Source organism: Nostoc sp., from assembly GCF_036917275.1.
Taxonomy (GTDB): Bacteria; Cyanobacteriota; Cyanobacteriia; order Cyanobacteriales; family Nostocaceae; genus Nostoc.
In genome coordinates, this window is sequence record NZ_JBALDF010000011.1 from 57,672 (window position 1) to 103,514 (window position 45,843).

At 42.7% G+C, this 45,843-nt stretch carries 44 protein-coding genes, 3 pseudogenes and 1 riboswitch (1 of these 48 cut by a window edge); of the genes and pseudogenes, 31 read left to right on the forward strand and 16 right to left on the reverse strand.

Annotated elements, in window-relative coordinates; genetic code table 11:
• On the forward strand, positions 1–331 hold the final stretch of the coding sequence (dnaG, locus tag V7K35_RS04960; protein ID WP_335076868.1) for a DNA primase. Its footprint begins 1,610 nt before the window's first position; 331 of the gene's 1,941 nt are visible here — the last part of the coding sequence; the start codon falls outside the window, past its left edge; its stop codon occupies positions 329–331.
• A 309-nt stretch (positions 332–640) separates the two neighbouring features.
• Here dnaG and V7K35_RS04965 read toward each other — a convergent pair whose 3' ends face one another.
• Positions 641–1,984: a DEAD/DEAH box helicase gene (locus V7K35_RS04965; RefSeq protein WP_335076870.1), complete on the reverse strand. Its 1,344-nt coding sequence runs from the start codon at positions 1,982–1,984 to the stop codon at positions 641–643.
• 209 nt (positions 1,985–2,193) lie between these two features.
• Here V7K35_RS04965 and infC point away from each other — a divergent pair, with 209 nt between their 5' ends.
• Entirely contained in the window at positions 2,194–2,709 is a 516-nt protein-coding gene (gene infC, locus V7K35_RS04970; RefSeq protein ID WP_273763311.1) for a translation initiation factor IF-3, read from the forward strand.
• A 351-nt stretch (positions 2,710–3,060) separates the two neighbouring features.
• On the opposite strand, the gene V7K35_RS04975 is transcribed toward infC, so the two are convergent.
• Positions 3,061–3,678 carry a TetR/AcrR family transcriptional regulator gene (locus tag V7K35_RS04975; protein ID WP_335076872.1) on the reverse strand — a complete coding sequence of 206 codons (618 nt, stop codon included), beginning with the start codon at positions 3,676–3,678 and terminating at the stop codon, positions 3,061–3,063.
• A gap of 481 nt (positions 3,679–4,159) precedes the next feature.
• Between V7K35_RS04975 and V7K35_RS04980 the strand changes: the two genes are divergently transcribed.
• The 8 genes from V7K35_RS04980 to V7K35_RS05015 all read left to right on the forward strand — a co-directional run bounded on the left by V7K35_RS04980 (position 4,160) and on the right by V7K35_RS05015 (position 13,800).
• Positions 4,160–5,467, forward strand: a complete 1,308-nt coding sequence (locus V7K35_RS04980) for an HlyD family efflux transporter periplasmic adaptor subunit (protein ID WP_335076874.1) — start codon at positions 4,160–4,162, stop codon at positions 5,465–5,467.
• On the forward strand, positions 5,464–6,639 hold the full coding sequence (devC, locus tag V7K35_RS04985) for an ABC transporter permease DevC (protein ID WP_335076876.1): 1,176 nt from the start codon (positions 5,464–5,466) through the stop codon (positions 6,637–6,639). Before V7K35_RS04980 ends, devC begins: the two co-directional genes overlap by 4 nt.
• A 66-nt stretch (positions 6,640–6,705) precedes the next feature.
• A complete protein-coding gene (locus V7K35_RS04990) occupies positions 6,706–7,404 on the forward strand; it encodes a DevA family ABC transporter ATP-binding protein (protein ID WP_335076878.1) in 699 nt (232 codons plus the stop codon).
• A gap of 151 nt (positions 7,405–7,555) precedes the next feature.
• Positions 7,556–9,085 carry a YifB family Mg chelatase-like AAA ATPase gene (locus V7K35_RS04995; RefSeq protein WP_335076880.1) on the forward strand — a complete coding sequence of 510 codons (1,530 nt, stop codon included), beginning with the start codon at positions 7,556–7,558 and terminating at the stop codon, positions 9,083–9,085.
• A gap of 606 nt (positions 9,086–9,691) precedes the next feature.
• Positions 9,692–10,699 carry a YihY/virulence factor BrkB family protein gene (locus V7K35_RS05000; protein ID WP_335076882.1) on the forward strand — a complete coding sequence of 336 codons (1,008 nt, stop codon included), beginning with the start codon at positions 9,692–9,694 and terminating at the stop codon, positions 10,697–10,699.
• Positions 10,700–10,863: 164 nt separating this feature from the next.
• Complete coding sequence (locus V7K35_RS05005; RefSeq protein ID WP_334792869.1) at positions 10,864–11,415, forward strand: DUF421 domain-containing protein; 552 nt, start codon at positions 10,864–10,866, stop codon at positions 11,413–11,415.
• Positions 11,416–11,455: 40 nt separating this feature from the next.
• Entirely contained in the window at positions 11,456–12,751 is a 1,296-nt protein-coding gene (gene purB, locus V7K35_RS05010; protein WP_335076884.1) for an adenylosuccinate lyase, read from the forward strand.
• A gap of 476 nt (positions 12,752–13,227) precedes the next feature.
• Entirely contained in the window at positions 13,228–13,800 is a 573-nt protein-coding gene (locus V7K35_RS05015) for a DUF4126 domain-containing protein (protein WP_334792863.1), read from the forward strand.
• Positions 13,801–13,874: 74 nt separating this feature from the next.
• Here V7K35_RS05015 and hemH read toward each other — a convergent pair whose 3' ends face one another.
• Positions 13,875–15,041 (reverse strand): ferrochelatase, encoded by a 1,167-nt coding sequence (hemH, locus tag V7K35_RS05020; RefSeq protein WP_335076886.1) that lies wholly within the window; start codon positions 15,039–15,041, stop codon positions 13,875–13,877.
• A gap of 96 nt (positions 15,042–15,137) precedes the next feature.
• Here hemH and V7K35_RS05025 point away from each other — a divergent pair, with 96 nt between their 5' ends.
• The 4 genes from V7K35_RS05025 (at position 15,138) to V7K35_RS05040 (ending at position 18,047) form a co-directional block, all read left to right on the forward strand.
• Positions 15,138–15,761: a class I SAM-dependent methyltransferase gene (locus V7K35_RS05025; RefSeq protein ID WP_335076888.1), complete on the forward strand. Its 624-nt coding sequence runs from the start codon at positions 15,138–15,140 to the stop codon at positions 15,759–15,761.
• A gap of 273 nt (positions 15,762–16,034) precedes the next feature.
• Positions 16,035–16,553: a DUF29 family protein gene (locus V7K35_RS05030; RefSeq protein WP_335076890.1), complete on the forward strand. Its 519-nt coding sequence runs from the start codon at positions 16,035–16,037 to the stop codon at positions 16,551–16,553.
• A gap of 2 nt (positions 16,554–16,555) precedes the next feature.
• On the forward strand, positions 16,556–17,071 hold the full coding sequence (locus V7K35_RS05035; protein ID WP_335076892.1) for a hypothetical protein: 516 nt from the start codon (positions 16,556–16,558) through the stop codon (positions 17,069–17,071).
• Positions 17,072–17,216: 145 nt separating this feature from the next.
• The gene (locus V7K35_RS05040) at positions 17,217–18,047 is read left to right on the forward strand and encodes a dienelactone hydrolase family protein (protein WP_335076894.1); all 831 of its coding nucleotides are present in this window, start codon (positions 17,217–17,219) and stop codon (positions 18,045–18,047) included.
• A gap of 66 nt (positions 18,048–18,113) precedes the next feature.
• On the opposite strand, the gene V7K35_RS05045 is transcribed toward V7K35_RS05040, so the two are convergent.
• Positions 18,114–21,230 (reverse strand): MFS transporter, encoded by a 3,117-nt coding sequence (locus V7K35_RS05045; protein WP_335076896.1) that lies wholly within the window; start codon positions 21,228–21,230, stop codon positions 18,114–18,116.
• 508 nt (positions 21,231–21,738) lie between these two features.
• Here V7K35_RS05045 and V7K35_RS05050 point away from each other — a divergent pair.
• From V7K35_RS05050 to V7K35_RS05065, 4 genes are all read left to right on the forward strand, one after another.
• The gene (locus V7K35_RS05050) at positions 21,739–21,900 is read left to right on the forward strand and encodes a high light inducible protein (protein ID WP_335076898.1); all 162 of its coding nucleotides are present in this window, start codon (positions 21,739–21,741) and stop codon (positions 21,898–21,900) included.
• 63 nt (positions 21,901–21,963) lie between these two features.
• Positions 21,964–22,176 (forward strand): high light inducible protein, encoded by a 213-nt coding sequence (locus tag V7K35_RS05055; protein ID WP_335076900.1) that lies wholly within the window; start codon positions 21,964–21,966, stop codon positions 22,174–22,176.
• Between the two features lie 41 nt (positions 22,177–22,217).
• Positions 22,218–22,430, forward strand: a complete 213-nt coding sequence (locus V7K35_RS05060; RefSeq protein ID WP_335076900.1) for a high light inducible protein — start codon at positions 22,218–22,220, stop codon at positions 22,428–22,430.
• A 45-nt stretch (positions 22,431–22,475) separates the two neighbouring features.
• Positions 22,476–22,688 (forward strand): high light inducible protein, encoded by a 213-nt coding sequence (locus tag V7K35_RS05065; RefSeq protein ID WP_335076901.1) that lies wholly within the window; start codon positions 22,476–22,478, stop codon positions 22,686–22,688.
• Positions 22,689–23,110: 422 nt separating this feature from the next.
• Here V7K35_RS05065 and V7K35_RS05070 read toward each other — a convergent pair whose 3' ends face one another.
• The 3 genes and pseudogenes from V7K35_RS05070 to V7K35_RS05080 all read right to left on the reverse strand — a co-directional run.
• Entirely contained in the window at positions 23,111–23,731 is a 621-nt protein-coding gene (locus V7K35_RS05070) for a universal stress protein (protein ID WP_334794238.1), read from the reverse strand.
• Between the two features lie 199 nt (positions 23,732–23,930).
• Positions 23,931–24,066, reverse strand: a riboswitch (cyclic di-AMP (ydaO/yuaA leader).
• Between the two features lie 16 nt (positions 24,067–24,082).
• Positions 24,083–24,942 (reverse strand): annotated as a pseudogene (locus V7K35_RS05075) (ABC transporter ATP-binding protein).
• Between the two features lie 100 nt (positions 24,943–25,042).
• Positions 25,043–25,241, reverse strand: a pseudogene (locus V7K35_RS05080) (ABC transporter substrate-binding protein); the annotation flags it as partial.
• A 378-nt stretch (positions 25,242–25,619) separates the two neighbouring features.
• Here V7K35_RS05080 and V7K35_RS05085 point away from each other — a divergent pair.
• Positions 25,620–26,810 carry a sensor histidine kinase gene (locus V7K35_RS05085; protein ID WP_335076903.1) on the forward strand — a complete coding sequence of 397 codons (1,191 nt, stop codon included), beginning with the start codon at positions 25,620–25,622 and terminating at the stop codon, positions 26,808–26,810.
• Positions 26,811–26,867: 57 nt separating this feature from the next.
• Here the strand turns inward: V7K35_RS05085 and rnc are convergent, their stop codons facing one another.
• Both rnc and V7K35_RS05095 read right to left on the reverse strand, forming a co-directional pair.
• The gene (rnc, locus tag V7K35_RS05090) at positions 26,868–27,554 is read right to left on the reverse strand and encodes a ribonuclease III (protein WP_335076905.1); all 687 of its coding nucleotides are present in this window, start codon (positions 27,552–27,554) and stop codon (positions 26,868–26,870) included.
• A 306-nt stretch (positions 27,555–27,860) separates the two neighbouring features.
• Complete coding sequence (locus V7K35_RS05095; protein WP_335076942.1) at positions 27,861–28,190, reverse strand: acyl carrier protein; 330 nt, start codon at positions 28,188–28,190, stop codon at positions 27,861–27,863.
• Positions 28,191–28,723: 533 nt separating this feature from the next.
• On the opposite strand from V7K35_RS05095, the pseudogene V7K35_RS05100 reads away from it, so the two are divergent.
• Positions 28,724–28,825, forward strand: a pseudogene (locus V7K35_RS05100) (IS4 family transposase); the annotation flags it as partial.
• A gap of 136 nt (positions 28,826–28,961) precedes the next feature.
• Here the strand turns inward: V7K35_RS05100 and V7K35_RS05105 are convergent.
• The 3 genes from V7K35_RS05105 to V7K35_RS05115 form a co-directional block, all read right to left on the reverse strand.
• The gene (locus tag V7K35_RS05105) at positions 28,962–29,396 is read right to left on the reverse strand and encodes a GlcG/HbpS family heme-binding protein (RefSeq protein ID WP_335076907.1); all 435 of its coding nucleotides are present in this window, start codon (positions 29,394–29,396) and stop codon (positions 28,962–28,964) included.
• Between the two features lie 5 nt (positions 29,397–29,401).
• Positions 29,402–30,502: an LLM class flavin-dependent oxidoreductase gene (locus V7K35_RS05110; RefSeq protein ID WP_335076909.1), complete on the reverse strand. Its 1,101-nt coding sequence runs from the start codon at positions 30,500–30,502 to the stop codon at positions 29,402–29,404.
• Between the two features lie 233 nt (positions 30,503–30,735).
• Positions 30,736–31,515: a class II aldolase/adducin family protein gene (locus V7K35_RS05115; RefSeq protein ID WP_335076911.1), complete on the reverse strand. Its 780-nt coding sequence runs from the start codon at positions 31,513–31,515 to the stop codon at positions 30,736–30,738.
• 67 nt (positions 31,516–31,582) lie between these two features.
• On the opposite strand from V7K35_RS05115, the gene V7K35_RS05120 reads away from it, so the two are divergent.
• Positions 31,583–31,729, forward strand: coding sequence for a hypothetical protein (locus V7K35_RS05120; protein WP_335076913.1), 147 nt, complete (start codon positions 31,583–31,585; stop codon positions 31,727–31,729).
• Between the two features lie 702 nt (positions 31,730–32,431).
• Positions 32,432–33,739: a chloride channel protein gene (locus tag V7K35_RS05125; protein ID WP_335076915.1), complete on the forward strand. Its 1,308-nt coding sequence runs from the start codon at positions 32,432–32,434 to the stop codon at positions 33,737–33,739.
• Between the two features lie 102 nt (positions 33,740–33,841).
• Here V7K35_RS05125 and V7K35_RS05130 read toward each other — a convergent pair whose 3' ends face one another.
• A complete protein-coding gene (locus V7K35_RS05130) occupies positions 33,842–35,686 on the reverse strand; it encodes a tetratricopeptide repeat protein (protein ID WP_335076917.1) in 1,845 nt (614 codons plus the stop codon).
• 649 nt (positions 35,687–36,335) lie between these two features.
• Between V7K35_RS05130 and V7K35_RS05135 the strand changes: the two genes are divergently transcribed.
• Complete coding sequence (locus V7K35_RS05135; protein WP_335076919.1) at positions 36,336–38,735, forward strand: FAD-dependent oxidoreductase; 2,400 nt, start codon at positions 36,336–36,338, stop codon at positions 38,733–38,735.
• A gap of 23 nt (positions 38,736–38,758) precedes the next feature.
• On the opposite strand, the gene V7K35_RS05140 is transcribed toward V7K35_RS05135, so the two are convergent.
• Positions 38,759–38,965, reverse strand: coding sequence for a hypothetical protein (locus V7K35_RS05140; RefSeq protein ID WP_335076921.1), 207 nt, complete (start codon positions 38,963–38,965; stop codon positions 38,759–38,761).
• Between the two features lie 39 nt (positions 38,966–39,004).
• The gene (locus V7K35_RS05145; protein WP_334794170.1) at positions 39,005–39,238 is read right to left on the reverse strand and encodes a Nif11-like leader peptide family natural product precursor; all 234 of its coding nucleotides are present in this window, start codon (positions 39,236–39,238) and stop codon (positions 39,005–39,007) included.
• A 451-nt stretch (positions 39,239–39,689) separates the two neighbouring features.
• Between V7K35_RS05145 and rplU the strand changes: the two genes are divergently transcribed.
• The 8 genes from rplU (at position 39,690) to V7K35_RS05185 (ending at position 45,473) form a co-directional block, all read left to right on the forward strand.
• Positions 39,690–40,097: a 50S ribosomal protein L21 gene (gene rplU, locus V7K35_RS05150; RefSeq protein WP_334794171.1), complete on the forward strand. Its 408-nt coding sequence runs from the start codon at positions 39,690–39,692 to the stop codon at positions 40,095–40,097.
• Positions 40,098–40,127: 30 nt separating this feature from the next.
• Positions 40,128–40,424 carry a 50S ribosomal protein L27 gene (rpmA, locus tag V7K35_RS05155; protein ID WP_335076923.1) on the forward strand — a complete coding sequence of 99 codons (297 nt, stop codon included), beginning with the start codon at positions 40,128–40,130 and terminating at the stop codon, positions 40,422–40,424.
• 796 nt (positions 40,425–41,220) lie between these two features.
• Positions 41,221–41,529, forward strand: a complete 309-nt coding sequence (locus tag V7K35_RS05160; RefSeq protein ID WP_335076924.1) for a hypothetical protein — start codon at positions 41,221–41,223, stop codon at positions 41,527–41,529.
• 64 nt (positions 41,530–41,593) lie between these two features.
• Positions 41,594–42,253, forward strand: coding sequence for a thioredoxin family protein (locus tag V7K35_RS05165; protein WP_335076925.1), 660 nt, complete (start codon positions 41,594–41,596; stop codon positions 42,251–42,253).
• 8 nt (positions 42,254–42,261) lie between these two features.
• Entirely contained in the window at positions 42,262–42,954 is a 693-nt protein-coding gene (locus V7K35_RS05170) for a cytochrome c biogenesis CcdA family protein (protein WP_335076926.1), read from the forward strand.
• A gap of 248 nt (positions 42,955–43,202) precedes the next feature.
• A complete protein-coding gene (locus V7K35_RS05175; RefSeq protein ID WP_335076928.1) occupies positions 43,203–43,799 on the forward strand; it encodes a cytochrome b/b6 domain-containing protein in 597 nt (198 codons plus the stop codon).
• Positions 43,800–43,806: 7 nt separating this feature from the next.
• On the forward strand, positions 43,807–44,523 hold the full coding sequence (locus V7K35_RS05180; RefSeq protein WP_335076930.1) for a molybdopterin-dependent oxidoreductase: 717 nt from the start codon (positions 43,807–43,809) through the stop codon (positions 44,521–44,523).
• 407 nt (positions 44,524–44,930) lie between these two features.
• The gene (locus V7K35_RS05185; protein ID WP_335076932.1) at positions 44,931–45,473 is read left to right on the forward strand and encodes a hypothetical protein; all 543 of its coding nucleotides are present in this window, start codon (positions 44,931–44,933) and stop codon (positions 45,471–45,473) included.
• 131 nt (positions 45,474–45,604) lie between these two features.
• Here the strand turns inward: V7K35_RS05185 and V7K35_RS05190 are convergent.
• On the reverse strand, positions 45,605–45,843 hold a 239-nt coding region (locus tag V7K35_RS05190), incomplete at its 5' end, for a tetratricopeptide repeat protein (RefSeq protein ID WP_335076934.1).

A 45,843-nucleotide genomic window follows, 5' to 3' on the forward strand; every position in this document is an offset into this window, starting at 1 on the left:
TTCGTTTCCACCAGATTTAATTTCCCGCCTGCAAGACCAGTTCTTAGAATTTGGCAGTGAGATGGGGTTAATTTCCCATTTATTTCATGTAAATGAAAAAAACCAGAAAGAAATACTTCGGACTCCGCAAGTGGTTCAAGCTGCGATCGCTTGTATGGATTTGGTAATGCTTGAAAAACGCTATCGCCACTTTTTGGAACTATGGCAACAAACCGATCCAGAAGCTGAACCAGAGCGGTATCAATCTTATTATCAGGCTTTCTACGCCGAAAAAATCAAGCTTCAAAAAATAGACCGACAACGGTTATTTTCCATCACAGAGTTGTTGTAGACTCGCACTTACCCCCAACCTAATTCTTGATTAGAAATCAATACAGTTGAGTTAAGCATTTTTTCTTCTCTCTGTCTTCTCTGCGCCTCTGTAGTTAAATTAAAAAAATTGACTTTCACAAAGGATTTTAGCCTTAACCCAAGCGTATTGCATTATAAATGACTTTTCACGTTATGTGGAAAAGAAGACAGCGAAACCTAACCCCCTAGTCCTCTTCCCTACAAGGCAATGGGGGGAAAATTCAAAGCCTCTCTCCTCTTAAGAGAGAGGAATGGAAGCGAGGTTTTCCAGTTGAACAGCTAAAGAAAATTAGCGATCGCGTTTAGCAGAACGGCGCGATGCAGACGAACGAGTACCAGACTTATCGCCATTCGTGGCAGGTGGCGCTACCTTACGTTTAACCGATGTCTGTGGTGAGGGTTTAGCAGTACGGCCCAGACGCTTGTCACCTTGTGGTTTCGGTCTGTGTTGGCGTCCATTTGGGATTGGTTCAGGCTTGGTATCAGGGTTGGGGCCAAAGCCAGCGACCACTTCCTTCGGCAAGCGCTGCTCGATCAGTTTTTCAATATCTGCCAATAGAGGGTATTCATCGACACACACCAGCGATACGGCTTCACCTGATGCGCCAGCGCGACCAGTCCGCCCAATGCGATGAACATAATCTTCCGGTACATTGGGCAGATCGAAGTTGACTACATGGGGCAGTTCGCTGATATCAAGACCCCTAGCAGCAATGTCCGTCGCCACCAATACTTGTAAGCTGCCATTCTTGAACTTTGCCAGAGCATTGGTACGCACCGGCTGGCTCTTGTTACCGTGGATTGCCAGGGCTTGAATGCGGTCTTCAGCCAGCTGTTTAACCAAACGGTCAGCGCCATACTTAGTGCGAGTGAACACTAACACTTGATACCAATTATCTCGCCGAATCAGGTGAGCAAGTAATTGGCGTTTTTTGTCACGGTCTACCTGGTAAACTTTCTGGGCGATCGTGTCGGCAGCAACGTTGCGGCGTGCTACCTCAATCATCGTTGGGTGATTGAGCAGTCCGGCGGCCAGTGTCTTGATTTTGTCCGAGAAAGTAGCGAAGAATAGCAAATTTTGTCGCTGTTTGGGCAGGAGTGAGAGGATGCGGCGGATATCATGAATAAAGCCCATATCCAGCATCCGATCTGCTTCATCTAGCACCAAAACCTCAATATGCGACAGGTTGAGCGTGCCCTGCTGTACGTGGTCTAGCAGTCGCCCTGGAGTAGCGACTAGAATATCCACTCGGTTCTTCAAACGTTGTTTTTGCAGATTAATACCGACTCCGCCGAACATCACCATCGAGTTTAGCTGCAAGTATTTGCCGTACTCGCGCACGCTTTCTTCCACCTGTGCGGCAAGTTCACGAGTCGGGGTAAGAATCAGCGCCCGGATCGGCCGGTAGCCATTAGATGTACCTTTGATGCTCTTATCAGCCGACAACCGATGTAGGAGCGGCAGGGTAAAACTAGCGGTCTTTCCAGTGCCAGTTTGTGCCCCAGCTAGCAAATCGCTACCCGATAAGACGGCAGGAATCGCTTGGATCTGAATTGGCGTGGGTTCGGTGTACCCTCGTTCAGTAACGGCACGGATAATTTCATTGGACAAGCCGAGAGTAGAAAAAGACATAAAACTCCAAAAATAACATCGGCCTGTCGCCAATGGCGGCGTCAGTCTTAGGCGGACGGATAAAAAATCATTGAAAGGCTGGATGGGCAGTAGCGCAAAGACTGAGAGCGAGTGCCGCAGCTGTGCATTCTAACAGATTACAGTCCATTGTGTCCTTAAAGTTGCTCTAATTCAGTGGTGTGTTAAATTAGCATTACTTGCAAAATAATGTGTTAAACAATTGGGAGAAATTCATTATCGCAATCCAAAAGCAACTGATTAATTCGCAAATCAAGTCACCTCATGTCTTCTTGATTGACCATGAGAATAACAATCGTGGTCTGATCGACACCAATGAGGCGCTACAGTTAGCCGAGAGCTTAGAGCTTGACTTGGTTGTAGTCTCTCAAGGCAAAGAGGCTCCAATCGCCAAGATTCTTAACTATGGCAAGCTTCAATATCAAAAGAAAAAACGTCAAAGCCAGAGTGCTAGACCCACGGTAAAGGAAGTTCGGTTCGGTCTAAACGTGGGTGTGGCTGATTACAATTTACGCATTCAGAAAGCAGTTGAGTGGTTGAGTAAAGGCGATTCAGTGAAATTTGCCATTCGTTTACGAGGCCGAGAACATCAATATCGCGACCAAGCTGGAGAACTGCTAGACAGAATTGCAAATGATCTCAGTCAAGTAGGTAAAATCCAGTCGCTGGATAAACGCTCACTAATTGTTCAAGTGATTCCTGCCTAGTTAATCTTGCAATTGCTGGAGGATGTATTTATAGCAGCCTTCGACAAAATAAAGGCAAGGGGGCAAGGGAGAAAAAGGATTTTCAGTACGAGCAGCCACTATTAGGGGCGGAATCTTCTGATATTTGAGCGCTGTTCTGCCTTGCCCCCTACCCCCCGCCTCTAATTGATACTCCCACGGCTATGAAAAGACGGCGTTAGCTGGTTTTCACGTAAAGCCGTGGGATTCTAGGTTCAACGGTAAGGAAGGAAAAAACCGGAGGCAAGACTGGAGCTTTTATCGAGAAAACAGTCAACTGTTACTCAAGGTGAATTTGACCTTACGACTGAATAAGCGCCGGGAGATAGCTAATCAATCGGCGCATTTAGTGATTAAGTGTGTCAAGGCATCAATCAAGCGATCGCTTTCCATCGGAATAATATCTTTGCCATGCATAATCTCCTGAGCAATCACTAAATGCACTATTGACCCCATCAAAATCCATACCATTGCCTCTGGATCAGGAATATTGAGTTCCTGGCGAGAAGCCAGGTATTGACTGATAATCTCGCTCCCAGGTTTAGCAATACAACTGAGGAAAACCTGAGATAACTCTGGAAAACGAGCAGACTCCCCAATCAGCACTCGCTGAAATCCCTGAAATTCCTTGTCATTGAGCATCTGTGTCAAGGCTTTTGTTAACAACTCCCGCAGGACAATATCGGGTTCTCCCTCAAGAGGTTGTGTGCCAAAAACTGACTCAAACCGCTTTCGTGCTAGTTGCTCCATTAGTGCTTTAAAAAGTCCTTCTTTATCGTGAAAGTGGCTGTAAACTGTCGCTTTAGAAACGCCTGCTCCTACCGCTACCCGATCCATGCTTGCACCAGCATAGCCATGTGCCAAAAACTCTTGCATCGCCCCTTGTAAAATTTTTTCGACTTTATCGCTTGAACCCTCCCGCTCAACTTCGTTAATTTTTATGTGGGTCATTTTTTAATCATCCTGTGCTGTGGAACCATCTTAAAAATAATTCAAATTAAAATTAAAAATCCTTTCGCCTTTGCAATCAATCTCAATAAGAGAATTGCTCTAAAATAAATTTTTCTTTCTTTAGGCTTTATCCTTTCATTGGCTTTTTCCAATTCTCTGTGAGCCTACATATTATGCCCATAGCCTAGAAGCTTTGGACTAGACTTATAGCGGTTCCCATTCAGATGCAGTACAACGTTACATCACGAGGTGTAGGGGCACGGCAATGCCGTGCCCCTACGGGTGTACCTCACGTAAACGATAATTGCTATACCAAGCCTGCCTTTGCAGGCTAATTATATGCATCTTTATATAGATTTGGTATGTAGGACAAATTAGTAACAACTTTAGCTACGCGATATTGACTAAACTACTCCATTTAGTTTAGTATTATAAAACTATACGGTTTAGTTTTATTGTCCACTAGTATAAGATGGGTGCTATGGAGCGAAACTTAAAGCTAGATGAATCCCGGTTTTCCCAAAATATCTTCAGATTGCCTGTTTTGTTAGCAATGCTAGCATCTTTTTTACTGGGTGTAGTAAGTGTTTATGCGATACAAAAGTTTCAAAGTAGAGCTAATAAGCCGCAAGAGACATCAGCATTACCCAAGGCAGTGGTAAAAACAGTAACAGCATTGGGACGGTTGGAACCGAAAGGAGAGGTGATAAAACTTTCTGCACCTACCTCGAATGAAGGGAATCGCGTTGAACAACTCTTGGTTAAAGAAGGGGATAGAGTAAGATTTGGGCAGGTAATTGCGGTTATGGACAGTCGCGATCGCTTACAAGGAAGTTTGCGTGAAGCAGAAAAACAAGTCCAAGTAGCCAAATTCCGTCTTGCCCAAGTAAGAGCGGGAGCGAAACAGGGAGAAATTGGGGCGCGGCAAGCCTCTGTGAGCCGTATACAAGCTGAACTAGAGGGAGATATCAAAACTCAGCAAGCCACAATTAATCGCCTAGAAGCGGAACTAGAGGGTCAAAAACAGCAGTTAAAAGCAACAGTGGCTCGCTTAACAGCCGAGAAAGGTAATGCCCAAGCTGACGCCCAACGCTACGAGACTTTATACCAACAAGGAGCAATTTCCAGTCAGGAAGTTGACAGGAGACGCTTGAGTGCAGAAACTTCCACTCAGCAGTTGCTGGAAAGCCAAGCTACCCAGAGAACAACTATCGCCACCTTGCAACAGCAAATTAATGAGGCAAAAGCCAACCAGAACAAAACTTCAGCCACCTTGCAACAGCAAATTAATGAGGCAAAAGCTACCCTCAACCAAACTGCCGAAGTGCGTCCAACAGATGTAGCAACTGCACAAGCAGAAATAGACAGCGCTCAAGCCACCGCCGATAAAATTAAAGCAGAACTAGCACAGGCATACGTACTGGCTCCTAAACCTGGTCGAATTTTGGAGATTAATACGCGATCGGGAGAAACTGTTGGTAATCAAGGAATTGTGGATTTAGGTCAAACCGACCAAATGTATACGGTAGCAGAAGTTTACCAAAGTGATATCAAGAAAGTGCGTCCGGGGCAACGAGTGCGGATCAGTAGCGATTCCCTAGCTCATGAATTATTGGGAAGGGTAGATTGGGTTGGTATGCAAATAAAGCGGCAGAATGTCATCAATGCCGACCCCTCTAGCAATATTGATGCCAGAGTTGTGGAAGTTCATGTGCAACTAAATCGACTATCTAGCCAAGAAGCTACTAGCTTAACTAATCTGCAAGTCAAGGCGGTGATTGAACTGTGATTGGATTTATCCAGCAACTGCGGCGGCGGACACCTTTAGGATGGCTGCAATTGAGTCATGAAAAAGGGCGTTTTTTGGTGGCATTGTCAGGCATTGCCTTTGCCGATGTTCTCATGTTCATGCAGCTAGGGTTTCAGAATGCACTGTTTGACAGTAACACCAGGCTACATGCCAGTATGCAGGGAGACATCATGTTAGTTAGTCCCCAAGCTCGTAACCTGGCAAATATGTCTACATTTCCTCGGCGGCGACTGTACCAGGCAATGGATATGCCGGGGGTGAAGTCGGCCGAAGCAATGTATCTCAACTTTCTCGATTGGAAAAATCCCCAAACGCACCAGGAAACAGCAGTATTAGTTATAGGGTTCAATCCTGACAAGCAACTTTTTGACTTACCAGAAGTTAACCGCAACTTGGACGTGATTAAGTTACCAGATAGCGTCTTGTTCGACAGTGCTTCTAGAGGAGACTATACAGAGGTAATCGCCCAAATTGAGCAGGGAAAACCCGTCACAACCGAAATAGAACGACGCACAATTACTATTAATGGCTTATTTAAGGTTGGAGCTTCTTTTATCGCAGATGGTAGCTTGATTACCAGCGATGATAACTTTTTGCGATTATTTCCCAGACAACAGGCAAGCAGTGTAAGTTTAGGTTTGATTCAGCTACAACCAGGCTATGACCCAAAGCAAGTGGCAAACACCTTGAAATCTTACCTGGGTAAGGATGTCAAAGTTTTGACTCACGATGAATTTATCGCCTTTGAGAGAGACTATTGGCAAAAAAACACTGCCATTGGGTTTATTTTCAGTCTAGGTGTAACAATGGGGTTTTTGGTAGGGGTAATTATCGTCTATCAAGTTCTTTCTACAGATGTGAATGCCCATATGAAGGAATATGCCACCTTCAAAGCAATGGGTTATAACAATCTTTACCTACTAAGTGTGGTGTTTGAAGAGGCAGTAATTCTGGCAGTACTGGGCTTTATCCCAGGAGCAATTGTGCCCTTGGGACTCTACCATATGACTCGTAATGCTACGAATTTACCTGTATATATGACCTTAGCACGAGCGTTGACAGTGTTAGTGCTGACTATGATTATGTGTTTAATTTCAGGTGCGATCGCTACTCGTAAATTACAGTCCGCCGACCCCGCAGATATGTTTTAAAAAATCGGCATGGGGCATTGGGATAATTAATAATTCCAAATCTAAAATTTAAAATCTAAAATTGTTATGCTTCCTGTTATCTCTGTCAAAAATCTTGACCACTACTTCGGTCATGGTCAACTTCGTAAGCAAGTTCTCTTTGATATCAATCTGGATATTAACGCCGGCGAAATTATTATTATGACTGGGCCTTCTGGTTCTGGTAAAACTACACTTCTCACTTTAGTCGGCGGCTTACGTTCTGCCCAATCTGGTAGTTTGCAGGTTTTGGAACAAGAACTCTGTGGCGCTAACGCCAGACGACTCACCCAAGCGCGACGCAGTAATGGTTATATTTTCCAAGCGCACAATTTGCACGGTAGCCTGAGTGCGTTGCAAAACGTCAGAATGGGCTTGGAATTGCACAAAAATATTTCCCAACCTGAAATGATAACTCGGTCAGCCCAGATGTTAGAGGAGGTAGGATTAGGAGAGCGCCTGAATTATTATCCTGATGATTTATCTGGAGGACAAAAACAAAGAGTTGCGATCGCTCGTGCTCTAGTTGGTCGTCCTAAAATTGTCTTAGCGGATGAACCCACCGCCGCCCTTGACAGTAAATCGGGACGAGATGTGGTCAACTTGATGCAAACACTAGCTAAAGAACAGGATTGTACGATTCTCTTGGTTACTCATGACAACCGCATTCTAGATATTGCCGATCGCATCGTCTACATGGAAGATGGGAAGTTAGTAAATGACGGTGCTGTTGTTGCAGTTAGTTAGACTGGTTCTTTTCAAAATGTTTTATTAACAAGAAAATAGTCAGAAAGTGCTATTTAACTATTTTGATCAGAAAATCGTCTCTGTAGTTTCACTAATGCCAATTTAGCAACTCATCTGCTAGAGATTTGAAAGGTTTACTGTTATATAATAAATGCTTGCCAGAGTCTGGAGTGCATCAATTGTGGGCATCGATGCCGTCAAAGTAGGGGTGGAAGTCGATGTGTCAGGGGGATTACCGGGAATTGTTGTCTTGGGACTGCCAGATTCAGCGATTCAAGAATCCAGAGAAAGAGTCAAAGCAACCCTGAAGAATGCAGGTTTTGCCTTTCCCATGCGAAAAATTGTGATCAATTTAACTCCGGCAGATTTACGCAAAGAAGGCCCTTGTTTCGATTTGCCTATTAGTGTGGGAATTTTGGCGGCTTCTGAGCAAGTTAGCGCTGATTTATTGGGGGATTATCTATTCTTGGGCGAAGTCTCTTTAGATGGCAGCTTGCGCCCGGTGGCTGGTGTTTTACCGATCGCAGCAGCAGCCCAAAAGATGGGAATTGCAGGTTTAGTTCTCCCTGCTGATAATGCCCAAGAAGCGGCTGTGGTTCAAGACTTGGCTGTTTACGGCTGCAAACATCTGTCTGAGGTGGTGGATTTTTTAAATAATCCAGGGCGTTACAAACCTGTGCAGATCGATGGCACAACGGAAATAGCAGCAGTATCCTACCCTGGCGCAGATTTGCATGATGTGAAAGGACAAGCTCATGCGCGTCGTGCCTTAGAAATTGCTGCTGCTGGTGGGCATAATTTAATTTTTGTTGGGCCGCCTGGGAGTGGGAAAACCATGTTAGCACGACGCTTACCAGGAATTTTGCCGCCCTTAAGTTTTGCCGAATCTTTAGAAGTGACTCGCATCCATTCGGTGGCTGGTTTATTGAAAAATCGCGGTTCATTGGTACGCGATCGCCCTTTTCGCAGCCCCCACCACTCAGCATCCGGGCCTTCTCTTGTGGGTGGCGGTAGCTTTCCTCGTCCTGGGGAAATCTCATTATCTCACAGGGGCGTGCTGTTTCTTGACGAATTAACTGAGTTTAAACGAGATGTTTTAGAATTTCTGCGTCAACCTTTAGAAGATGGTTACGTCACGATTTCCCGCACCAAACTATCGGTAATGTTTCCCGCGCAGTTTACTTTGGTGGCGAGTACCAATCCCTGTCCTTGCGGTTATTATGGTGATACCATTCAACAATGTACTTGTTCTCCCCGTCAACGCGAGCAATATTGGGCAAAACTTTCTGGGCCATTGATGGATCGAATTGATTTACAAGTTGCGGTGAATCGCTTGAAACCAGAAGAAATTACCCAACAACCTACGGGAGAAGCATCAATAACAGTACTACAACGAGTGCAACAAGCAAGCGATCGCGCAATTACCCGCTTCCAAGAAGAACCAAATCTGCGTTGCAATGCCCACATGCAAAGTCGTCATCTCCAGAAATGGTGCAAGCTAGATGATGCTAGCCGCAGTTTATTAGAAATAGCCATTAGAAAATTAGGTTTATCTGCAAGAGCGAGTGATCGCATTCTCAAAGTAGGGCGGACTATTGCAGATTTAGCCGGAGACGATGAGCTAAAAACCAATCATGTAGCAGAAGCAATCCAGTATCGCACAATCGATAGAATGCAGTAGGAATCTTGTGATGATGGCTTAAGTCTGTTAAAGGTTGAGGCTAGTACCGCAAGGCGGAAGTCAAAAGTACAAAAGTAAAAACTCAAAAGTATTATGGAATAAGCTCTTTAGGGCTTTTCAATGGTCTGTTTATTTACGCCCTGCTGTACTAGGGGGACAACTCAACCTTTGGAACTTCTCAGATGGTGCGGATCGGGGAGTTGATTACAACTTAATGACATATTACAACTAATTTTTCGGACATGATATAAATTAGACTTTTCAAGACAGATGCACAGAGAAGAAGAGTTTAAAGTCTGATATAAGAAAGTTTTTCTGCGCTACAAGAGGCAAGGTATCCACTTCAAAAGCGCTCTTACTAATAACTAATCAATCAAGCAATTATGCAATCGCTTTCACGGCATTTTATATATTAAAGCGATCGCACTACCTATTGTTTATCAAAAAGCAAATTATTTATAGATATTGCCATCAAGGAAATTATCGACTCTACTAAATTCCTCCTTCAGGACGCTACACAAACTCCTTTGGGTGGATGCCGTTACTTAATAAATAAGTATCAAATATATCAGGAAGTAAGCGACATTCTCTAAGGAGACTGATTGGATGAATTTACAGGCGATGTGGAAGTTATTACAAGAGACATTCAAAGAATGGAGTGATGATAAAGCTTCACGGTTAGCGGCAGCGTTAGCTTACTACACAATTTTTTCCATTGCCCCGTTGTTAATTATTGTAATTGCGATCGCAGGGGTAGTATTTGGAGAAGAGGCAGCAAGGGGTCAAATTGTTGCACAAATTCAAGGTTTAGTCGGTAAAGATGGGGCACAATTTATCCAAACAGCCATTCAGAATGCTAACAAACCACAAACAGGAGCGATCGCTTCCATTATTAGTGTTGTAGTTCTGCTAGTGGGCGCTACTGGTTTATTTACCGAGTTGCAAGATTCCCTCAACACGATTTGGGAAGTCAAACCAAAACCCGGACGCGGCGTAAATAACATGATTCGTTTACGCTTTTTGTCCTTTGCAATGGTGATCGGAATTGGTTTTCTACTTTTAGTTTCTCTGGTAATTAGTACAGGGTTAGCAGCAGCAGTAGCATACTTTGGCAACATCCTACCCGGTGTTGATTTCCTCTGGCGAATAGTTAACTTTGTTTTATCTTTTTCGATCACTACAGCACTATTTGGGTTAATTTTCAAAGTTCTGCCAGATGTCAAAATTACTTGGAATGATGTTTTTATTGGATCTGTTATTACCTCATTTTTATTCTCTATCGGTAGGTTTTTATTAGGACAATATCTAGGTAATGGTAGTTTTGGTTCAACCTACGGTGCTGCGGGTTCACTGGTAGTGCTTTTAGCTTGGGTTAACTATGCCGCACAGATTCTTTTCTTCGGTGCAGAGTTTACCCAAGTTTATGCCAGAAGGTATGGAAGCGGTATAGTCCCAACGAAGGATGCCGTACCTCTGTCTGATAACACCAAAGATAATGGCACGAATCCAACGGGGCGATCGTCCACAAATAAAAAGCCATCTTCTAACTTGATTAATCGCTTATTCCAGTCTTTTAAGAAGCCCAAACGCTCAAAAAATAGAAGAAAAGATTAGCGATTTTAATCTCGGAATACTGGGATTTTATATTTGTAAGTCTGATAAATATTGAAGGATTTCACCTCTAATAAAAGTCAGATTTATGAAATAACACTACAGATAAATAACCTGATACTGGATTTTTTCCAGAATCTATTGAGAAAGGAAGAAAATCAGTGCTAATGGAAAAATGGTTTTTTATCAATTGGCAATCAATCTTTGTTCCTAGCATTAGCGTCTTAGAGTTGATTATCCGTGGTTCGCTGGTATATTTAGCACTATTTTCAGTCCTACGTTTCCTTCCTAGCCGACAATTAGGAACACTAGGAATAAGTGATTTATTAGTAGTTGTGCTATTTGCTGAAGCTGCCCAAAACGCTATGGCAAGTAATTATACATCGATTACTGAGGGCGCGATTCTAGTAGGAACTGTAATTTTTTGGAGCTATTTGCTGAACTGGTTAGGCTACAAAATACCCCAGTTCCAACGTTTTATGAATCAGCCGCCACTGCTACTGGTAAAAAATGGTCGGATGATTCAGCGTCATTTGCAACGAGAGTTAATTACAGACGATGAGTTGATGAGCAAGTTACGTCAGCAAGGTGTGGAATTTTTAGCAGATGTGAAGTTTGCATATATAGAGGCTGACGGTAGGATTAGTATCATTACCTCAAATTCAAAAACTAGTTCCGTCCCTGAGCAAAAAACAGCGTTAAAAAGTGATCTACATTAATTAGACTGTAAAATATGACGGTTGTATTCTGTGCCGAACTGTGATTGAGCGCTATACTTTGCCCGAAATGGCTAATCTGTGGAGTGAAACCTACAAGCTAAAAACTTGGCTGCAAGTCGAAATTGCTGTTTGTGAGGCTCAAGCTGAACTGGGTTATATTCCATCTGAGGCGGTTGAGGAAATTAAGTCCAAGGCAGATTTTGACCCCGATAGGGTGCTGGAAATTGAAGCTGTAGTCCGCCACGATGTCATCGCTTTCTTGACAAACGTCAATGAATATGTAGGTGATGCCGGACGCTATATTCATTTGGGTTTAACCAGTTCGGATGTTTTGGATACAGCTTTAGCACTGCAATTAGTTGCCAGCCTAGATATATTATTGCAACGTTTGGAAGACTTGATTCAGGTAATTCGCCAAAAAGCTCAAGAACATCGTCATACAGTGATGGCTGGTCGATCGCATGGTATCCACGCTGAACCGATTACTTTTGGTTTCAAGCTAGCTGGCTGGTTAGCAGACGTGTTGCGACACCAAGAACGCTTGAGAATTCTTCACCAAACTATTGCCGTGGGTAAGATTTCTGGTGCAGTAGGAACCTATGCGAATGTTGAACCGCGTGTAGAAGCGATCGCTTGCCAAAAACTTGGACTCAAACCCGACACGGCCTCAACGCAAGTTATTTCCCGCGATCGCCACGCCGACTATGTGCAACAATTAGCTTTGGTAGCGGCATCCATCGAACGTTTTGCTGTAGAAATTCGCAATCTGCAAAAAACAGACGTTCTGGAAGTTGAAGAATTCTTCGCCAAAGGTCAAAAAGGTTCCTCAGCAATGCCACACAAGCGCAATCCCATCCGTTCGGAACGGCTAACGGGAATGGCGCGACTCGTCAGAAGTCATGCAGGTGCAGCCTTGGAAAACGTGGCTCTCTGGCATGAAAGGGATATTTCCCACAGTTCTGTAGAACGGGTAATTTTGCCAGATGCTTGTACTTTGACGCACTTTATGTTGGTAGAAATAACCGACTTGGTGAAAAACCTGTTGGTCTATCCTGAGAACATGGAACGAAATCTCAACTGTTATGGCGGCGTTGTGTTCAGCCAAAAAGTGCTACTTGCTTTGATAGACAAGGGAAGCAGCCGTGAAGAAGCTTATGCGATCGTTCAAGAAAACGCTCATGCTGCTTGGAATAAGCCAGAAGGCAATTTTCACGACTTAATTAGCAAAGACTCTCGTGTTACCCAAAAGTTGTCTCCAGCAGAAATTGAGGTGAGTTTTGACCCCCAACAGCATCTCCTGCATTTAGAAGAGGTTTACCAAAGGTTGGGTATTTAGCTTTAGGGACATTCCAGTTAAAAAAACATCCCATCCCTGCGGGACGCTCCGCGAACGTAGCGGCGCAAGACCTTGCGCCCCTACAAATGTACATGGGGGACGTGGAGACACACAGACATGGAAAATTTTATTATGGGTAATCAAATGGACTTCCAATTGATTAATTAGGACTTACGCTTGAGCAACTAAAAATCAAGTACTTAAGCTGGACATGGATCATGTATAGGGCATGGAAAATTAAGCAATGCCTAATGCCTAACCTCAACGAATAAATGTATTGCGTAAGTCCGACAAATTCAGGACTTACGCAAAAATTGCTAAAAAGCTTAATTTATCGAACCGCCAAGACGCCAAGAGCGCCAAGAATTCGTAGAGTGTGCGTAAGTCCTAAAATTTTAGTTCAGTGCTGGAATTATTACCAGCAGTGGGTAGTATAAACAACAAATACTTGCTCACCTAGCACCCTGAGTGCCCTAATGATTGAAATCCTAGCCACACTTTCAGCCTCTGCGGCAGCAGGAATGAGAATAGGTATACCTTTGTTAATTATTGGACTGTTGCAGGGTAGTAGCTTATGGTCACAAGTTCCAATTTTATCTCACATTTCCCCACCAATCTTATTAGGCTGCCTCAGCTGTTGGTCTTTAATTGAATTATTAGCCTCAAAAAAGCTATGGGGGCAAAGATTGCTACAACTGGTTGAATTATTTATGTCCCCTCTCGTGGGAGCAATTATGGGGTTAGGAGTAGCTTCTGCAACAGCAACGCCAAACTGGCTGATTGCCTTAATTGGGGGTTTGTTAGCTTTAGTACTCCAGCTAGTTCAAGTTGGTTGGTTCTATCGGTTACGTGGCTTACCTTTGTGGGCAGTCTTTCTTCAAGATATCTTAGGTGTAGCTCTAGTACTTTTTGCCTTTGGTGCGCCCCGGCAAGGAGGATTAATTGCTTTAATACTGCTCTGGTTTGCAGTTCGTAGCGCGAAGCAGTGGTATGACTGGTATCACAAGGGCATAGGGCATAGGGCATCGCGGACTAAAAGAGAAGTCTGAAGTATCAGGCTTCCTTAGATCACAACTTCGGGGGATAAGGGAAGAGTTTTCCAATGCCCCATGCCCAATGCCTTTTACTGCAAAAGCCCAATCATATGCAAGAAGCCGTGACCGGTAATCAGCTCGATGATTAAGGCAATGAAGCCCAGCATGGCAATCCGACCATTCCATACTTCAGCGCTAGTAGTCAAACCCCATTCCCAACGCTCTTGGGGGTACATTTTTACCATTTTTTTGATTTGGGCAGCTTGCGAAAGCTTGAAACTGGGGTTTTTCAGCGCATCAATCACCAGGTCTGCAAGTGCATTAATAAACACTGGATGGGTATTGGGAGCAGGAACGCGACGGAAGTTGTGAATTCCTGATTCTTCTGCTACTTCCCGATACTCAATATCAATTTCTTGCAGTGTCTCGATGTGTTCTGAGACAAAACTGATCGGTACGACAACCAAATCCTTCACACCTTGTGCGCCTAGTTCTTTCAGGGCATCTTCAGTATAGGGTTGGAGCCATTCTACTGGGCCGACGCGACTTTGGTAAGCTAAGGTGTGGATATTGGGCCGATTGAGGGTCTGCATAATCAGCGCAGTACATTCCTCAATTTCCTGCTGGTAAGGGTCGCCAGCCTCTTCAACGTAGCTTTTAGGAACGCCGTGAGCACTGAAGAATATATGAACCTCGTCTGGATTAGGAAACTGTTCGAGTTCCTGGGCTACGAGTTCCGCCATTGCTTGCAGGTAGCCTGGTTCTTTGTACCAAGAAGGAATGACGGTGTAATCAATGGGCTGAAGTTTTGGGTCTTCTTGCCAAAGCTTTTCTAAAAGCCGGAAGCTGGAACCACTGGTACTGATAGAAAACTGGGGATAGAGTGGTAAAATTACCAGGTGTTCTATATTATCTTGGGTAAGCTGTGCGATCGCCTCTTCTGTATAAGGATGCCAATAACGCATTCCCACGTAGATATTGGCTTCTTGCCCCAAATAACCCAACTGTTCTTTTAGAGCTTCCCCTTGCGCTTCTGTAATTCGCCGCAGTGGGGAACCACCACCGATTTGCTTATAATTTTCTTGAGAGGTTTTGAGTCGCCGCGAGGCAATAAACCAGGCTAGGGGCTTTTGCAACCAGCGAAATGGTAGGCGAATAATTTCCGGATCGGAAAATAGATTGTACAAAAACGGCCCGACATCCTCTAGCTTATCAGGGCCACCGAGATTGAGTAATAAGACGCCTACACGACCCATAGCAGTTACTTTCCCCCAATCTTTTCAGGTTTTTTACTAATGTTAACAATATATATCTTTATTAAATAATAAAGCTTAATAGCAAGGAAATATGCAATGGTAACAATTTTAAGGGATTGGAGTTACCGCTATCAGTGGATGTATGATGGTATCTCTCGTTTAGCAGCCTTAAGTGTAGGTGGTGAAGCCCGTTTTCGGCAACTTGCTTTGCAAGGCTTAACAATTCACTCAGAAACTCAGGTCTTAGATTTATGTTGCGGCAGTGGTCAAACGACGCAATTTTTGGTAAAATTTTCACAAAATGTAACAGGATTGGACGCCTCACCCAAGTCTTTGCAACGGGCGCGGCAAAATATACCTGAAGCTTCCTATGTCGAAGCTTTTGCCGAAAAGATGCCATTTGCAGATAATCTGTTTGATGTGGTGCATACCAGCGTTGCATTACACGAAATGCAACCTCAGCAATTGCGAAAAATTATTAGTGAAGTTTATCGGGTGCTGAAACCAGGAGGGGTGTTCACGCTGGTGGATTTTCATGCTCCTACGAATCCGATATTTTGGCCTGGGGTGTCAGTGTTTTTGCTGTTGTTTGAGACGGAGACAGCTTGGGAATTGTTGAAAACTGATTTAGCTGGATTATTGGCAGAGATGGGGTTTGAAGTGGGTGAACCCACTTTATATTCTGGTGGTAGTTTGCAAGTGATACAGGCGAAGAAGTGAAGGATACGCTTTAGTTATATCTTGCACCTACCCTATATTCCGTCAAGAAATAAATTTCTTCTTTTATAGCGCAAGTCTACTCAAGTTGACTACAACCTTTACCCAGTCTTCTTTAGAAAACTTGAGCTATAAGCCTCAGAATGAATTTTGAGGCGGTTTTGGGAAAGAGTGCAAGTTGTGAGTTTGTTAATGGTTAAGATATCTACCTGAGTAATGAAACAGAAGTAATTGTTATATTCAAATTATGATGATGAAATTTTGAGGTTAATAAAAATGACACAGGAATTAATAGACCTCAGAACTTGTATTCAGGAAGGACGTTATGCAGATGCCTTGATAATTGTTGATGAATTAGAGGGGATGAGTAAACAAGCTATTCTGCGAAATATCCAAGCTTATTTAAGGATTCTGCTGATTCATTTGATTAAAAACCAAGTAGAGCAGCGATTAACAAATTCTTGGGTAGCTTCTATTCGGAATTCACTTATAGAAATTAAGAAACTCAATCTCAAAGACAATAAAAAATCATATTATATCAATTTAAACGAATGGGATACTTATATTGAAGATGAAATAGAAGTAGCAGTGCCTGATGCCAGTGTGGAAGTTTTAAATGGAATGTACAATGAATTCCAACTTACTAAAATGGTAGATAGAAATCAGACTATTCAGACTGCTTTAAAGTTTTTGGCGCTAACTTATTCTTATTCAGTTAAAGAGTTACCCGCAGTTGTGGCTGAAACTTTAACTCAGCTACCCGGTGGAGAAGATTGGAAAGCAGGTAGGCGGTAAAAATGACTCAGGAACTAATAGACCTAAAAAATAGTATTTTGGAAGGACGTTATGCAGATGCCTTGGCAATTGTTGATGAATTAGAGGGCATGAGTAAACAAGCTATTCTGCGGAATATTCAAGCTTATTTAAGGATTCTGCTGATTCATTTGATTAAGAACCAAATAGAACAACGATTAACTGGTTCATGGGCAAATTCTATTCGTAATTCCATCAGAGAAATTAAAAAAGTGAATATCAAAGATAATAAAACATCTTACTATATTAATTTAGATGAATGGGAAAATTTGATAGAAGAAGAAATTATTGAAGATGCGATCGCTGATGCTAGTGAGGAAGTGATGAGTGGGAAATATAGTCAGTTTCAACTGGCTGAAATGGTGGATAGAAACCAGCTAATTCAGACTGCTTTGAAGTTTTTGGTGCTAACTTATTCCTATTCACCTAAGGAGTTACCCACAATTGTGGCTGAAAATTTAATTCAGTTAGCTGGTGGAGAAGATTGGATAAATCGGTAAAAATAAGGCGATCGCTATTTGTATACAGATGAAAACTGAGGTAGCAAACAAAGTCAATATTACGGTAAAGTGATTGCTAAACCGTAGTATATACACTATAGTACTGTACGGATAATAAAGAATAAAGTTTTCGCCAATTTTGATCATGAAAGAAATAACACGCCGCAAATTTATTGCAACAGCCAGCGTGGCGACGGGTTTTGCCTTGGCTGTGCAACCCATTTCTGCCGAAGTCATCACCACTGATACCAAAGGGTTGGTAGCTGGTGCAGTGAAAATTCCTGTTAAAGATGGGGAAATTCCTGCCTATAGAGCAGAACCTGCAACTGGTGACAATTTCCCCATTGTCCTGGTGATCCAGGAAATCTTTGGAGTCCACGAGCATATTCAGGATATCACTCGTCGCTTTGCTCAGTTGGGGTATTTAGCGATCGCACCTGAATTATTCATCCGTCAGGGGGATGTCTCAAAATTAAGCAGTATAGACGAAATTCGCCCAATTGTAGCCAAAGTGCCAGATGCCCAGGTCTTATCGGATCTCGATGCCACAGTAGACTGGGCGGTGAAATCAGCTAAGGGTAATGCCAATAAATTGGCGATTACAGGCTTCTGCTGGGGCGGTCGTATTACCTGGTTGTATGCAGCACACAATCCTAAGCTGAAGGCAGGTGTGGCATGGTATGGGCGATTGGTGGGCGATGCTACCGAACTTCAGCCGAAGTATCCCATTGATATTGCATCAAAACTGACAGTCCCCGTTCTCGGACTCTATGGTGGTAAGGATACGGGTATTCCTTTAGATACAGTAGAGCAGATGCGCGATCGCCTGAAGTCCAGCAGCAGCAAATCTGAAATTATCGTCTACCCCGATGCACCCCACGCATTTTTTGCCGATTATCGCCCCTCCTACCGCGAGAAAGAAGCTAAAGAAGGTTGGAAACGTCTTTTGGCATGGTTTAAGGAGCATGGCGTGTAAGTCTGCGGAACAAAAAAAAGCCTCCTGTATGGGAGGCTTAAAATTTAGCGGAGAAAACTTGTTAAACTACGGCTTTGCAGCGATCGCTCCCCCTAATGCAGAGAAAACTGCGGAAACCGATGCTGTAGCAAATAGCCACCAAGCGGCTGTAGCTGCGGCTTTGCGGGTTTCTTCTGCTTGCCGCTGCGCTTGAAGCTTCACCTGTTCTAGGCGGCGTTGTGCTTCTTGCTGTATGCGTTCTGCACGTTGCAATACTGTGTTACGGGCCCGTTCAATTTGGTCGATGATACCGTTGGCATCTTCCTCGGAGATGTCCTCACGAGAACTCATAATTGCCACTAGGGTCTCACGATCAAAAGAAGATAGGCGATCGCGCAGGGCATCAAATCCCGCCTGGGGATCGTCAAAAACAGTGCGAATATCGCGCTTGATACTATCATAGTTAAGTTCCGGGCGATCCAAGGAGTTGAGATAGTTACGGATGCGGGCGAAAACTCCATCAATTGCATCTTGAATGCCTCGTTGGATGTTCCGCACTTGTTCTACAAATTGCTCCCTTACCGATACAATGTTATCGGCAATCTTTGCCGCTTCCTCATCGGAAATATCTTCCCGAATTTTCAGCAGGGCGATGATCGTAGAACGGTCAAAATGGGAAAGGCGATCGCTAAAAGTTTCTACCCCAACTCGTGGATCGTGCAACAATAGTTGCAAGTCGCGCTTGATACCTTCTGGGTTGAGTTCTTCTTTGCCAGTTTGCCGCAGATAGTCTTCCAGATTACCTTTGAATGTTTCTATTTTTTGCTGTGTGCGGGTAGCTAGGCGACGAGGCGCACGCACAAAGTTGCGAATCGAATTTTGCGTAGAATCAATGATTTCATTGACTTGTTCTTCACTTAAGTCTTGGCGTTGACTGAGCAACTTCACTAGTGTATCTCGGTCTACCTGCGACAACCGACGGCGCAGTGCGACGGCTCCCTCCTTGGGATTTTCAAACAATCTGGTCAAATCTCGTTGAATACCTTCTGGATTCAGTTCTTGTTTACCAGTATTCCGCAGATAATCTGCGATCGTGGTGGTAACAGAGTCGTATTGCTCTTTAGCTTTTTCCACAACAGCTTGCGGTGTGTGGCGAATACTATGCCACGACTCCTCAGCAGCATTGATGGCTTGATTAACTTGATCTTCACTCAAATCTTGCCGCTGACTCAACAATTGCACTAAGGTATCTCGGTCAAAGCGAGACAAGCGGGCCCGAATTGAGGTAATTCCAGCTTGAGGATCTTCTAATAGCTTTTTGAACTCCGCGCGGATGGCATCAGGATTAAGTTCTGATTTTCCTGTATTACGCAGATATGATTCTACATTCAGCCACAGGGTTTCTGCTTGATATTGTGCCTGTTCTGCTAATCCTTTGGATTCTACTAAGACGCGATCGCGTTGTTTTTCAAACTCATCCAGAATGCTGTCTACTTCATATAGCTGGACATCATTACGTTGCAGCAATAGCTCCCGAATTTCTTGACGTGTAACCTGCGCCAGTCGCAATGTCAGGGTTTCATAATCTGCATCTGAATCTTGCAACAGTGGTTTAAAATTCTGCTCAATGCCTTCGGCTGTCAAATCTGCTTTCGGAGTCACAAGCAGATAACTTTCCACTGCCCGTTGCAAGTCTTGGACTATCTCTCTTTCTTCAACAGCTGTCACTGTCACCAGCACCTCTTGGCGGACAGCTTCTAGCTGATTTGCAATGCGCTGAATTTGGGCTTGGGTAAGTAGTCCCCGCTGTTGCAGGATGTTGACGAAATCGTTGCGGGATAGTCGTTCTACTTCTCTCTTGACTATTCCTGAATCAGCAGCTGGATCGTAGATAACATCACGAAATTCCTGAGCAATTTTTTCCTGACTCAGTTGCCAAGCATAAGTATTGTGCAGGTAGTTTTCGACATCAGCCCGAATTGGGCTATAGGGTTGCGATGGTGTTGGTAACCCTAGCTTATCTGCTTGTTGAGTGACTTTATCTTTGGCAGTGGTGAGGCTACCCAAGATTTTTTCCACATCCAAATCAGGTAAATCTGTCCGTCCCAACACAGTGGCGCTTAAGGCAGATAGTCCTTGCTGGAGTGTACTTTGAATTAGCCCTGGAGCCGCCTTTTGGTCAGCTTGTTTGGAATCACGCTTTTCTGCTACTAACCGATCCAGTTTGGCATTGAGTTCATCTGTCTTGCTTTGTCCTGCTGGAACTGATTTCAGATAATCCATTAACTCAGCCAGACCGTCTGGGGTGGGTGATTGCTGACTCACCACTTGCTGCCAAACTTTATACAACGTATCAGCAATGCGGCTAACGTCTTTTTTGGAAAGGTCGGTGCGACTGCTGACTAACTCGATAAACTTTTCGCGGTTGATGTTGCGAATATCTGAAGTCCCAGCGATCGCTTTTAATTGCGGATCGTTGAGTAAATTTTCAAAGTCACCCCGAATTTTCGACAAATCTAGCTCTGGGGGACGGAGCTTTTCTAAATAATCTTCTATGTTCTCCCGGATACTTGTAGGGTCGATGGCGCTCCCTAGTTCCCGACGAATAGCGCTAGCGGCAGCTTCAGCCGTGGCTACAACTTGGTTATTGACAGCCTTAGCGCCTAGTGCGGCAGTGGCTGTCCCCATAATCGCCTGAAACCCAGAAGTTGCCGTATTGACCACTGAGCCAATCAAGGAACCTACGGTGGTGGAACTTACCCAAACGAGGATTAAAAAGTAAGCACCCCAAATTACTAAGCCGAGAATTGCTCCCAATGCTGGGTCTAAAATTACCAGGCTCAATTTCACCGCCAGAAAAGAAGCGATTAATAAGGCGATCGTCACAGTGACTAATGTCCAAATCCCCACTGCGGTGCCGATTTTGCGAATGCTGCCGCCCAAACTTCCGACTTCCCCAGAATCGGAATCCGAGTCAGATGAGTGCCCCAGGTAGGAAATACCGGCTGCAAGGGAGAGATTAGTTAAAACTAATTGGAAAGCAAAGGCTAAAATCACGCCGGAGATTAAAGCCACGAAAAAGCGTGGCCCAGAAGTGAGAACCGATGCCTGTGCTGGCGTGACGTTTGAGGATTCTACTGGAACCTGTGCTAACCACAATATTGGTTTGTAGAGTCCCAGCATAATTTCCGTACTTTGGAACATTGTATTTCCTTCTACTAAGTTGAAATTTGGGGAATTAAGATTTTCTTGAGAAGCAACTCTTAGTATCGATTATGTCTGTATCTATTGCAATACCTAACTCTGTTTAGCTCAGAATCGTAGACTTCAGCTGTTTCAAGCATCTCTCCAAAGGCTGAAAACCCTATCCAGCAAAAGATATCAATTTTATTAGCTAACTCTGAAAATGTTCACTATGAGTTAAAAAGCTGGCTAATTCTTGACCACCCTTTTCAATTTTAATTGCTTAATCACAACGATTGATTTTTCCGCAACAATTATAGTTTAATTACGAAAAAGCTACATTTCTTTACATTTTAATTTTTATCACCCTCTGAGGGTGGATTTATTTACACCAATATGTTGTTGATTATGTGCCTGTAGTTTGTGCCTACAGGCAGAAAGCAGTTTAGTTATTAATTAGGTACATTAAAGTTAACAAACGAATTGTTAAGGATAATAAAGATGGCAACTTGTTCTTCCAGACAGAGATTTGTCAGTAATTGCAACAGAAGGTAATGGTTGCGATCGCAATTATTTTCTGTTTGGGTGGACACCTCAAGCCGAAATCTGGAACTGTCGTTTAGCAATCATTGGCTTCCTTGCCTATTTACTTTGGGATTTAGCCAGCTATAGCGTCCTACGTGACGTTTAACATCTGATCGGCTATTAAATAGAAATTAAACGCCTAAAAAGCTACTAAATTTTGGAGAAACAAATGGCAACTAAAGAAACTCGTCCTTCTACTGATTTACCGCCTGTTGCTCCCGAATACAACGGCGTAGACCGCAATGCTTTTCTTTTTGGCTTTACTCCTCAAGCCGAAATTTGGAACGGTCGCTTGGCAGCTATTGGCTTTCTTGCCTATTTACTGTGGGATTTAGCCGGCTATAGCGTCCTGCGTGACGTTTTACATTTGATTGGCTACTAGAAATTAAACACCTAAAAAGCTACTAAATTTTGGAGAAACAAATGGCAACTAAAGAAACTCGTCCTTCTACTGATTTACCGCCTGTTGCTCCCGAATACAACGGCGTAGACCGCAATGCTTTTCTTTTTGGCTTTACTCCTCAAGCCGAAATTTGGAATGGTCGCTTGGCAGCTATTGGCTTTCTTGCCTATTTACTGTGGGACTTAGCCGGTTATAGCGTCCTGCGTGACGTTTTACATCTAATTGGCTACTAGATAGAAATTAAACACCTAAAAAGCTACTAAATTTCGGAGAAACAAATGGCAACTCAAGAAACTCGTCCTTCTACTGATTTACCGCCTGTTGCAGCATCATACAACGGCATAGATCGCAATGCTTTTCTTTTTGGCTTTACTCCTCAAGCCGAAATTTGGAACGGTCGCTTGGCAGCTATTGGCTTTCTTGCCTATTTAGGGTGGGATTTAGCCGGTTATAGCGTCCTGCGCGATGTGCTACACCTGATTCAACATTAGTGATAACTGAGGAGTTATCTCCAGAACAAGGGGCAAAATCCCCTTGTTCTTCTCACTAATAAAACTTACGCAAAAATCGCCCAAAAGCTTAATTTGTCGAACCGCCAAGACGAGGCAGTGCGTTGGGCGGCTCTGCCGACTTGAAGCAACTGCCGTGCCAAGAACGCCAAGAATTCGTGGAGTGTGCGTAAGTCCTAACTAAGCTTGTTTTGTGCAGTTTCACAAAGAATTGGTATATTCGTCCTTATACCATTTACCATCTGTTACTAAAGCTTAGAACCGCGTCGCTCGTAATGCTTTTCTGTTTGGTTGGACTCTTCTCGAACTTTAATTGGTTACATAGCAGCAAAAAAGCCACTTAGTTATAAGTGACTTATATATGATTACAATTGGATAAAAATTACTGAAATTATCAACAGCGATTATTCATCAATACAACTGGGAATACCCAAAACGGCACAGGGAAAATTAGAACCTAATGCCTCAATCATCGGATGATTAATAGATTGGCAACCGAGAAACAGAATATCGGCAGCTTCTGATTCAACAACTTTCTTAAGTTCTGTGGAAATGCAGCCAAACCGTAAATGAGATTTAAAAGAACCCTGCCATTCTTCAGCCAGACTCCGGGCTTGCCAAAGAATCATATCTGCTTGTTGCAGGGGAGTTACTACTGTCTGCAATTTGGGTTGAGTTAATACCAATGTGACAGACTTTGATACTTCACTGACTTGACACTCTAATGAAGGCTGTTGTATTGGAAAACTCAAGATATTTGCATACTGGCTGCTCTGATTGTCTTCTAGCACATGAACGGCTTGAACTGTAACTTGTGCATTGGTGGCTAAACGCGTTTGATGGGCAATCCAGAAAGCAATATCTAGTGCCGTATGACTGTTAGGAGATGCGTCATAGGCAACAATTAAATTAACTGCTTTTGCTTGTTGAGGTTTTTTAGAAAAAGGTTTTTTTGATTCTGGCAATAGTACCATTTGTTCAATTAAGTCATTTCGACCTGTGGCACTTTGCAGACGTGCTAACATTGGCTTGATTTGCACAGCTTTACTTCTCCCAATGAAATGAATTAACAATGAGAAGCAGGGCGACAAATTTTGGATTTTGGACTTCGGCTACGTTCAGTCGAACGATTTTGGATTTTAGATTGAGTGACGATAACCAAAATCTCAAATCTGAAATTAGTCAAGGAAACCCCAATAATAACTGTATTACAGCCAAGGTGTTGGGGGTTCCTTCCATTGCCTACGGAGTTAGCTGACGGGCTAAGACTGGAAGGTGTCTCTCGTAAGATTAGCCCCAAACATTGGTTCCTCCGTTCCAAATCCAGCTTTCATGAATTTGAATTAGGCTACCCACTAAAAAAATGATAATCTAATTTACTCGTCTTGGGCAAAATATCGGTCAAGGAAATCTAAGGCGTAGTTGCGGAATTCAAAATATTCTTTTGAGTTTCACGTGGCGGCGCGAGCTTCTTTCAGAGGAGCTACGCTAACGCGTGGACGCTCAAAAGGAACTTCCAATATCTCCCCGATACTAGCAGCCGGGCCATTAGTCATCAAGACGATGCGATTGGACATATAAATTGCTTCATCTACATCATGGGTAATCATCATCACTGCTTGCCGATTATTTTCCCCAATATCTAATACTTGCCGCTCCAATTTGCTACGAGTTAGTGCATCTAGTGCCCCAAAAGGTTCATCCATCAGCAACATTTTAGGACGAATTGCTAAAACTCTAGCAATACCTACTCGTTGTTTCATCCCTCCAGAAATTTCATCAGGATATTTGTCAGCCGCCGCCGTCAAGTTTACCATTGCCAAGTGTTGATTTACAATGCTAATTTTTTCAGATTTCTTAGCATTTTTTAACACTTCATCCACGGCTAAACGGATATTTTCTCGCACTGTTAACCAAGGTAACAGCGAATAGTTCTGAAATACCACCATCCTTTCGGTTCCTGGCTGACGAATTTCTTGTCCATTTAGCCTAACTGAGCCGGAAGTGGCTTTTTCTAACCCAGCTACTATCTTTAGTAGAGTTGATTTCCCACAACCTGAGTGACCAATTACAGAAATATATTCATCTTCACCAATCGTCAGATTAACCAATCTAAAACGACAAAATTATCTTTATCAGGTGTCGGATAAGACTTGACTAAATTTTCAATTTCCAAAAATCCAGGGCGGGGCAGAACTTCGCTCTGGGTATTAATAAATAATGAGGTATATTCCATCATCAAATGCTCCGGAAATAATTTAGTCATCAGTCAATATTTGAACTTGCAATTTAAGACATGAAAAAGTTAGTGGGAGCGTTAGCCCTGATGGCAAAACTATTGTCATGGCTGCACACAAAGGGGCGTGCGCCTTCGGCACCAATTCTGGCGTTGGTGACTGCACCGGATACTACGGGTGAAGCATCCAGGCGACCAAAAATTAAACCATCGCGGGAAGTCGCCCAACTGGCTTCGCAGTTGAGTGTGACGTTCAAACCATATTTGCGGAAGAAGCCTTTTTTCCAGCCGAAGTAAAAGCAACTGTATTATGATAAGTGTTGTTTATTTCAATACCTAAATCAAGTGCTTACCTTTGCTTTTCAATAATTAATAAAATTTATAATTTTTTAGATTTTTAGCTGCGTTGTGAGTAAACTCATTGCACAGACAGCTAAACAACAATAGTCGAGTCAGGCATCAAGTTCGTTACCTGCTTTTTTAACATTCCTTAATAAATATTATTATATAATTTACAAGTTTTATATATAGATCATTAATTCAGTAAAAAAAACAGATAAAATCTATTTCTTTTGGTAGGTGAACTAAATCACTAAATTTTGTAAAAAACCACTGCACTCGCTAAACTAATTGCATATGGAAGTTTACTCATCTATCTCTCAGCTGAATTTAACAAAATGGATTTTAGTCAAGTACTGGCTGAAAAAACGGACACCATCATAGATAAATGGATTGTAGCAGTTCGCAAGGATAGACGGATTGAAAGTGCTGATAACCTATCTTATACAGCGGTAAAGGATCATATTCCTGATGTTTTGAAAGTAATGGTAACGGTGCTTTCCAAATATCAGGATAATGATATTAAGTCAATAGTTACTGCTAGTTTTCAGCATGGGGCTATTCGAGCGGAACAAGGTTTTGATCCAGCAGAAATTGCTAGAGAATATCATTTGCTACGAACAGTAATATTTGATGCTATACAACCAGATTTATTGAACGGAACACCTGTAGAGATAATTCGTTCTATGCGTTTGATTGACGCTATCATAGACGAAGCGATCGCTCGGTGTTTCAAAAGTTATGTTGAGGAGCGGTTGCGAGAATTACAGCAGTTGCAGTCATCACTAACACTCCATAATCAGGAACTCACATGCTTGATTAGTGCCAATCAAGAGTATCTTTCGCAACTAGCCCACGAATTGAAACATCCTCTAACTTCCATTATCGGTTACTCGGATCTGTTTTTACGCCAACAACGACGAAAGACACAGGTGAAGGACACCTCTGCTAATTTAGAACATATTGAGCGGGTACTACGCAATGGTAGACAATTACTCCACCTAATCAATGATGTATTAGAACTTTCGCGGTATGACGCAGGACAAATAAAGCTCCACCTAGCATCCACTGATGTGCGTGAATTAATCAATAATGTGTGTGAAATGTTGGAACCTTTAGCTGCTGGAAAAAATTTAAAAATCGTAGTAGATTGCGATCGCGCTCCCAAAGAATTAATTACAGATTCTTTTCAATTCCAACAAATTGCTACAAATCTTATTAGTAATGCGATTCGCTATACAGAGTTGGGGACTGTTATTATAATGTGTCAGGTGTTGGAGAACCAGAGATGGGCGATGGCAGTTTGTGACACTGGAATTGGCATTGCACCCGAAAACCAAGCCCAGATATTTGAACCCTACTTTCGCGTCAGTTTTAGCGATCGTCCCTATCTCCCTGATAGCACAGGATTGGGATTAGCGATCGTTTCCCGCTTGGTGAAACTACTACAAGGTACAATCAACCTAGTATCCGAAGTGGGTGTTGGTTCTACCTTTACGGTAATTTTGCCTTTAGAAATAGAGAGTTGATTTCGCGCCAAGACGTAAAATTTTCTCTGCGCCTCTGCGTGAAATCAAAAAACATTTTTACAATAAACCTTGTTTTTTCAACTTATCTAGCGCATCCTCAGCAGCAGCTTTCTCTGCATCTTTCTTATTGCGTCCTTTACCTTCTCCGTAAATTCTTCCATCTACCAATACTTTTGCTATAAATTCTGGCGCGTGAGAAGGACCTCCTATGTGTTCTGTGAAATATTTAGGAGGAGTTGGGGTAACATTACGTTGCACCCATTCTTGAAAGCGATTTTTTGAGTCTACATTAGAACGAGACACAATTATATGCTTAGGATCTACAGAATCAAATAGCGGTTCTATAATTGCGCGAACTGCTTTAATGTCTGAATTTTTATCCAAATAGTAAGCACCAAGGACTGCTTCAAAAGTGCTACTAAGCAAATTAGGATTTTGGTAGCCTCCGTCTCGAATAGCGCCTTTTCCTAACCGCATCCTAAAGTCTAAACCTACTTCCTCGGCGAACTTTGCCAACTGCTTCTCATCTACCAGCGCCGAACGCCGCCGCGTTAATTCATCTTCTCCCATTTCTGCGTGACAATTATATAGATACTCGCCACTTAAGAAATTCAGCAAAGCATCACCGAGAAACTCTAAGCGTTCGTTATGTTCGCCTTCTCCAGGGTTTTCATGGACATAAGAACGGTGAGTAAGCGAACGGCGGAGAAGTTTTTCATCATGGAATATCAGAAGTTTGTGCATTTTTATCTTGTATCTTGTTGCAGAAGTTGACTGTTGAGAAACTATATAAGTGTGATTTTATTCAAATATGAAAAAACCGCAAACTGTGATGTATTGATAAAACCCAGTTTTATACTCAACTGGGTTTTTCAAACATCCTCTAATGGTCAGCGCTTACACTGTCATGGAATCAAATTTATCTTCATCGCCCTCATTAACTGTCAATAAAATTACAATCACTCCCTAAACACCACACGTCAAGGCACTAAGACATAGTGCGACAATATCTCTTTTTTCACACTATGAGTCACTGCGGGAGATTTAATGCTATGCATTTCCAAGTTTTAAATAAATAAAGTCAACAAGCTCCTTAATAGTCATAGATATTTTGCCATCGAATTCTTCATCGGGAATTTCAATGTCAAATTCTTCTTCTAAAGCCATTGATAACTCTACCCCATCTAAGGGTTTCATTCCAAGCGAATTTTCTGGATAGGAACATTGACTAAAATCTAAAACAGAGCCATAGACTGTAGTGACATGATCATATTCCTGTCCTAAAAAAAGAGTATCATCTAGGTTTATATCTTCATCCTGTATTGATAAGGTCTCCAAGATGACTTTCTCAACTCTTTTAAAAATCTCTTCATTTGACAATTGAACTTTGTTATCCTGCTTATCTGGAATTTGCATATCTTCAGGCAAGCTTACTTAATAAGCATAAAGTTCTCTACCGTCGCTTTCCTTTGGTTTAAGTCTCAGCCGTAGAATTCCTAGTTTCCTAGCAAGTTTCGCGTCATCCTTTCCCCTGAACATTCACCCAAACATCTTGTCTTCCCGTTGAAAGTCTAGTCAATCAGTTGACTTGACATTGGGCTAAATATTCAGCCGAAGGGATGACACGAAGCTCGGCAGGAAACTAGGAATTCTGCTGCTGAGACAACACCAAAAACCTGCGCTTTAGAGTGCGGTTATTTTGCTGTCGTTAAATATACATTGCCATACTTTATACTAGATGTCAATAAGTTATTCATGAAGATTCTTCAAAGCGATCACCCATATCCATCAAGTTAAAAAATCATCTATGCAGAAGTGTTGAATGTTAAGAAATCTGCTATCAAAATAGCCGAAAATATTTTGAAATTTGGGCTAACTTTTTAAATATAATGATTATAAATTAATTTTTACAGATTGTAAAAAATATCCTTACCCCTTTGCCTAAAAATGATTATCCAGTTTTGAATAGCCGTCTTATTGTTGAGTGTTGGTTAGTTTATGCACTGGATAATAGTTGAACGAGTATGCATGATTTTTTAAAAAAATCGAATTAGACATCTGGTGAAAAAAGAGACGTAGCACTGCTACGTCTCTACAAGGGTTCTGGATAAGCTATATTTAATTCCTGAGATGTCTTATTCGACTCTATGGTTAATCAATGGGGTCAGCACCGATCGCACCAATAGCTGCTTTAGCGATCGCGATATCCTGCTCAACGGTGCCACCACCGACGCCAATGGCTCCTACATGCACGCCACCAAAACGGATAGGCAGACCACCCCCAAGATTGGTTAACAAATTTCCAGATGCTAAAGGTAATGCCACTGCTAGGTTATCTGAGAATGTCCCAGTGGGGCGGCGGATTGAAGCAGCGGTTTGGGCTTTGCGTTTGCTGGTTTCGATGCTATGGGGAGTTGCCCCATCACCATGCACAAAGGCAATCAGAGTCAAAAACGAGTTGTAAACAGCAATAGATACGCCAACTCCGAGACTGCGGCTTTCTTTTAAAGCAGCTTTAGCAGCTGCTAGTGCCGTATCAACTGTGATTAATTCAACAGTTCTAGTAGACGCAGATCTTTGTACCATGATTATTAACTCGCGACTCCAACCGTTTGCCGTTCTCGCCGTGCGACTTCTGCATGTACTAAAGGAATGACATCACGCCCATAAGCGATCGCATCCTCTAAGGGATCAAAGCCCCGGATTAACAAGGTAGTCACACCCGCATCGTAGTAATCAACTAAAGCCTCTGCTACTTGTTCTGGTGTACCCACTAGAGCTGTAGTGTTGCCTGCCGCACCAGTAGCTGCTGCGATCGGTGTCCATAGCCGCTTATCGTAAACTTCATTTTTGGCTGCAAAATCCAGCAGACGTTGTGACCCTACCGCCTGGGGTCTAGCTGGGGTAGCTATTTTCGCCCCTCCTCGCAAGTCTTGAATTCGCGCTAAAATGCTATGTGCTTTCTCCCAAGCCTGTTGTTCTGTAGCACCAAGAATAGGTCGCAGGGAGACGCTGAAGCGAATGGAACGACCGGGTGGTAAGGCAGCACGTACCTCTGCTATTCGTTCTTTAACTGCGGCAATTGGCTCACCCCACAAGGCGTAAACATTACTGTGTTTAGCTCCTACCTGTACGGCTGGGCCAGATGCACCACCAAAGTAAAGCGGGATGTGGGGCTTTTGCAGCGGCTTGATCGCCGAGAAAGCATCCTTGATGCGGTAAAATTCACCTTCGTAATCAAAGGGAGTGTCGCTTGTCCAGATGCGACGAAGGATTTCTAAATATTCATCGGTGCGGCGGTAGCGGCTGTCATGATCCAGCCAGTCGCCATCTTTCTGCTGGTCAGCATCACTACCGCCAGTAATAATATGTATTGCTATCCGACCGTTGGTAAAATGGTCAAGGGTAGCTGCCTTGCGAGCTGCCAAAGTTGGAGCCACAAAACCCGGACGATGAGCAATCAAAAAGCCCAATCGCTCGGTTGCTGAAGCTGCGAAACTAGCAATAGTCAAGCCATCAGGGCTACTAGAACTATAGCCAATCAATACTTTGTCAAAACCTCCTTCTTCATGGGCTTTGGCAAATTCACGAACATAAGCTGGATCAATGATGTCATCGCCCAGACTACCTGCTGCACTATTTAATTCCGAAGCTGGTTTTGTCCGGATCAATCCAATAAATTCAACTGGCATAATTAATTCTCCTGAAAATGTTGGGGACAAGGGGACTGAGGAGCAAGAATTTTAGATTTTAGACTTTCCTGCGAAACGCTACGCGTAGCTTGCTTCTCCGTTCGCAAAGCGTCTCGTAGAGAAGGAGTACGGCTACGCTCAGTCGAACGATTTTGGGTTTTAGATTGAAATTTAATCTAAAATTATTAATCCAAAATCCAAAATTGAATTGCCCAATGCCCAATACCTAATACCTAATCAAATAAATCTGGTTGGTCGTGGGTAATTTCATCCCACAAATATTGGAATCCACCCCAGCCTGCTTGGTGAGTACCACCGCGTTGTTGTATCTTTAAGGCGATGTCGTGGTCAATCAGGATGGGTTTTCCTACGGCTTCTGCTAGCAATTGCGCCTTAGCAGTATCCTCTAACCTGATGTACCACCAAGCGGCTTCATCCACACTGTGTCCCACGGTCAATATTCCGTGGTTGCGTAAAATCGCAGCTTTGCTTTTGCCTAGTCCCTGAGCAATGCGTTTTCCTTCACTTGTCTCTAATACAATGCCTGTAAAATCATCAAATAGAGCATGATCTTGGTAGAAAGCACAGGAATCTTGGGTAATCGGGTCCAGCAACCGACCCAAAGTTGACCAGGTTTTGCCGTAGAAGGAATGGGCATGAGCCGCTGCGATGACATCAGGGCGGGCTTCATGGATTTGAGAGTGAATGGCAAACGCTGCTTGACTTACTTTGCCTTCACCTTGGACTACCTTACCTTCACTATTCACTAGTATCAGGTCTGATACCCGAATGCGACTGAAATGTATCCCAAAGGGATTGACCCAAAAGTGATCCGTAAATTCAGGATCACGGGCAGTGATGTGTCCTGCCAATCCTTGAGCAAAACCCAAACGTGCAAATACCCGAAAGGCTGCTGCCAAGCGTTCTTGGCGATGGCGACGCTCCGATTCAATGGAGACGAAGGTTGGTGATTGAAAGGGATTGCTGGGGCGGACGAGAGAAGTTTGCACCATAATTTTCAACTCCTACGGATGAATTAGGTAGATAGTGCTGCCTCAGTGCTGGTGGGAGCGTCAAGGTTTGTCCTATAGACATCGCTTCACCATTAAACTAGCGACACAACAAATCATTTATGGTTATGGCTCAATAGGCGATCGCAGTTTTTACCACTGCAAATACGTATTGTTCAATCAATGTCCAGTGGACAACGCTACAAATAACTTTTAGCTGATAACCGTAAATACGTTACTAATTACTTGATATCAGATTTTAAACTACCTAGTAACAACAAATTTTTTAACTAGAATAGTGATACTATCAAATAAACTACGGTAAATCAATCTGTTTACAGTTGTTTAAACTATAATGAAGTTATCACAGTTCATTTAAATAAGCAAGCTCAATATGGAGTTCTGCTGGAAAATATACTTGAGAAAGTATTATCTCTGTTGTATGGAGACTATTGCGATTCGTTAAGCTGTGGAGCGATCGGTGAAATTTGCGATGCCTACGGCGGTAAACTAGGCACCGTTTTTTCGATTATTACTAGGACTAATCCTATTTAAGGTTTTGCACAAGGCGATCGCAAACATGGTCTGTTTCAAGCATCAAGATGCCGTAAAGTTGTTGTAGACTTGATAGCAATAAAAAAACAGATCGTGATTGTCCTAAAGAGAACGCATCTAATTATCTTGACAAAGTGCTATTGATATGAATCTCTTTGAAAGAAATATGTTGATGCCTGGAAAGTAGCATCAGGATGGTGCTGCTTGAGTCTGATTCCCCCGATCATAGAGTGCGATCGCTGCTTTGTTGCATTGCCTGATCCCAAAGTGTTATCAGTAGGTTGTTTATTGCCTTTTGAATAAGCGTTTTACGATAAAAAACGTTATATTCCGTATTCTTCGTTTTACAAATAGGAAATAAGCAGTGTTACCAAAGAAGCCTACCGCTAGCAATCAAACTCAACGCTGGACATTTGCTCAACTTTTTGCACTGGTAAAACGTAATCCCCTGATGATTTCGCAGTGGGTAATCCACTGGGTAGTTGTGGGGACTGCTGGTGGTCTATTTGCTGCGTTGTATTGGAATATTTTAGAATTTTTAACTCACCATCTGCAACGATTTGAAGGTTTTAGCCTCCTGATAGTGATGCCACTAGCCGGTTTAATTATCGGACTGGTGATTGATTTCCTGGGAAATCCCGGTGAAATCGCCATGATTGTTGATAATATCCATTTTAGTGGCGGACGTCTAGATGCTCGCAAAAATCCCTCAATGATTCTTGCTTCGCTAATCAGCATATCGGCAGGCGGTAGTGCTGGCCCAGAAGCACCACTAGTACAAGTAACAGGTTCTTTTGGTACTTGGGTTGCTGATCGCTTAAAACTCCAAGGTGAAGACATCAGAACTATGAGTTTAGCAGCGATGGCAGCTGGCTTCACTGCCTTGTTTGGCGCACCTCTTGGTGGTGCAATGTTCGCCTTGGAGATTTTACACCATGAGCATATTGTGGAATATTACGAAGCCTTGATGCCAGCCATTGTTTCAAGTTGCGCTAGTTATCTGGTATTTGCAGCAATTACACATTTGGGAATCGCGCCAACTTGGCATTTTCCCCAGTACCACCTAGAAAAAATTGATGATTTTGCGATCGCTATCATATTCGGAATCATTGGGGCGGTGGCGGGATGGATTTTTATGGGCATTTTTCGGGGCTGCGATTACTTGTTTGCTCGAATTCCGGGACGCATTTATGTACGCACAACATTAGCAGGATTTGGGCTTGGCACTTTAGCAGTTTTATTACCCCTAACCCGTTATTTTGGACATGAAGAGTTAGAGTCAGTCCTCACTACTGGCTTTGGTGCTATTTTTCTCTTAACTCTTGCTCTTGGTAAAATGGCTGCCATTAGCATTACGGTAACAGGTGGGTGGCGCGGTGGATTCATTATCCCCCTATTTTTCACTGGTGCTTGTATTGGTAAAGCAGTAGCAGTCTTAATTCCAGGACTTAATCCCGCCCTTGCCATGATTTGTACAATGGCGGCTGTCAATGCAGCCGTAACGCGCACACCTATAAGTACGACTTTGCTACTGTCAAAACTGACTAACTTAAGTCCTTTGACGCCAATCCTCTTTGCCAGTTTAGTTGGATTTTTTCTTGCGCCCAAAGTTCCTTTAATTGCATCTCAACTGAAGTCCCAGAAAGAAGCTACTGAATTAAAGGGTAGCTAGCTAATGTCGGTAAGAAGAACCAGGCACTCGCATTATATTCAGTTTGATTTATCGCACGCAATTATTTTTAGCGATCGCTATCCTAATCATCAAATTACTTGTTTACATATCTTGTTTGTATTCTTCCAACAATTGCGGAATGTGATCATACCCATCTACACCAATAATCGCAATGATTTTAGGGCGATGTTGCTGTAAGAACTTTTGGAAAGCTTCTGCCCCTATTTGTCCTTGCAAAATTGTCAGTAATCCTGCCGGTTGATGCCACTCACTAGAAGCAATTTGCTCTAAAAGATACATTCCTAAGCAGCCTGTGTAAACAGTTTTTTCAGAATTTTGTAGATGATAATAAGCTTCTGCCAAATAAGCTAAGTTCCGCCCTTGGAGATACAAATCACCGGAAACTTGCGCTGTTTTAAAGCCATCTTCGAGATATTTAATTGCCGTTTGGTGTTCTCCAATTACTAGATAGGCAATTCCTAAACTGCTGACACATAAAGCTTTACTTTGAATATCGCCTAATTTTTCTGATAATTTTAAACCTTGTTCCAAATAGTTAATTGCGGCTTCATAGGTTTCTGGTTCTAAGTTTTCCAATTCCTGAGCCTGCATGACTTCGCTATAACCTAAATTTACCAGCGCGTTGGCTTCTCCTGTTCTATCGCCTGCTTGCCGACTTAATATTAATGCCCGTTGACTATAGTTGATTGCCTCAGCATAATTTTGCAGTTGCACGCAGGTACGGCTGAGGTGGTTGAGATTGGCTATTTCACAGGGGCGATCGCCTGCATTCCTAGCTATCTCTAACGCCTGCTGATGAAAATCAATTGAGCGCTGGTATTGTCCCATAGCACGCTGAGAATAACCTAAAAGGGTTAAAATCCGCGCCTTTTCTTGGGTTCCCTCACCTCGTCGCAATGGTTCATCCAAATAATCGAGGGCATCTCGCAAAGAAGTGCCAGTAAAGGAGGCAAAAATCCCGCCGTAAAAGGGAAAATACGGACGCTGGGCAAAGGTTCGCAAAATCTGGAGCATAATTTGAGAACAGGCATCGCCGTATATTGTCCCAATGCTGCCAAAACCACTTGCTAACTGACTCCAAATCACTGCAAAAGTCAAAAAAGTGGAAATAGACAACTTTGGCCCCGCCTTCACATCGTAAGCTTGTTGGTCAAACCAGTTAATTAGTCCCCGTTGCAAGTACTGTAAAATCAATGCCATTTCTACCCAATCTCTAAGGGTAATCCCCCGTTGTCGCTGGGCAAACTCAATTGCCGATTCTTCCATCGCTAAGGTGCGAAGCAGTGCTTTGGGTAACTCACTATTGAGTTGTTTAGCCCAACTTGCCCAAGGGCCACGTTCTCCGGGTACGCCGCCAAATCCTAAAGCTTCTTTTTGCTCGTACATCCAACTGAGCAAGTTGTCTTGCAATCGCTGCCAAGAAGCTAAACCACGGGTAATACCTTCGGAAAATTGTTCTAAATCAGAATCTACCTGAGCAAATTGCTGTAATGCTTTTGACAATTGCTGTAGCTGTTGCAAATTTAGCGGATACTTCTGATTGGGATCAGTAACCCGGATAAATGCCGCCAGCCGCTCGTCAGCAGAGGCGGTGGTAATTTCTGTAACTGCGGAGGCGATCACAACTGTTGCTTTGTTTTGCTCTTGCCAGCGTTGCCATTGACTTTGAATGGTCTTAATGGCTCTCAAACTCCGAGTCGCCTTGCCTTTCTTGAGTTCGTCTTTTTCACTATCTATTTGGCTTTGGAGGGCATTCAGGCGATCGCTCAAAGCTAGCTCAAAGACTTCCCCTGTACCGGAAGTGATTCCTTTAAGCAGCATTTGATACACCATATCAACAGAGCTAATTTTGCCCTTGAGGGTGGTTTCGACAATTTCATCGATTAAGGCAAGATAGCGATCGCGCAACGGGAGAGATTCTGACACTTTGGCTATTATAGAACGTCACGTCAATTCTAATTCTAGTCTTCACAGAGGCGCAGGAGTGGGGAAAATCGGGAATTTCAGTAGTTCAAAAGTTTTCCAGAAGCTTTATCAGCCTTTCATTTGAACTAGGAAACACAATCCACTGAAATCAGCTGATGATTTCTTGCTCATTTACCTCAGTTCTTGATGGACTTTCCTGTGAGCGCGATTACTCGCGATCTCCAGCCTCAAAAACATTGGCTGAAACCTTTATTTTTCAGTTATTTTTGTGAAATACTGAACTTTTTAAAGTATCTTAACTCTTTTACTAGTAATTTTTTTATTTGTAAAAAACAACAATATATCGAAAGTTTATTATTATCTTTAACAGTAATTTTTAAAACTAAATAAGTATAAAAAATTATTTACCCCCCAAGTAGTGGCTTGAAAACCCTAGAAAGTATGATTTAAATGGGCTAATAATGTGATAATTTGTGCTTCTATGTAAGTAAAGATAATTTTAAAATACTCTAAAAGTAATGTTTGTAACAAAGGCAAAATCCTCAGAAGTTCTTAACCCTACGCCAACCCCCAAAGCAACCAAATTAATATCATTACTGGGCAAGTTAATGCATTTGTTTTGTACTGGAAAAAATCGAGAGAATCTTTAATGACCAATCTATTGCCGGATAATGATGTAAACATTTTAGTAATTGGGGCGGGAGTAAGTGGTTTAACAACCGCGATATGTCTGAGAGAGGTAGGTTTTAGAGTTGTTATTGTTGCAGATCGTTTTGCTCCAGATTTAACCTCTATTGTGGCAGGTGCATTATGGGAATGGCCACCAGCAGTCTGTGGTAGTCATGGTGCTCCCAGATCCCTGGAACGCTCTAAAGACTGGTGTATGACTACCTATAATAAATTCAAGAAAATACACGCAGAGTTTGGTTCAGAAGAAACAGGACTTTATTTGAGGGATGCGTATTTTTATTTCAAGGATGTTTTGGAAAATCGACCTGATGACCTTCACAAAATGAATGAGTTGAAAGATAAGGTTGATGGATTTGAAAGAGGCTTGCAGATTGTCAAAGAAACGATTGATTTGAGTTTTAAAGGAGGTATAAAAGATGCTTATAAACACATGGCTCCGGCAACAAACACCGATATCTACATGAAGTGGTTACTTCAACAGGTAAAAGATATTGGATGTGAGATCATCCAGGAAAAAATCACTGTCAATGTAGTTCAAAATGAACAAAAACTACTTCGTCGTTTTAATGCAAGGGCAATTGTTAACTGTGCTGGACTAGGTTCGATCGCAACTACAGGGGATACTTCCATGTATCCCTTGAGGGGCGCACTTGTCAGGGTTAAGAATCTCGGTGGAGTTGTAACAGACGCTCATTGTATTTCCCATGAACAATCTTCTTCAAGTGAGCAAGACATCGTTTACATAGTTCCTAGAGGGGATGATTTAGTGGTCTTGGGAGGATTAACGCAGCAAGACCAATGGAATACAGACCTATCTCTTGAGGTTCCAATTATCCGACAGATGTATGATGGCTGTTTGGAGTTTCTACAGGAATTAAGAGAACTCCCACTAGATGAAAAGGAGCCTATTAGGACTGGTTTACGACCATTAACAGAGGAAAATGTTTGTGTGGAAAGGGTTTTAAACACCCACGTATTTTATAATTATGGACATGGAGGGTCAGGAGTAACTCTGTCATGGGGATGTTCACAAGAAATTGTCCAGTTGGTACAAGAAATGCTCCGCGAGGAGGCAAATCCAGTTGCCTTTTCTAGTAGTAAGATAGATAGCAATAAACAGACTGTCTTTGTGCTGCATGATATGCTTGCCAGCAAAACTGATTTTAGGCATATCCGATCAGATAATAGAAATCTGGTTTTACTGTGTAGTAGACAAGGACTCAGTGAAGTTATACCCTCCCAGTATCAACACTTGGATCTTGTGCAGATTGTAGAACCTTATAATTTGCAAAATCTGCTCCAAACCTATCAACAGATTAAGACTGAGTATAAACTTTTGGATGACAACTGTCGGATTGTTACCAATGATCAGTATTCAGTGCTGTTAGCTGCACAGTTGCGTGAAGCTCTAAATCTGGTAGGCGATCGCCCAACGATGATCCGCCAGTTTACCGATAAGAGTTACCTCAAATCTACCCTCAAAAATTCCCTGATTCGGGTGCCAAAGTATCTGATTTTTGCTCAAGACCAATACCGTAAAGAACCAGTTTCATACTTAAACTTTGTTCTAAAAGAACTAGGTAATCACATCTTTATCAAGCCAGTTACTGGAGCCGGAAGTGAAAAAACCAGAAGAATTTATACTGTTGATGAATTGAAAGACTGGTGTGACAGCAATGTAGATTCAGATGAAGAATTTGAATTCAATGAATTCATTAAAGGTCAACTATACAATACAAGTGTTGTTATCAAAAACGGTCAACCTTGTTATTTTGCTGCTTGCAAGCAGTATCGACCTAATGATGAGTTCATTTATGGTCATCAAATCGGCAATATTATTATTAGAGAAGAAGATCCAGAATTTCATAAACTTTGGCAATTTTCAAGTGATACGCTACAAAGTTTAGAACACTGTTATCCGAAAAATGGTGTACTCAATATTGATTTATTCTTAGAAGAAGATAGCGAAGAACCGATTCTGATAGAAGTAGCTGCACGCACCCCTGGAGGGCTTGTATCAAGAATGTTTGACATATATCAAGGGGTACGTCTAAACGAGTTACATCTCCAATTACAGATTGGTGATTCTCCTGACATCATTCTTAAGGATAGATTCGAGTGGAAGTATAGTGCTTCTTCGATTCATCCCAAGCAGAACGGTGTTGTCACAGCAATTGAGAAGCCAATTCTTGAAAGTGATGTGGAAGTTTCTTGGCAGATTTATTTAGAACAGAGACTGAAAGGATCACAAAGTACAAGGGATGTTGCGATCGCTATTCTTTTGAGCAATCATGACTATTCAACCCTTAAACGAGATTATGAGGTAGCCAATTCTACCAATTTCTACAATACTAAGTAAGGATTTTTTCTAGCAGGCTGAAGCTATAGCAATCCAATTTGATTTGTAAAAAAATCTAAGTATATGTAGGGGAGCAAGCCGTCTGGGCGGGTTTTCCGACTTGAGCGGACTGGCGTTGTGTTATCGCCCTTGAGTACGGCACTTAAAATCCGAGGTGGTGCCAATATATTCAGCAATGCCCCTAAAGGAGATGATGCAACGATATCCCCTTGAGGAGCAAAACTTGTCAATTCAGTTGTTCCTAAACTTTCGGATTCCTAGAACAGGAATTATCTAGGATTAATGTGGCGTCTAATCCCCCATCCTGGATTGACAATGGCGGCTAAATCTTCTTCAGACAATTTGCTGATTTCACTGTCCAATTCTTCGACAGTGAAATCATAGCCTTGCTCTTGAGCAATCTTGATGAAGGCTTCTGGATCAGCTGTTACTTTGAGTCTTTGTTGTAATGCTTGATCTTGTTTTACGGCTTGAAAAAGTCGGGTAGCATTTTGCTGTGTCATGATAGTCTATCTCCTGTTTTAAATATCAGGTTTGAATGTAGTAATTTGACTCCTGTGGATTTACTAAATTCTGTGAACAACTTTTAGATTAAGCGTGTAAGTTTAATTTTAAAACAAAGAATAAAAATGTGTTGATTCTGATAAGAAAATATAAGTTTTAGTCTAAATATTTATGTTAATTTGTAAAAGTCAGCCCTAAGATGGAAGCAGTCTTTAACTAAAAAGTATTGATTCTGAATTGTAAATGCACCTGACATTTTTTGCATGGGTGATCAGCCATGACGGCTTTTGGTAAATGAAAGCTTGACTTGACACCTGTTAATAAAATAGGATATTAGATTGTCTGTCTAATTCCTGCTCGGATCAGGTAGACATATTACAAAAGCTGGTAAAAGCCTCTCTATAGGAGATAATAACCAGCTACCTGTACGGCAACCTTAAGGACAATTCCATGACCTACGCAATTATTGAAACTGGCGGCAAACAAATACGAGTAGAGCCAGGGCGGTTTTATGATATTGAACTGCTTACGACCGAACCAGATGAAAAAGTTACAATAGACTCCGTATTACTCGTGCAGCACGATGGCGAAGTCAGCATTGGACAGCCACTAGTGACAGGTGCGACTGTAGAAGGGACTGTAATGCGACATTTCAGGGGTCGTAAAGTCCTGGTATACAAAATGAAGCCGAAAAAGAAAACCCGCAAAAAGCGGGGGCATCGTCAAGAAATTACCAGACTTATGATTGACTCCATCACTCTTAACGGTGCAGTATTTGCTGCTCAAGGAGAACCGGAGAAGGAGACCCCTGTCGTAGATGACACTCCTGCCGAAGAAGTTGAAACCGCTGCTGAATAATAAAAAGAAGTAGATACAAAAGAGGAAATTATGGCTCATAAGAAAGGAACAGGTAGTACACGCAACGGTCGTGATTCTAATGCCCAACGTCTGGGTGTCAAGCGTTATGGCGGTCAAGTTGTACGTGCAGGAAACATTCTCGTACGTCAGCGCGGCACCAAATTTCACCCTGGTAATAATGTCGGTATTGGTAGCGATGACACTCTGTTTGCCTTAATCGACGGTGTTGTAACGTTTGAGAGAAAGGGCAAAACCCGTAAAAAAGTTAGTGTTTATTTACCCGTAACCGCTGCTGAAGCAGCCCCTGCTGAGGCAGTAGCAAGTTAAAGTAGTTTGGGTGGGTAACAGTGCCCACCCTACTGGCTAGTTGATAGTCAGATTTGCATAAATATTCCCAATAGTTGCTTAAAAGCTGCTTTTTTCCTCTCTCGCCCATAGATTAGTATCAAAAGCATCAAAGCCCATAGGTTATTCACTAACAAAATATTACACAAAGAAATTGGATTGTGTAGCTTGCCGCCGTAGGCATCGTTTATAAAGTCTTAGCCACCAATTTTTGTCAAGCTTTCGGATGATTGCACTAGATCGCCACAGTGTACTATAGCAATCCTGTCTGATTTGTGAAAATGAACGAATCGCCTTCTCTACGAGACACTACGTGTAGCGTCTCGTTAGAGAAGAGCGCCAAGAAGAGAAATAGAAAAGTTCATAAATCATTTAGGTAGGACTGCTATAGTCACAATAATATCAGTGCAATGAAGGCATTCCTAATTATGCTAAGTTGTGTTTATTCACTTCAGAATCAGGTTTACCTGAGAGAATACTTAAATTAGGCTATAGCTTTGAGCTACCATGATTACCTGAGAAAATGCTGAGAATCAACTAAATTTTCTCAAGGCATAAATTTATGAAAATCATGGCTTAGTTTCAATCAGCTCTCAGTTTTCATAGAGATACTTTGGATGTTCGGGATAACTCAAACATCAGTAGCAAAAGTCTGATGGAGTCCTTTATAAGAAGGCATCTTCTTTACCCCAATAGCCTTTATGAATCTGCTTGTAGCTTAATTTCCTCTGATCAATCAATACAAAAAGAACTATCCAAAGGACGAAGGAAGACTATTATGAACTGGAAAATACTTTGTTTAATTGCTGGTTTAAGCTTAACCACCAGTCTCACTGCTTGCTCTAGCACTCCTGCAACTAACAATCAAGTTGCTCCTGAAGCCTCTCCTGCGATGAGTAAAGATAAAGCTGGCGATGCGATGGGTAAAGATAAAGCTGGCGATGCAATGGGTAAAGATAAAGCTGGCGGTGCGATGAGTAAAGATAAAGCTGGCGATGCGATGGGTAAAGATAAAGCTGGCGGTGCAATGAGCAAGGATAAAGCTGGCGATGCTATGAAGCAATCCCCGGCTTCCAGCAAGCCCTAGCTACAACTAGCTTTCCATCTCACTTTTATTGTACTAAGTATAGGGGCTGCTTACCAGGAAAATCTTGAGCCAATCCCTATACTTTGGCACTTTGACTTTAACAGGAGAAATTCTGATGAATCACAACCTACTCCGCCGGCGTCAGTTACTTTTTTATCTTGGGTTAGGGATTGTCGGAATCGGTGCAGCCACAACATTTTCTAACTTCAGAAAAGTGAATGTCCCTTCTATCTCTCCTGCAAAAAGTGATAATACGCAAGACTTGGAAACTATTACGGTGAAAACTCCGGCAGGCAAGAGTTTGCCAGAGTTTCAGGATATCAGTCAGTGGCTTAATTCTGCTCCTTTATCGATCGCTGACCTCAAAGGTAGTGTTGTTTTAATCCAGTTTTGGACTTTTGCTTGTATTAACTGCCAGCGTACCCTCCCCTACATCACTAGATGGCATCGACAGTATGAGTCGCAAGGACTGAAGGTGATTGGCATCCACACACCAGAGTTTGCCTTTGAGCGAGATCCGAACAATATAAAAAAGGCGCTACGACAACACCAGATTACCTATCCGGTTCCGGTTGATAACGAGTATAAAACTTGGAACGCTTACGAAAATCAGTATTGGCCTCACATGTTTTTGGCCGATCGCCAGGGTTTACTACAATATGACCATATTGGGGAAGGGGCATATGAAAAAATAGAGCAAACTATCCGCCAGTTATTGGGATAGAAAGAATTATGACGACTTCTACTCTATCAACTAGTCTGGCTTTACTGGGGGGAGTTTTGAATGTGCTTTCACCCTGTGTTTTACCGATTTTACCTGTGCTATTAGGGCGATCGCTCCAATCACATACTTACGGCCCAGTAGCACTAGTAACAGGATTAATCGCTGGTTTTGCACTGGCAGGTAGTTTACTCGGTGTAACAGCAAGCTGGTTTACAGGCTTGGCTAATTTATTACGGAATGCAGCGATCGCACTCCTTTTATTTTTGGGATTACTCGCAATTTTTCCCACCTGGAGTTACCGAATATTTACTTACATTCCAATTGGCAATTGGGCTAAAAAACCTCGACGAATCGGACTTATGGGAGAGTTTTGGCTAGGGACTCAATTGGGGCTTTTGTGGACTCCCTGTGCTGGGCCAGTTTTGGGGGGAATTTTAGTCCTAGCAGCAGTTAATCATCAAGTCGCAGGTGCTTTTGGGCTACTAGTTGCTTATGGAATCGGAGCAGGTTTGCCTCTGTTGGCGATCGCCTACGGTGGACGAATACTCAGCCAACGAATCCTCAATCTCCGCTCTCATAGTGCAGCGTTGCAGCGCGTAGGTGGCGTAGCGATCGTGGCGAGTGCGATCGCTATTCTTCTCGGTTGGGATGTGCAGATACAACTTTGGCTAGCTCCATTCTTTCCTACTCAGCCTCTGTGAGACGTGCCAATTTTAGATTTTGGATTAGAAAACCCAATCCAAAAATCTGACTGGGAACAATCTAAGAAATGTGGATTAAACAAAATGCAAAACTTCAGTTTCGTAGGGTGTGTTACCGCGAAGCGTAACGCACCGAAAGTATTGGGATTGTGCATTATGCCCTTGGCTAACGCACCCTACGAAAGTTGCTCTTTATTAAATCCTGTTCCTAAAAATCTAAAATCCAAAATCCAAAATCCAAAATTGGTATGACCTCATCTAAACGCAAAGTTCGCTCAACACCAAGTCAGACTTTCCTCTCAAAGACCTTTCACTGGATAAATATCATCAGTCTCATCTTGATGATCACTAGTGGACTGCAAATTTATAATGCTAATCCAGTATTTGGCGGGCGTGAAGGTTGGCATTTTCCTGACTTTCTGTTGCTGGGAGGTTGGCTAGGGGGTGGCAGACATTGGCATTTCGCTGCTATGTGGCTGTTTTCGCTGAACTTACTTTGGTATGGACTTTATATCTTTATAACTCGTCGTTGGCAGCGTCGCTTTGCCGATCGCGGTGACTTAAAAGCATTGCAAGTCAGCCAGAATCCAAAGCGCAAGAACTATGCATGGCATCGGTTAGTTTATACTGCGATCATTCCAGTGCTGTTGCTGGCAATATTGAGTGGTTTAGCGATGTACAAACCTGCCCAACTACATTGGCTTTCCGGGCTGTTTGGTAGTTGGCAAAATCTCCGCACTGTTCACTTTATCACTGTTCCCACAGTCATACTGTTTACAATTGCTCATTCCTTACTTGCCCTGAAAGTAGGAAGCATCCGTCTAATTAAGTCTATGTTCGTGTAGAGGTTCCATGAGTCTGATTCTTCCCAAACGCACCCTATCCCGTCGGCGGTTACTGCAACTATCTGGACTTTCAGGCGTAGGCTTTCTTTTAGGTGGCTGTGGGACAAATTTGCTCTCAGATAATGTGTGGCAAATATCTGAGCCACTAAACCAACGTCTGGAAGCACTCCTGCTAAGTCAAAAACCAGTACCAGAATTTCCTGTCAGTGCCATAGAAGCAGACAAATTGCTGATTAATACCTTTGACTTCACCCCGCAAATTGATCCGGCGCAGTTTCGGCTGAGGATTGATGGTGAGGTTAGTAATCCGATGCAATTGAGCATGGCAGATATTCACAAACTTCCCTTGACTTCAATGGTAATTCGCCATATCTGTGTTGAAGGCTGGGCTGCGATCGTTGAATGGGGAGGCGTGCGATTACGAGACTTAGTAGCGCTGGTACAGCCTAAGTCAAACGTTCGCTATGTCTACTTCAAATCAGCTGATGGCTATTATGAAAGCTGGGATCTAGCCTCTGCTGTCCATCCGCAAACTCTCATGGCTTATCAAAAGAATGGACAACCTTTATCAGTTGATAATGGTGCGCCGATGCGCCTAGCATCCCCAATTAAACTAGGCTACAAGCAAAGCAAGTGGGTGACTCAAATTACCTTCGTCAGCAATTTGTCACCTACTAAAGGCTATTGGGAAGATCAGGGCTATGAGTGGTTTGCAGGGTTATAGTCAGGCGATATGCGACTTATTCTTGTAATATGTCATTGCGATCGCAACGAAGTCGAGTTATAGCTATTTTCAGGTAGATAGACCACGCGGTAGGGGCGCAAGGCCTTGCGCCCCTACGACAGATGTGGTTAAAATACTTGAATTCTGCTGTAAGCAATCGTCAGGGTTTGAGATTGCCACGGTGCGATCGCAATTGACTTGTGTTTAACGGCAGATGATATCATTGCGATCGCCTCAAGAAAAGCGATCTGTTTTCACCAAAAAAGGCTACAGCATTAATCTGGTAGCCTTTTCAAGGTATTTTGTATTCCTGCAAAAGTCGAATGAACTGATGCTCATTAATTTGCTCAGGGTTTTTCAATGAGAACATCAAAGACTCATTAGCCTGTGATTGCGATCGTAATGTAGTGCAGCAAAGCAATCACAAGGACTCAGAGATTGCTTCATTCTGCTTTGCTCCCGCAATGACAATTGGGCATTTTTATTACTTGGACTACTCTAACGGAGCTAAAAGCCTCGTTGACGGAGCTAAAATACTCGTGAACGGAGCTAAAATACTCGTGAACGGAGATAAAATACTCGTTGACGGAGATAAAATACTCGTTGACGGAGATAAAATACTCGTTGACGGAGTTAAAATACTCGTGAACGGAGATAAAATACTCGTGAACGGAGTTAAAAGACTCGTTGACGGAGATAAAATACTCGTTAACGGAGCTAAAAGACTCGTTGACGGAGATAAAATACTCATTAATCTATCTCAATTAGCTCCCTATCCCGTTCAGCACTCAAAGTACTGTGCTAATAGCCTAAGTCCACTCAAGTGGACTGCAATTAATCTCAAAAAATTGCTTAAACCAATTTACAAAAACCCTGATACATATACATATTTCGTAGGGGCACGGCATTGCCGTGCCCTTACCAACGTATTTGTATCATTATTAAAGTAAATTTGTATTAGTCCTCTTTAGAGGAGTTAAGCTATTAGACTAGGATTTCAATCCCACGCGGGTAATGCAGCCGATGCAGATTACCTAAATTACTGAAACCAACGCCAGACAAAAGCAACCATTCTCCTGAACTAAGGCTGACGATTCCGCCGCAAGTCTTCCAGATTTTCACGAATGGTTATTGTATTGGGATGATTTGCCCCCAACCGTTTTTCAGCAATCTCCAAAGCTTCGATGTACAAAGGTTCGGCATCGCTGTACCTTCCCTGTGAATCGTAGAGGAATGCCAAATTGTTCAGGCTACTTGCCACATCGGGGTGTTCATCCCCCAGCAGGCGTTTTCTCATCGCCAAAGCTTCGATGTACAAAG

What these genes read in the sequence shown, in the direction of transcription:
- V7K35_RS05000 (WP_335076882.1), top strand. Translation starts at nt 9,692, where the DNA reads ATGAATTTACAGGCGATGTGGAAGTTATTACAAGAGACATTCAAAGAA.
- V7K35_RS05040 (WP_335076894.1), top strand. Translation starts at nt 17,217, where the DNA reads ATGAAAGAAATAACACGCCGCAAATTTATTGCAACAGCCAGCGTGGCG.
- hemH (WP_335076886.1), bottom strand. Translation starts at nt 15,041, where the DNA reads ATGGGTCGTGTAGGCGTCTTATTACTCAATCTCGGTGGCCCTGATAAG.
- V7K35_RS05065 (WP_335076901.1), top strand. Translation starts at nt 22,476, where the DNA reads ATGGCAACTCAAGAAACTCGTCCTTCTACTGATTTACCGCCTGTTGCA.
- V7K35_RS05175 (WP_335076928.1), top strand. Translation starts at nt 43,203, where the DNA reads ATGACCTCATCTAAACGCAAAGTTCGCTCAACACCAAGTCAGACTTTC.
- rplU (WP_334794171.1), top strand. Translation starts at nt 39,690, where the DNA reads ATGACCTACGCAATTATTGAAACTGGCGGCAAACAAATACGAGTAGAG.
- V7K35_RS05025 (WP_335076888.1), top strand. Translation starts at nt 15,138, where the DNA reads ATGGTAACAATTTTAAGGGATTGGAGTTACCGCTATCAGTGGATGTAT.
- V7K35_RS05135 (WP_335076919.1), top strand. Translation starts at nt 36,336, where the DNA reads ATGACCAATCTATTGCCGGATAATGATGTAAACATTTTAGTAATTGGG.
- V7K35_RS05180 (WP_335076930.1), top strand. Translation starts at nt 43,807, where the DNA reads ATGAGTCTGATTCTTCCCAAACGCACCCTATCCCGTCGGCGGTTACTG.
- V7K35_RS05035 (WP_335076892.1), top strand. Translation starts at nt 16,556, where the DNA reads ATGACTCAGGAACTAATAGACCTAAAAAATAGTATTTTGGAAGGACGT.
- V7K35_RS05110 (WP_335076909.1), bottom strand. Translation starts at nt 30,502, where the DNA reads ATGCCAGTTGAATTTATTGGATTGATCCGGACAAAACCAGCTTCGGAA.
- V7K35_RS04980 (WP_335076874.1), top strand. Translation starts at nt 4,160, where the DNA reads ATGGAGCGAAACTTAAAGCTAGATGAATCCCGGTTTTCCCAAAATATC.
- V7K35_RS05170 (WP_335076926.1), top strand. Translation starts at nt 42,262, where the DNA reads ATGACGACTTCTACTCTATCAACTAGTCTGGCTTTACTGGGGGGAGTT.
- V7K35_RS05105 (WP_335076907.1), bottom strand. Translation starts at nt 29,396, where the DNA reads ATGGTACAAAGATCTGCGTCTACTAGAACTGTTGAATTAATCACAGTT.
- V7K35_RS05070 (WP_334794238.1), bottom strand. Translation starts at nt 23,731, where the DNA reads ATGTTAGCACGTCTGCAAAGTGCCACAGGTCGAAATGACTTAATTGAA.
- V7K35_RS05145 (WP_334794170.1), bottom strand. Translation starts at nt 39,238, where the DNA reads ATGACACAGCAAAATGCTACCCGACTTTTTCAAGCCGTAAAACAAGAT.
- rnc (WP_335076905.1), bottom strand. Translation starts at nt 27,554, where the DNA reads ATGCACAAACTTCTGATATTCCATGATGAAAAACTTCTCCGCCGTTCG.
- V7K35_RS05085 (WP_335076903.1), top strand. Translation starts at nt 25,620, where the DNA reads ATGGATTTTAGTCAAGTACTGGCTGAAAAAACGGACACCATCATAGAT.
- V7K35_RS04965 (WP_335076870.1), bottom strand. Translation starts at nt 1,984, where the DNA reads ATGTCTTTTTCTACTCTCGGCTTGTCCAATGAAATTATCCGTGCCGTT.
- V7K35_RS05045 (WP_335076896.1), bottom strand. Translation starts at nt 21,230, where the DNA reads ATGTTCCAAAGTACGGAAATTATGCTGGGACTCTACAAACCAATATTG.
- V7K35_RS05015 (WP_334792863.1), top strand. Translation starts at nt 13,228, where the DNA reads ATGATTGAAATCCTAGCCACACTTTCAGCCTCTGCGGCAGCAGGAATG.
- V7K35_RS05060 (WP_335076900.1), top strand. Translation starts at nt 22,218, where the DNA reads ATGGCAACTAAAGAAACTCGTCCTTCTACTGATTTACCGCCTGTTGCT.
- V7K35_RS05030 (WP_335076890.1), top strand. Translation starts at nt 16,035, where the DNA reads ATGACACAGGAATTAATAGACCTCAGAACTTGTATTCAGGAAGGACGT.
- V7K35_RS05160 (WP_335076924.1), top strand. Translation starts at nt 41,221, where the DNA reads ATGAACTGGAAAATACTTTGTTTAATTGCTGGTTTAAGCTTAACCACC.
- rpmA (WP_335076923.1), top strand. Translation starts at nt 40,128, where the DNA reads ATGGCTCATAAGAAAGGAACAGGTAGTACACGCAACGGTCGTGATTCT.
- V7K35_RS05055 (WP_335076900.1), top strand. Translation starts at nt 21,964, where the DNA reads ATGGCAACTAAAGAAACTCGTCCTTCTACTGATTTACCGCCTGTTGCT.
- V7K35_RS05115 (WP_335076911.1), bottom strand. Translation starts at nt 31,515, where the DNA reads ATGGTGCAAACTTCTCTCGTCCGCCCCAGCAATCCCTTTCAATCACCA.
- V7K35_RS04995 (WP_335076880.1), top strand. Translation starts at nt 7,556, where the DNA reads ATGCTTGCCAGAGTCTGGAGTGCATCAATTGTGGGCATCGATGCCGTC.
- V7K35_RS04990 (WP_335076878.1), top strand. Translation starts at nt 6,706, where the DNA reads ATGCTTCCTGTTATCTCTGTCAAAAATCTTGACCACTACTTCGGTCAT.
- V7K35_RS04975 (WP_335076872.1), bottom strand. Translation starts at nt 3,678, where the DNA reads ATGACCCACATAAAAATTAACGAAGTTGAGCGGGAGGGTTCAAGCGAT.
- V7K35_RS05005 (WP_334792869.1), top strand. Translation starts at nt 10,864, where the DNA reads ATGGAAAAATGGTTTTTTATCAATTGGCAATCAATCTTTGTTCCTAGC.